Source organism: Paenibacillus sp. FSL K6-1566 (assembly GCF_038050475.1).
Taxonomy (GTDB): Bacteria; Bacillota; Bacilli; order Paenibacillales; family Paenibacillaceae; genus Paenibacillus_AQ; species Paenibacillus_AQ lactis.
Genome location: NZ_JBBOSR010000001.1, coordinates 1,892,672 through 1,950,342, shown reverse-complemented (window position 1 = coordinate 1,950,342; position 57,671 = coordinate 1,892,672). Strand labels below are relative to the sequence as shown.

General features: G+C 53.0%; 48 protein-coding genes (2 of these 48 running past the window's edge). 14 read left to right on the top strand and 34 right to left on the bottom strand.

Translation table 11 applies throughout. The features are described from left to right. From NST08_RS08320 to NST08_RS08300, 5 genes are all read right to left on the bottom strand, one after another. Positions 1–43, bottom strand: the 5' end (the start) of a protein-coding gene (locus tag NST08_RS08320) for a response regulator transcription factor (protein WP_341341676.1). The gene continues 1,574 nt to the left of window position 1, outside the view; only the first 43 of its 1,617 coding nucleotides appear in the window; it begins with the start codon at positions 41–43; its stop codon lies off the left edge, out of view. 3 nt (positions 44–46) lie between these two features. Next, on the bottom strand, positions 47–1,864 hold the full coding sequence (locus NST08_RS08315; protein WP_341341675.1) for a sensor histidine kinase: 1,818 nt from the start codon (positions 1,862–1,864) through the stop codon (positions 47–49). Between the two features lie 27 nt (positions 1,865–1,891). Further along, entirely contained in the window at positions 1,892–3,451 is a 1,560-nt protein-coding gene (locus tag NST08_RS08310) for an extracellular solute-binding protein (protein WP_341341674.1), read from the bottom strand. Positions 3,452–3,820: 369 nt separating this feature from the next. Next, the gene (locus NST08_RS08305) at positions 3,821–4,252 is read right to left on the bottom strand and encodes a zinc ribbon domain-containing protein (protein ID WP_007129307.1); all 432 of its coding nucleotides are present in this window, start codon (positions 4,250–4,252) and stop codon (positions 3,821–3,823) included. Positions 4,253–4,359: 107 nt separating this feature from the next. After that, the gene (locus NST08_RS08300; RefSeq protein WP_341341673.1) at positions 4,360–4,908 is read right to left on the bottom strand and encodes a copper amine oxidase N-terminal domain-containing protein; all 549 of its coding nucleotides are present in this window, start codon (positions 4,906–4,908) and stop codon (positions 4,360–4,362) included. Between the two features lie 139 nt (positions 4,909–5,047). Between NST08_RS08300 and NST08_RS08295 the strand changes: the two genes are divergently transcribed. From NST08_RS08295 to NST08_RS08275, 5 genes are all read left to right on the top strand, one after another. Then, positions 5,048–5,239 (top strand): hypothetical protein, encoded by a 192-nt coding sequence (locus tag NST08_RS08295; protein WP_210095609.1) that lies wholly within the window; start codon positions 5,048–5,050, stop codon positions 5,237–5,239. A 180-nt stretch (positions 5,240–5,419) separates the two neighbouring features. Continuing rightward, positions 5,420–5,788 (top strand): hypothetical protein, encoded by a 369-nt coding sequence (locus tag NST08_RS08290; RefSeq protein WP_007129304.1) that lies wholly within the window; start codon positions 5,420–5,422, stop codon positions 5,786–5,788. A gap of 206 nt (positions 5,789–5,994) precedes the next feature. Beyond that, positions 5,995–6,486: a cation:proton antiporter regulatory subunit gene (locus tag NST08_RS08285; protein WP_007129303.1), complete on the top strand. Its 492-nt coding sequence runs from the start codon at positions 5,995–5,997 to the stop codon at positions 6,484–6,486. A gap of 3 nt (positions 6,487–6,489) precedes the next feature. Then, on the top strand, positions 6,490–7,734 hold the full coding sequence (locus NST08_RS08280) for a cation:proton antiporter (RefSeq protein WP_007129302.1): 1,245 nt from the start codon (positions 6,490–6,492) through the stop codon (positions 7,732–7,734). 17 nt (positions 7,735–7,751) lie between these two features. Beyond that, positions 7,752–8,627: a YitT family protein gene (locus NST08_RS08275; RefSeq protein ID WP_251537877.1), complete on the top strand. Its 876-nt coding sequence runs from the start codon at positions 7,752–7,754 to the stop codon at positions 8,625–8,627. A 215-nt stretch (positions 8,628–8,842) separates the two neighbouring features. On the opposite strand, the gene NST08_RS08270 is transcribed toward NST08_RS08275, so the two are convergent. From NST08_RS08270 to arfA, 5 genes are all read right to left on the bottom strand, one after another. Further along, positions 8,843–9,058 carry a DUF2905 domain-containing protein gene (locus NST08_RS08270; RefSeq protein WP_028405035.1) on the bottom strand — a complete coding sequence of 72 codons (216 nt, stop codon included), beginning with the start codon at positions 9,056–9,058 and terminating at the stop codon, positions 8,843–8,845. 149 nt (positions 9,059–9,207) lie between these two features. After that, positions 9,208–10,041, bottom strand: coding sequence for a carbohydrate ABC transporter permease (locus tag NST08_RS08265; RefSeq protein WP_007129299.1), 834 nt, complete (start codon positions 10,039–10,041; stop codon positions 9,208–9,210). Positions 10,042–10,043: 2 nt separating this feature from the next. Beyond that, entirely contained in the window at positions 10,044–10,937 is an 894-nt protein-coding gene (locus tag NST08_RS08260) for a carbohydrate ABC transporter permease (protein ID WP_007129298.1), read from the bottom strand. A gap of 83 nt (positions 10,938–11,020) precedes the next feature. Beyond that, positions 11,021–12,349: an ABC transporter substrate-binding protein gene (locus NST08_RS08255; protein ID WP_341035044.1), complete on the bottom strand. Its 1,329-nt coding sequence runs from the start codon at positions 12,347–12,349 to the stop codon at positions 11,021–11,023. Between the two features lie 186 nt (positions 12,350–12,535). Continuing rightward, positions 12,536–14,035, bottom strand: coding sequence for an arabinosylfuranosidase ArfA (gene arfA / locus NST08_RS08250; RefSeq protein ID WP_251537892.1), 1,500 nt, complete (start codon positions 14,033–14,035; stop codon positions 12,536–12,538). A 396-nt stretch (positions 14,036–14,431) separates the two neighbouring features. Between arfA and NST08_RS08245 the strand changes: the two genes are divergently transcribed. Continuing rightward, entirely contained in the window at positions 14,432–15,349 is a 918-nt protein-coding gene (locus NST08_RS08245; RefSeq protein ID WP_028405031.1) for an ArsR/SmtB family transcription factor, read from the top strand. Positions 15,350–15,649: 300 nt separating this feature from the next. Here the strand turns inward: NST08_RS08245 and NST08_RS08240 are convergent, their stop codons facing one another. The 6 genes from NST08_RS08240 to NST08_RS08215 form a co-directional block, all read right to left on the bottom strand. Further along, on the bottom strand, positions 15,650–16,831 hold the full coding sequence (locus NST08_RS08240; RefSeq protein WP_213614293.1) for a sn-glycerol-1-phosphate dehydrogenase: 1,182 nt from the start codon (positions 16,829–16,831) through the stop codon (positions 15,650–15,652). 314 nt (positions 16,832–17,145) lie between these two features. Further along, on the bottom strand, positions 17,146–18,834 hold the full coding sequence (locus NST08_RS08235) for a ribulokinase (RefSeq protein ID WP_007129293.1): 1,689 nt from the start codon (positions 18,832–18,834) through the stop codon (positions 17,146–17,148). 105 nt (positions 18,835–18,939) lie between these two features. Beyond that, entirely contained in the window at positions 18,940–19,629 is a 690-nt protein-coding gene (gene araD, locus NST08_RS08230; RefSeq protein WP_028405028.1) for an L-ribulose-5-phosphate 4-epimerase, read from the bottom strand. A gap of 95 nt (positions 19,630–19,724) precedes the next feature. Beyond that, positions 19,725–20,834 carry a GntR family transcriptional regulator gene (locus NST08_RS08225; RefSeq protein WP_210095605.1) on the bottom strand — a complete coding sequence of 370 codons (1,110 nt, stop codon included), beginning with the start codon at positions 20,832–20,834 and terminating at the stop codon, positions 19,725–19,727. Between the two features lie 124 nt (positions 20,835–20,958). Further along, entirely contained in the window at positions 20,959–22,446 is a 1,488-nt protein-coding gene (gene araA, locus NST08_RS08220) for an L-arabinose isomerase (RefSeq protein ID WP_210095604.1), read from the bottom strand. Positions 22,447–22,739: 293 nt separating this feature from the next. Beyond that, the gene (locus NST08_RS08215; protein ID WP_210095603.1) at positions 22,740–23,651 is read right to left on the bottom strand and encodes a glycerophosphodiester phosphodiesterase; all 912 of its coding nucleotides are present in this window, start codon (positions 23,649–23,651) and stop codon (positions 22,740–22,742) included. A 432-nt stretch (positions 23,652–24,083) separates the two neighbouring features. Here NST08_RS08215 and kduI point away from each other — a divergent pair, with 432 nt between their 5' ends. From kduI to NST08_RS08195, 4 genes are all read left to right on the top strand, one after another. Continuing rightward, entirely contained in the window at positions 24,084–24,917 is an 834-nt protein-coding gene (gene kduI, locus NST08_RS08210) for a 5-dehydro-4-deoxy-D-glucuronate isomerase (protein WP_007129288.1), read from the top strand. Between the two features lie 47 nt (positions 24,918–24,964). Then, a complete protein-coding gene (locus NST08_RS08205; protein WP_341341671.1) occupies positions 24,965–25,714 on the top strand; it encodes a DeoR/GlpR family DNA-binding transcription regulator in 750 nt (249 codons plus the stop codon). 103 nt (positions 25,715–25,817) lie between these two features. Continuing rightward, the gene (kduD, locus tag NST08_RS08200; protein WP_028405022.1) at positions 25,818–26,570 is read left to right on the top strand and encodes a 2-dehydro-3-deoxy-D-gluconate 5-dehydrogenase KduD; all 753 of its coding nucleotides are present in this window, start codon (positions 25,818–25,820) and stop codon (positions 26,568–26,570) included. Positions 26,571–26,857: 287 nt separating this feature from the next. Continuing rightward, positions 26,858–27,742, top strand: coding sequence for a transporter substrate-binding domain-containing protein (locus tag NST08_RS08195; protein ID WP_213614297.1), 885 nt, complete (start codon positions 26,858–26,860; stop codon positions 27,740–27,742). 127 nt (positions 27,743–27,869) lie between these two features. Here NST08_RS08195 and NST08_RS08190 read toward each other — a convergent pair whose 3' ends face one another. The 12 genes from NST08_RS08190 to NST08_RS08135 all read right to left on the bottom strand — a co-directional run bounded on the left by NST08_RS08190 (position 27,870) and on the right by NST08_RS08135 (position 44,723). After that, a complete protein-coding gene (locus NST08_RS08190; RefSeq protein WP_213614300.1) occupies positions 27,870–28,499 on the bottom strand; it encodes a 50S ribosomal protein L25 in 630 nt (209 codons plus the stop codon). Between the two features lie 204 nt (positions 28,500–28,703). Beyond that, complete coding sequence (gene pulA, locus NST08_RS08185) at positions 28,704–31,055, bottom strand: type I pullulanase (protein ID WP_251537886.1); 2,352 nt, start codon at positions 31,053–31,055, stop codon at positions 28,704–28,706. A 451-nt stretch (positions 31,056–31,506) separates the two neighbouring features. Next, on the bottom strand, positions 31,507–33,228 hold the full coding sequence (gene ptsP, locus NST08_RS08180; protein WP_213614305.1) for a phosphoenolpyruvate--protein phosphotransferase: 1,722 nt from the start codon (positions 33,226–33,228) through the stop codon (positions 31,507–31,509). Next, positions 33,221–33,496 carry an HPr family phosphocarrier protein gene (locus tag NST08_RS08175; protein ID WP_007129281.1) on the bottom strand — a complete coding sequence of 92 codons (276 nt, stop codon included), beginning with the start codon at positions 33,494–33,496 and terminating at the stop codon, positions 33,221–33,223. Before NST08_RS08175 ends, ptsP begins: the two co-directional genes overlap by 8 nt. Positions 33,497–33,574: 78 nt before the next feature. Further along, positions 33,575–35,677 carry a glucose-specific PTS transporter subunit IIBC gene (gene ptsG, locus NST08_RS08170; protein ID WP_028405017.1) on the bottom strand — a complete coding sequence of 701 codons (2,103 nt, stop codon included), beginning with the start codon at positions 35,675–35,677 and terminating at the stop codon, positions 33,575–33,577. Positions 35,678–35,965: 288 nt separating this feature from the next. Continuing rightward, complete coding sequence (glcT, locus tag NST08_RS08165; protein WP_007129279.1) at positions 35,966–36,817, bottom strand: glucose PTS transporter transcription antiterminator GlcT; 852 nt, start codon at positions 36,815–36,817, stop codon at positions 35,966–35,968. A 336-nt stretch (positions 36,818–37,153) separates the two neighbouring features. Then, positions 37,154–38,674, bottom strand: coding sequence for a flotillin family protein (locus NST08_RS08160; RefSeq protein WP_007129278.1), 1,521 nt, complete (start codon positions 38,672–38,674; stop codon positions 37,154–37,156). 4 nt (positions 38,675–38,678) lie between these two features. Next, positions 38,679–39,212, bottom strand: coding sequence for a protease (locus tag NST08_RS08155; RefSeq protein ID WP_341341670.1), 534 nt, complete (start codon positions 39,210–39,212; stop codon positions 38,679–38,681). 233 nt (positions 39,213–39,445) lie between these two features. Then, positions 39,446–40,609: an iron-containing alcohol dehydrogenase gene (locus NST08_RS08150; protein ID WP_007129276.1), complete on the bottom strand. Its 1,164-nt coding sequence runs from the start codon at positions 40,607–40,609 to the stop codon at positions 39,446–39,448. A gap of 337 nt (positions 40,610–40,946) precedes the next feature. After that, entirely contained in the window at positions 40,947–42,536 is a 1,590-nt protein-coding gene (locus NST08_RS08145) for a UDP-glucose--hexose-1-phosphate uridylyltransferase (protein ID WP_144870981.1), read from the bottom strand. Positions 42,537–42,556: 20 nt separating this feature from the next. Next, positions 42,557–43,546 (bottom strand): UDP-glucose 4-epimerase GalE, encoded by a 990-nt coding sequence (gene galE, locus NST08_RS08140; RefSeq protein ID WP_028405014.1) that lies wholly within the window; start codon positions 43,544–43,546, stop codon positions 42,557–42,559. 1 nt (position 43,547) lies between these two features. Further along, the gene (locus NST08_RS08135; protein ID WP_028405013.1) at positions 43,548–44,723 is read right to left on the bottom strand and encodes a galactokinase; all 1,176 of its coding nucleotides are present in this window, start codon (positions 44,721–44,723) and stop codon (positions 43,548–43,550) included. A gap of 185 nt (positions 44,724–44,908) precedes the next feature. Here NST08_RS08135 and NST08_RS08130 point away from each other — a divergent pair, with 185 nt between their 5' ends. Continuing rightward, positions 44,909–45,799, top strand: coding sequence for an AraC family transcriptional regulator (locus NST08_RS08130; RefSeq protein WP_034273076.1), 891 nt, complete (start codon positions 44,909–44,911; stop codon positions 45,797–45,799). 129 nt (positions 45,800–45,928) lie between these two features. On the opposite strand, the gene mgrA is transcribed toward NST08_RS08130, so the two are convergent. The 3 genes from mgrA to NST08_RS08115 form a co-directional block, all read right to left on the bottom strand. After that, a complete protein-coding gene (gene mgrA, locus NST08_RS08125; RefSeq protein WP_007129271.1) occupies positions 45,929–46,942 on the bottom strand; it encodes an L-glyceraldehyde 3-phosphate reductase in 1,014 nt (337 codons plus the stop codon). A gap of 83 nt (positions 46,943–47,025) precedes the next feature. Further along, positions 47,026–47,784 carry an NAD-dependent protein deacylase gene (locus NST08_RS08120; RefSeq protein WP_210095596.1) on the bottom strand — a complete coding sequence of 253 codons (759 nt, stop codon included), beginning with the start codon at positions 47,782–47,784 and terminating at the stop codon, positions 47,026–47,028. Between the two features lie 158 nt (positions 47,785–47,942). Next, positions 47,943–48,716 (bottom strand): HAD family hydrolase, encoded by a 774-nt coding sequence (locus NST08_RS08115; RefSeq protein WP_007129269.1) that lies wholly within the window; start codon positions 48,714–48,716, stop codon positions 47,943–47,945. Between the two features lie 207 nt (positions 48,717–48,923). Here NST08_RS08115 and NST08_RS08110 point away from each other — a divergent pair, with 207 nt between their 5' ends. Next, the gene (locus NST08_RS08110) at positions 48,924–49,169 is read left to right on the top strand and encodes a KGG domain-containing protein (RefSeq protein ID WP_007129268.1); all 246 of its coding nucleotides are present in this window, start codon (positions 48,924–48,926) and stop codon (positions 49,167–49,169) included. Positions 49,170–49,437: 268 nt separating this feature from the next. Continuing rightward, positions 49,438–51,126, top strand: coding sequence for a dihydroxy-acid dehydratase (ilvD, locus tag NST08_RS08105; protein ID WP_007129267.1), 1,689 nt, complete (start codon positions 49,438–49,440; stop codon positions 51,124–51,126). Between the two features lie 129 nt (positions 51,127–51,255). Here ilvD and NST08_RS08100 read toward each other — a convergent pair whose 3' ends face one another. Next, entirely contained in the window at positions 51,256–52,644 is a 1,389-nt protein-coding gene (locus tag NST08_RS08100; protein ID WP_028405009.1) for a polysaccharide deacetylase family protein, read from the bottom strand. A 142-nt stretch (positions 52,645–52,786) separates the two neighbouring features. On the opposite strand from NST08_RS08100, the gene NST08_RS08095 reads away from it, so the two are divergent. Continuing rightward, complete coding sequence (locus NST08_RS08095; protein WP_210095595.1) at positions 52,787–54,022, top strand: AI-2E family transporter; 1,236 nt, start codon at positions 52,787–52,789, stop codon at positions 54,020–54,022. Here NST08_RS08095 and NST08_RS08090 read toward each other — a convergent pair. Together NST08_RS08090 and NST08_RS08085 are read right to left on the bottom strand one after the other, a co-directional pair. Further along, positions 53,950–55,761, bottom strand: coding sequence for a peptidoglycan D,D-transpeptidase FtsI family protein (locus NST08_RS08090; protein WP_210095594.1), 1,812 nt, complete (start codon positions 55,759–55,761; stop codon positions 53,950–53,952). The genes NST08_RS08095 and NST08_RS08090 overlap by 73 nt on opposite strands. A gap of 318 nt (positions 55,762–56,079) precedes the next feature. Beyond that, a protein-coding gene (locus NST08_RS08085) for a methyl-accepting chemotaxis protein (RefSeq protein ID WP_007129263.1) crosses the window boundary here: on the bottom strand, positions 56,080–57,671 show its 3' portion. It continues 595 nt past the right edge of the window; 1,592 of the gene's 2,187 nt are visible here — the last part of the coding sequence; its start codon lies beyond the right edge, outside the window; its stop codon occupies positions 56,080–56,082.

Below are 57,671 nucleotides of genomic sequence, written 5' to 3'. Positions count from 1 at the left end.
CGTTGCGCAGCCTTGGCTCATCCTCTACGATGATCAGATTCATTGCTTATGTCCTCTCCTTTTCGGGCATTGCTCTCCCCAACATGTCATCCCTGCAGCGGTCCAATGGAATGGCGATCGTCGCGCTCGTACCCTCGCCTCGTACGCTCGCAACCGATAATTCCGCCTCCTTCCCGTAATACAGCTTCATCCGGCTCAGCACGTTGCGCAAACCGAATAAATCCTTCACATGCTCCTCATCCTGCGAGGAGGCGGGCACGCTGCGCATGCCCATCTTCTCCAACTCATGCTGGATGTAACGCAGACGATCCGGTTCGATCCCCGGACCATTATCATCCACCCGGATCATCACGGTCTGGCCCTTCTCAATCCAGCTGGAGACGACGACGCTTCCTCCCGATGTTTTGCCTTCCATGCCGTGAATAATCGCATTCTCCACCAGGGGCTGCAGCAGCAGCTTCAGGATCGGCACCTGCTTGCTGTCCTCGGAGATCCGGTATTCGACCGTAAAATTATCCATGAAGCGAAGCTGCTGAATCCGCAAATAGTAATGCAGATGCTCGATGCTTTCCTCCATGGTGAACACCTCGCGGCCCTTGTTGAGGCTCAGGCGGAAGAACTTCGACAGATTCATCACCATTTCGCTGATTTCGTCCGCGTCATAGTTTTTGGCCATCCAATAGATCGAGTCGAGCGTATTGTACAAAAAGTGCGGGTTGATCTGGGACTGCAAAAACTTGAGCTCGGTTGTCGTTAACCGCAGCTGCTGCTCGTAGTGATCCTCGATCAGATGCTTCTGAACCAGCGCCATTTTGTTGAAGGACTGGATCAGAAATCCGAACTCATCCTTCCGTTTCGTATCCACATGAATATTGAGCTCTCCGCTGCTAAGGCGCTTCATCCCCCGCGAAAGCTTCAGCACCGGGGAAGCGATGCCGCTGTAAACAACCCAGGAGATGATGATCGCAAGCAGGATGCTCAGCCCGATGATTGCCACTGTGAACAACCGCAGCTGGTCCGTCTCCTTGTACAGCTCGCTCTTCGGCTGCACCAAGGCGAGGCGCCAGTTGGAATATTCGGAATCGATCGTAACGGTCATGTCCTTCTCGGCGATATCCCGGCTTCGTGCTCTCCCGGTCTCCACCACGACTTCGCCTCGCTCATTCAGCAGAGAAATCCTGCTGTTCTCGGAAGGCAGCAGCGTTTTGATAATGTTGAGCAGCTTGCTTTTATTGAAGGATACGACGAGTAGATTCGACTTGCGCTCGCCGTTGTACAGATCCATCGCCCGGATGAGGGAGACGCTGTCGGAGTTGGTCATTTGGCCGAAGGTGACCCCCTCCGTCACCGGGAACTCGGACATGACGTAGGAAATCCCGGTCCCATTGCGTCTCGCCGCCTCCACGAGCCATTCCTGCTGCCGCTCGCCCGCCAGCTTTTTCCCTCCGTAATGCGTGCTGATAAACATGTTGGAGGCTTGGTGATATACCGCGATATGGGATACATACCGGTTCACGGATACCAAATAAGACAGCTGCTTCAGAATGTCGGAGAAATCGACGATGGACTGGGGCGAAAAGTCCATGCTGTTCTTGTTCAGCATTTCATTCATTGTCGGATCGGCGGCAATCAGTGTCGAAATTTCCTCCACGTTCTGCAGCGCCAGATCGAAATGATTCATCGCGGAGGACAGCGCCATTTCAGTCCGTTCCACCGCCTGCTCATACAGAATGTCCCTTGACCGTTCGATCGCAAAGAGGCTGATGATGACAAGCGGGAGCAATATCAGCAAAAAATAACCGGTCAGCCGGGCTTGAATATTTTGCGAGAACCGGTCCCGGATCCAGCGAATCATCGTGATCATCCGATTCGCCTCCTTTGACCGGGCCTGTTACTTTTGTTTCGCATACCACTCGTTCACTTCCTTCGTAATTTCATCTCCTCCTTGCTCTTTCCACTGCTTCACGTACTCGTCGAATGCGTCGAGCGGCTCCAAGCCCATGATGATCTTCGTGAACACGTCTTCCATCGTGCCCAGCTTCTTGCTGTATTTGCCCATGGCCGGCGTAGGTACCCCGTAGAAGGCACTTGGCATAATATTCGGGGTGATCCGCTGCAAATTGTCATAGAGATTGAAATCGCCGAGCGAATCCAGCCGTTCCTTGAACAGCAGCTCGTCAGGCACATCTACAAGCGATTGATAAATCCCCCTGTACAAATGCTCGTCATGCAGGGCAAAATCGGTCACAATCTTGCCGTCCTGCCACCACCAGATTTCGTTCTCGAAGCCAAGCTTCAGCGTTTTATAGTTTTCAGCAATGAAATCCAGAAGCTGAATAACTTCAGCCGCATGCTTTGATTCCGCCGGGATGACGTTATATCCGCGAATAATATCCTTGCCGTATACCCCTTTCTGACCTCCCGGCCCGATCGGATATTCAAGCGGAATCCATTTCGCGTGCGGATCCTTTTTCATATTGGCTGCGATCGGTCCCCGGGTATCGTACCATGTCGCCGAGAACAGACCGACCTGGCCGTCTTCGATTTTTTCGAACAAATTGTTTTGCAGATTGAGGGGAAACTCCCGGTCCAGAAGGTTCTCCCTGTACAGCTTGGCGAAAAATGCAAGCGCTTCCTTTGTTTCTGGCAGCGTGCTGCCGTACACCAACTGTCCGTCACGTTCGAACCAGGTATCATTCAGCTGCGTCCCAAACGCACCGAAGAAGGGAGAGGACCTGCCCAGATCGGAAGTAAAGATGAGTCCGATGGTATCCTGTATGCCATTGCCGTCGGGATCGTCCTCGGCGAAGGCACGGATCACCTCGTAATATTCGTTCAGCGTCTCGGGCGGCTCCAGGCCGAGGCGGTCGAGCCAATCCTTTCTGGCGTACATCAGCTCTACCCCTGTCACTTCGTTCAGGCTCGGAATCGCATAGATTTTGCCGCCGTATTTTACCCGTTCCCACACCTCAGCCGGAATTTTCTCCTTCAGATGGGGACCGTACTTGTCGATCAGCTCATCCAGCGGCATGAACGCCCCCTGCTTGACATAGTTGTCAAACCATACCGGCTCATAGGTATGGAGCATATCCGGCAGATTGCCGGAGGACATAATGACATCGAGCTTTTCGTTGTACACTTCCGTTGGCGGGGTATTGACTTGGATATCCAGCCCGGTGTTCTGCTCGATGTAATTCAAATAGCGGTTGTCGTTCTCGTCCATCCCGGCCGGAAACGTCATGCCAAGATTGGAAATGACAATGTTGATCGTCTTCGCCTTCGGGTTTCCCGAAGGCTGCTCCTCTTTAGCTCCGCCCGTACCCATGCAGCCGGTGACGAGAAGGATCAGAACGACTAGTACAGGAAGCCACAGAACATTACCAGCAAACAGCCTTGGATCGTTATCCTTGCCGCGTTGAATCCCATTCTTACAAGCCTTGTTAATCGGCATAGGTTCTTGTCACTCCCTTCGTAAACTAATACTACTATATAACGATTTTTTTGTGAGTAAGATCGTTATTTTTTCTGCAGTGGTCTTTTTCGTTTTTTCTTTAGAAGGATGATCGTCGGACAAAAAACAGGCAACCCCAAGCTTATTGGTTAGCCTGATCTATGAAAAAGCCGTCCCTTTCGATACGCAAGTCGTATCGTCAGGAACGGCAATCGAGGGTATCAAATAAAAACGTCCAACCTGAAAGAACCTGAAAACAAGCCAAATAACCAGGACCGCCTGGATATTTGGACCCTGGCTATTTTTACAAGCCGTTCTAGAAGCTGACCGGCCCTTCTCCGACAGAACATCGAAAGTGAGCGGGCTTCCTTATTTTCTTTCGTCCTCGCTCCCGGGCTGCTCCAGCAGCGGGAGATGATCGGCGGACTGATCCTCGCCGACTTGAATCACCTCGAAAGTCTTGCCGCAGTGAGAACAGAACTTGGCGTTAATAGGCGAGTTGTTCCCGCAGCTTCGGCATACTTTTTCATCCGTAAGATTCGCAATCTGCAGCTGATTTTGCTCGATTTCGAATTTCAGCTCTTGGATTTTGGCCACATAGCTTTGGATGCTCTCCCGGTCGGGGGGCCACTGTCCCGCTTCGGCAACCCCATATACGACCTTGCCGATTTCAAGAAGCTGCTCATTGATATCGCTCTTCTTGCCGCTGTTCTGCAGCTTTAATTTATTCACTTCGACTAAAATCTTCGCTTTGTTTCCGGCATCGGACACGCCGGCCTTGAATTTATCGAAAAAACTCAAGCGAACGATCCCCTCCTTTCACCAATATTCCATCCATTGTATTATAGCTTATCTCCGTTATGCCGCATCATGAGCATCAAATTACAGGAACTCAAGTGGAGATGCGGTTAATAGGTGATTTTTACAATCCCGTCGCGGGCACTGTAAGATACATTGGAACCAAGACCTCTGGCAAATACCTGAAGCGGAACATAAGTCACTCCATCGATAACTTTGGGAGCGACCGCTATGGATTCCGACTTGCCGTTATAGAATACGGTCCGGCTTCCGATGGTCAAAGTCACTTTATGGCTTCCCCGTTGGACGCCAATCGCTCCGGCTTCCTTGTTCCAGTTAACCTTGGCTCCCATTCCCTCGGCAATTTCACGAAGCGGCACCAAATTGGTATTATTATAAATCAGCGGATGGCTTCCGAATTTCACGAGACTACCGTTAACGTATACCTTAATATCCGACTTTGCATAGGTTGGAGCCTTTGGTTTCGGTTGCGGTTTCGGTTGCGGTTTGGACGAAGCGCGCGTTGTAGACTTCGAGGAAGAAGACTTGCTGCCGGAGCTGCCTCCTCCGTTATGATAGTGGTATTCGCCATACGACAACCCCCAGCGCTCGCAATTCGTCCAGCAATGATGACCTCCTGGGATAATATTCCTCAACATTCTAGCATAATTCTATATAGAAGATTCATATAAAAGAATTATAATCATGAGTTTCGTTTCACCTTCCGGTTTGCGGTTTATCGTTACATATAACCGATCCCTTTGTGCCAAAATATTGCCGGAAAGGAATGAGGCCGATATGAGCAAAGAGAAACCTGAATACGACGGAAAATTTCCCGGCGTGGACCCGATTCCGGAACCGGACCGTCCGGATCAAGCAGCTACAGACAAACTGGACGATCTCGTCCTGGGCGTGCTCGAAAACGAAAACGAGGAAGATTTGGACTTGGAGCCTGAAACGAATCATTACGATAAACTCCGTGAGAAATAAGGCCGCGTCCTTACTTTCCGCCAGTCTCAAGCCTATATCCTCCAATTATTAAAGATACAGGCAAAACTTCAATTGATCTGTAAAAGTGTTGAAATAAAAATAATCGTTCTCGTTTTGAGAACGATTATTTTTATGTTATGATTACTTATAGAAAGTTTGGGTCGAAAGGAGGGAATCCCCGTGGAACGTTTCTTGAAGTCGGCAAAAATGATTTGGATGCTTATTCTTGTGCTGATTACGGCATTTGCTCTCTACATTCCCGTTCAAGAGTATTACACCGATGAAACTGTGGATGAGAAGTATGTCTACAAGCACAGCATGCATCCTAAAGCCGCTGCTCTGAAACATTCGCAAATTCTCTCCAAGCTTAAGGCCGCTGGCAGCTCCATGCCGGTGTTCTTAATGATATCGGCCGCCCTGATGCAGCGTATTCCCAAAATCCGTCTGCCTTATCGGCCGATTATACCGCGTCGGCTCAGACTTATGGTTCTATTCCCCATTAAGTATACATCGATTTACGTTAGCCAACCTTCCCGATTCGCTGTCTAACACGGACCGCGTTCCTTTTAAACATGCCATAATCCCATAATTATAAAGCAAAATCAGCCTATTGTTTAAAATTCAACAATCCCTAGGTTTATTTCATGCTGCGCATAAAAGCTTGCTATTGTTCATATCTAGTCGTTTTTTATTTCCTACAGCAAAATGAATGTATAAAAATTATCGGAATGTTTTTTTCAGGAGGATGTTAGCCTATGCATGTTCGTGAAACAGATTTACCCGGAATCGGTAAAAAATTCGTCATTGATACGCGTGGAGGAGATAAGCTGGTCATCATTATTCACGATGACGGCCGCCGCGAAATGTACCATTACGAATATGACGATCCGGAGGAAAGCATCTCCATGATTTCATTGGATGATGACGAGGCCCGCCAAATTGCTGCCATCGTAGGCGGTCTTACCTATAAACCGAAGGCGCTGGAGACGATTGACATGGCGCTCGATGAGCTGATTATCGAGTGGTACCGCATCGAGCCCCATTATTATGGTGCAGGCAAATCGATCGGCGATCTTGGCGTCCGTCAACACTCCGGTGCTACGGTCATTGCAGCAGTCGATAAAAACAGCAAACAAATCAATCCCGGCCCTGACGTGATCATTACCCCCGATTCAACCCTTGTTGTCGTGGGTGAGCGTCAGCAGCAGCGGTTATTTAAGCAAATCTTGATGAACGGACGTGGTTGATGAATGGATCATATGGTTTTAGAAGTCGGACTGGCGATCGCCCTGATTGCCCTTGCGGGGCTGTTATCCGCTAAACTCCGGTTTTCCGTCGTCCCCTTCTATATTTTGGTGGGGATGGCGGTAGGACCGCATGCGTTTCACTGGGGCAACTTGGATTTTCGCTTTATCGAGAGCGCCGAGCTCATTGAATTCATGGGCCGAATCGGCGTGCTGTTTCTATTGTTCTACCTCGGCCTGGAATTTTCCGTCGGCCGTCTCATTAAATCCGGCAAATCGATCGTAATCGGCGGCAGCATTTATATTGCCATCAACTTCACGCTCGGGCTCATGATCGGGATATTCTCCGGCTTTCCAGTCGCCGAGACGCTCATCGTTGCAGGGATTACCACGATATCCTCCAGCGCAATCGTCGCCAAGGTACTGGTGGACCTGAGAAGAACCGCAAATCCCGAGACGGAAATGATTCTTGGCATCATTATGTTCGAGGACGTGTTCCTCGCCGTCTATATTTCGATTCTGTCCGGTCTTGTTCTAAGCGGCTCTTCCTCGCTCGGAGGCGTGCTGCTGTCAGCCGTCATTGCACTTGGCTTTATGCTGCTCGTCATCATTGTCGGCAGAAAAGCCGTTCCTCTGCTGAATAAGGTCCTTAATATCAGGTCGAATGAATTGTTTGCCCTGGTTATATTTGCAGCATTATTTCTGCTTGCGGGCTTTGCCGAGACCATTCACGTGGCGGAAGCCATCGGTGCGCTGCTCGTCGGGCTTGTCCTGGCGGAAACGGAGCATCGCGAACGGATTGAGCATTTAATTCTGCCGTTCCGGGATTTCTTCGGTGCGTTATTCTTCTTTAGTTTCGGTTTAACGATTGTACCTTCCGAGCTTGGCGGAGCCGTATGGCTGTCATTGATCGCCGTTGTCATCACCCTGCTCGGCAACTTCATCGCGGGCATGCTTGCAGGCCGCAGCGCAGGATTATCAACCAAAGCATCCTCGAATATCGGCCTGACCATCGTATCCCGCGGAGAATTCTCGATTATTCTCGCCAATATGGGAAAAGCCGGCGGTCTTGCGGCCTTTATACAGCCATTCGCCGCATTATACGTGCTGATCCTGGCGATTCTCGGGCCATTGCTGACGAAAGAATCCAAGCATGTGTATAACTTCCTGAATAAGATTTTTAAATTTAAAGACTACAAGGAGAAGAAACCGGTTAAACCGAAGCTAAAGGATGAAAGTGCCAGCGGATAAAGGAGGGGTTACTTCCTATGGTTCAAGTCCCGAACAGGGCCATGAACAAAGTGCAGGGCGCAATCAAAAAGGAGGGCACGGGAAGGCGGCTGGCCATGGCAATCATCGGCGGGCTGATCGCCGCCTTCGGCCTGGATCTGTTTCTTGTGCCAAGCGGCATCATTGCAGGCGGCGTATCGGGAATATCTGCGCTTGCGGCGCATCTGACGGGGCTTCATACCGGCATGTTCCTGTTTGCGCTGAACTTGCCCCTGCTGCTGCTTGTTTACCGTCAGCCTGACCGGGAGCGGGCACTGATCGCTACGGCCGGCCTGCTGACGTTTTCCATCTGTTCGATGCTGTTCTTTCCCATTCCGTCGCTGGTCGACAGCAAGATCGGCAGCGCCGGCATCGGCGGCATTTTCCTCGGGCTGGGCATCGGCATCGGCCTTCGATACGGTGTCGTGCTGGATACGCTGCAGATGCCCAAACTGCCCCAGCAGCTGTCGTATCTGCTTGCCCATCTGAAGCTGCCCTATATTCAGATCCTGGCTAACCTCCTGGTGTTAACGCTGGCGGGGATGCTTCTAGGCTGGGAGCGGGCGATGTATTCCGCAGTCGCCTGCCTCTTGGCGCTGGAAACCGGGCGGCTAACAACGTCCCGTCTTCCCTTGAAGCGGGAAATTCGTATCCGATGCACCAGCTCGGCGGAGATTGCGCAGGGCATCAAAGCCATGATGGGATATGACCCGAGAACCTCGGTCTTAGGCGAAGATGTGGAGGAGAACCGCTTACCTGTTCCCCGTCAAGCCGAAGAGCTTGTTTATTGGGTTCACGTACTGGAGATGCCCCGATTTAAATCGATCGTATGGGGCCTCGATCCCCGTGCGGAAATTACGATTCGGCATGGATGAGATTCCATCTTTCCAGTCAAAGAGGCTGTCCGAAAGGTCCATAGACCCCGGGGCAGCCTCTTTGGTATGCTGCTGAACGCGAACAGACCTATTTACAACCTTCACCGATACAAATAGGCACTAAAAAAGATGATTCCTGTACGATACAGGGATCATCTTTTATCCATTTCCATCCTTATTCTTGGATATTTTCAATGTGTGTGCCGAAAGTCCGCCTATTTGCGAAATTGCTGGATCAGAAACAGGATCAAGGATCCAACGACGCTGATCACCAGGCATGTAACGATCGGAAAATAAATTTTGACATTCGGCTTATCCACGACGATATCGCCAGGCAGCCGCCCGATAAAGCGGCCGATTACCGGCCACAGCAGCCCGATGACGATCAAGGCGCCGCCAATCCAAAGCAGTGTCCGGGTCACCGGATGCATCTTCCATCACCTCATTCATCATACCTGCAAGCATAAGCTTCGGTTTCCTTGTATCATAAAGGATTTGACGGATCAGATGCAAGGGTGCCCTCTACGTATGCCGAATTGGACAACGGCCATGTGCACTTAACCCCGTCTTTTCTCTCCCTTTAGCCCTTCACCGCCCCCGCCGTCATGCCGTCGATGAAGTATTTTTGGAAAGCAATAAACAGAATAAAAATCGGGATGATGGAAAAAAAGGAGCCTACAATCAGCAGGTCATAATTGTTGCCATATGGGGTCAGCAGCGTCTTCAAGCCGATTGGCAGCGTATATTTATTCGCATCGCTGAGCACCATGAACGGCCACAGGAAGTTATTCCAGCTGTTCATCCCGTTCAGGATCGCCATTGCTGCGAAGGAAGGCTTCATGACGGGGAGAATAAGCCGCATATAGATGCCGTATTCCGAAGCGCCGTCGACTCGGCCTGCGGCAATGATCTCTTTCGGGACGCCGCGCAAGTACTGCCTGAAGAAGAAAATGGTGGCCGCACTGGCGATGCCGGGCAGCACGATAGCCGAATAAGAATTCATGAGGCCGATGTTATACGTCAGCGTGTACAGAGGGAGCAGCAAAATTTCAAACGGCACCATCATGATCAGAAGCACGCAAACGAACAGCAGGTTTTTCCCAACGAAATCATATGCGGCAAATCCATAGGCAACCGTCGCGCTGACAATCAAAGTTAACGCTACCTGAACCACCGTCAACAGCAGCGAGTTGAAAAACCACATAAAATAGGAATGGTCGCCGGTAAAGAGATAGGCAAAATTATCGAAGTTCATTACAGACAGATCGAATTTCAGATTCAGCCCATAACGGATCAAATCCTCGCCAGGCTTGAAGGATGCAATCGTCACCGCATAAAAGGGCACCAGAATCAGGAAGCAAAGAACCGCGAAGAGAAGAAAGAGCAGTACCTTGATCACCGTTTCCCGTCTCATGGTCAATCCTCCTTCTTGAACATGCCCGACAGCTTGAGCTGCGTCAGATTAATGATCATCGTAATGGCAAGAAGCACGATCCCGACGGCGGCGGCATATCCCAGATTGTTCTTCTCGATTCCTTGGCGGTACAAGTAGCCGACGATGGTGAGGCCGATATTTTTAGGGGAATTGTTGCCGTTCCACAGCATCATGCTCTCGATGAACATGGCCAGGCCCGCATAAATGCTGATCGTCAGCACGTAAATCGTTGTCGGCTTCAGCAAGGGCATGGTGATTTTCGTGAATTTCTGAAAGGATGACGCGCCGTCGATCGAGGCCGCCTCGTAATATTCATCCGGAATGTTCTTCAAGCCCGACAAAAAATACAGCATATTGACTCCGGTCCACCGCCAGGTAGCCAAGGCCAGCAATGCGATAAAGCCGGTCACCTGACCTTTCAAAAATTTGACGGGGTCGATGCCGAACCAGCCTAATATGCTGTTGATCAGCGAGCCTTCCATCTCGCCGAACATTAACCGGAAGATCGTGCCGGCTACGACAACGGAGGTCAGCGCAGGGAAAAAGAAGGACGACTTGAAAAACTCCCTTCCCCACATCAGCTTGCTGTTGATCAGCACCGCAAAAAGCATCGGAAACGGAATGAGGATAAGCAGCGTAAGCACCATATAGATCGCACTGTTCGTCACCGCCTTCAGAAACACGCCGTCTCCCGCCAGCTTCTCGTAGTTGTCAAGGCCGATCCATGACGCCTCTTGGCCCAGCTGAATCTTCTGGAAGCTCATGCCGAGCGAGCTCCCGAGGGGGTATACCCAGAACACGAGAAAGACGAGGATAAACGGCAGGACGAAAACATAAGGAGCCACCTTCTGGGAGTATAGAAATTTTTTAATCATCGGACCCTACTCCTTTTGAAGAGAGCCGCCCCTGTCATAGGGGCAGCCCTTTTTCGATTGAATGCATATCCATCAAGGCAAGGCTATTTCAATTCCTGCTCGATTTGCTTCTGCGCGTCGTTCAAAGCTTCGGCGATATCCTTCCCGTCCTCGAATATTTCATTGAAGGTCGTTGTGCAAAGGACGTTGTTGATCGTGGGCGATGCGGAGGTTGACTTAATCAGACGGATTTCATCCTTGAGTTCATTGAGCACGTCAAACGGATTGTTGACGAAATACTTCACGAACTGGTTCTCGGGATTATGGGTCACATCCTTCATCTCCCAGACATCCATATTGACCGGATCGAACCCGAGCGTGTTCCAAATTTCCTTGTTGGCATCCAGCGACAGTTTGGCAAAAGCAAGGAAATCCTTCGCCAGCTTGACGTCCTTGGCGGTCTTCGTGACGACGGTACCGGTTCCTCCGCCTCCGACGGACCTCGGCATGCCCTCCTCCATAACAGGGATGGGAGCGATCGCAATTTTTCCCGACAGGTCAGGCATGTAGTTGGTGTATCTGGACATCTGCCACAGCGGCATAAAGGCCGTCGCATAGTTGCCGGCATTGAATTCGCCGTAGGCCTCCTCCGTATCCGGCTGCCCGCCGGCAATCGTAGCGATGACGTTGTTGTCCTGCAAATCTTTCAGCAGCGTCATCGCCTTCACCATTTCCTCCGAATTTACGATCGGATTGCCCGATTCATCGGTCAGGTCGGCACCCTGCTGCGCAAGTAACATCGAAGCCTGCCAAGCAGCGCTCGTATCGGCGGTTCCCATATATTTTCCGGTTTTTTCATACACTTGGATTCCCGCCTGCTTGAAATCTTCCCAGGTGACGATATCCTCGTAATTCACGCCGGCTTCCTTCAATATTTCGGTGTTGTAAAACGCTACGGAAGCGCCGACATGCGTCGGTGCGCCATAGTTGACGCCATCCTTGCTGTAAAGGTCGATTCGGGACTGGACGAGGGTGTCTCGGTATGGATCAATAACATCGTTCAGCGGTTCAAGCTGCGGCGTGCCTGCCAGAAAGTCCGGAAACTTGCCAAGCTCGATATCGGCAATATCCGGCGCGCCGGTGCCGGACTGAACGGCAATCGATAATTTGTTATGCATATCGTCATACGGCATGACGGTAACGTTCAGCTTGATTTGCCTGTCCGGATTCTCCGCATTCCATTTACCAAGCATCTTCTCGAAATGCTGTCCATGGAGCTCCACGAACGTCCAATAGGACAGCTCCGTCGCGTTCTCGCCGGCTCCTCCGTCCAGAACCGAGGTTTCGCCGCCGGTACCGCCGGACTTACCGCAGCCCCACAGAAACAGCGCCATCGATATGACGAGACTTACAATCGCCCATTTCTTTGTCATCATCAAGACCCTCCCCGAAATATTCATTCACTTCGATACCAACCGTCACTTCTAAACAGAATTACATCTGATCCTTCAGACTCTCGCCTCGGAAGTGAAGCGCTTACACTTTGTGCAGTGGAATAAAAGTTGGGAGTGAGAGCAGCGCGCAGTGGATGCGCAGCTGCTCTATTGGTATTTATGTTGTTAGGCCTTTTTCAAACGGATGACATTCCAGGATGCCTTGGCAAGCCTTGCCGTCACAATTCCGCTATCAAGCTTGGCTTCACCGCGGCTATGAGGCTTCACCTTCTCTTCTGCGGCGGTATTCACCGCTTTCAGATCATCGTGCTCCAGCACGATATGCTCGACAAGACGGTAGCCCTCGAAGCTGCGGACGTCGCAGGACAGCTCCAGCGCTTCTTCAAGATGGCGGTTGACGGCAAAGATCGTGATTTCCTCATCCTCTTCGTTATGCACGACGGCGCTGTCCAAATACGGCACGTCCGTGAAATCCTTGGAGTCGTATACCGGCGAATCCACGATCGGAAGCAGCGATACGCCGCGGCCGTATTTCGAAGCATGAAGATACGGATAGAAGATCGTCTGCTTCCAGGCGCGTCCTCCGTTTTCCGTCATGATCGGCGCAATTACGTTCACGAGCTGTGCCAGACATGCCATCTTGAGCCGGTCCGCATGGCGCAGGAATGTGATCAGCATGCTTCCGACCAGCAGGGCGTCCTCGAAGTTGTAGACGTCCTCCAGCTGGGGCGGAGCTACAGTCCAAGGCTCGATTTTTCGATCCGCATCATTGGAATGATACCAGACGTTCCATTCGTCAAAGCTGAGATACATCGTTTTCTTGCTGCGCTTCTTAGCTTTGATATAGTCGCAGGTGGACTTCACGGTATGGATAAAATGATCCATATCAAGGGTTAGCGCGAGATAGTTGGCGGTGTCGTTATCACGGTTGCCATAGTACTGATGCAGCGATATGTAGTCGACGGCCTCATACGTATGGTCGAGCGTAACGGCTTCCCACTCAGGGAACGTCGGCATCGAGGAACTGGAGCTTCCGCAAGCAACCAGCTCGATATCCGGATCCACAAGACGCATGGCCCTCGCGGTTTCGACAGCCAGCCTGCCGTATTCAGCGGAAGTTTTATGACCAATCTGCCACGGACCATCCATTTCGTTGCCGAGACACCAGGTCTTGATTTTGTGCGGCTGTTCGTAGCCGTGACTGCGGCGCAGATCGCTCCAGTAGGTGCCTCCCGGGTGGTTCGTGTACTCCAGCAGATTTCTGGCGGCATCGATCCCCCGTGTGCCCAGGTTAACGGCCATCATCACATCGGAGCCAGCCTCCTTGGCCCAGGAAATAAACTCGTTCGTGCCGACCTCATTAGGCTCCAGAGTTCTCCAGGCAAGCTCAAGCCGTTTGGGACGCTCAGCTACCGGACCAACGCCATCCTCCCAGTTATAGCCGGATACAAAATTTCCGCCCGGATAACGAATGATCGGAACATTCAGCTCCTGGATCAAGGCTTTCACATCGTTCCGAAACCCGCCTGCATCTGATGTCTCATGCCCGGGTTCGTAAATGCCCCCATACACGGCCCGGCCAAGATGCTCGATAAAGGATCCGTAAATCCGGTTATCGACTTGGGCGATGCGAAATGATTTATCCACGATCATGCGTGCTTTCATCTTCTCAGCTGTCAAATCGTTCACCTTCCATTTAATTAAATTATAAAACAATTCAAATGATCTTGAATGAATCCGTTTTCAGTTATAAAATAGCATATGACAATTTGGATGTAAATAATAAAATATAAAATAATTTATATTTATTTGAATTAAATTCGGATTCATGGCTATTTCGGATATTTCCATGGATTTTCTTCGAAATTTCTGCGATTTTGATTTAGATAAATATTAAGAAATGGGTTGTTTTCGACTTTTTTATTGAATGACCGCAGCCGTTTTGACATGAAAAACTGGCATCTTTATTTCCTCGACATATTGATTTATAATTATTTGAAATAAACAGAAGGGAAGTCTATGTATTGGTCCTATCACCTAACTGGAAAGGTTTTGAATACCATGATCTATATTAAGGATTTAATGAGCGGGCTGGATATTTTCAAAGCGCTCAGCTCCGATATTCGCATCCAGATTCTTGAGCTGCTCGCCAAGAATCAAAGCCTCAATTTGAACGATTTGGCGAACCGGCTGAACTTAAGCAACGGTGCCATCACCATGCACATCAAGAAGCTGGAGGAAAGCGGGCTGATTGAAATCCACACCACCGGAGGCAAGCACGGCATTCAGAAGATCTGCTACCTGAACAAGGATAAGCTGATGGTGGATTTGCGCAGCAAGGATGTCGAGAATTTGTATGAGGTCGAGATTCGGGTCGGGCATTACAGCGATTATCAGGCCATTCCTACCTGCGGTCTGGCTACCAAGGACAGCATCATCGGGGATTTCGACGACCCGCGTTACTTCGCCGATCCGCAGCGGATCGATGCTGAAATCATCTGGTTGACAGAAGGATTTCTCGAGTACCGCATTCCGAACTATTTAAAGCCGAACCAGGCATTTCGCGAAATCCAGTTCTCGTTGGAGCTTGGCTCCGAAGCGCCGGGATATTGCGACAATTATCCGTCGGACATTTTTTTCTACATCAACGGAGTGGAGCTTGGCAGCTGGACCAGCCCCGGCGATTTCGGAGACACCCGCGGTACCTTCAATCCGGAATGGTGGCCTCCTCATCTGAATCAATACGGCATGCTAAAGCTGATCCGGATCAATCAGGATGGCAGCTTCATTGATGGCTGCCGCATTTCGGACGTCAGCCTGGACCAGATCCAGCTCAATTACAAAAGCGACATTACGTTCCGGATTGCGGTAAACGAGCGCTCCGTCAACAAGCGGGGACTTACGATTTACGGCAAGCACTTCGGCAATTACAGCCAGGATCTGCTGGCGCGCGTGCTCTACGATGTGAAGGAAGAATAAAGCGTGGATCAATTTCGAGGATCGGTTACGGCACGATCTAACAGGTATGGGGCTAAAGAGCGTGACATCTTCTCTTGTCCGGCATCTGATTTACTGGGTTTACTAAGCCTGGTCAATGCTACATGTAATCAGAACGGCCATGCTGGGCAGACCCTTTCGCTTGATGGATCTCATTGAATGAACAAAAGAACTGTCCCCGGTAGACCTTCTACATAGGGGACAGTTCTTTTGGTTTTATGGACATTTCAAATTTTCGGCTTTCAGGCGAAACCGCGTGAAATTTTTGTTCATGCGGAATCCTTACTGGGCCCTTGCTTCATTCAATATCCGTAACAGCGTGCAGCGATTTCGCAGTGTGTGGGCTTCCCGAAGACTTGATTCCAGCAGAGCTTGGTCAACGCCGAGCTCGCTGATGGTGGATGGGCCTCCGGCCTGCTTCAACAGACGGGCAATTTCCTCTTTGGCCGGCACCTGATCCAGCCACTCCCGTGCCCGATCCCGCAGCGCGCTCCATTCCTTCGGCTCTGCGCCTGGAAAGATCCCCTTGTCGACCGCATCATGATACAGCTGGGATATCTCGCCGCAGGCGACTCCCACCTTGGCTCCATGCAGCAGCGCACGACGGCCGAGGCGCAAGTATTCCATTTCCCAGTAATGCGACAAGTGATGCTCTGCGCCTGAGGCCGGATGGGACTGTCCGAACAGCAGCATGGCGATGCCGGACTCGATCAGCGCTGTCATTAGGATCCGAATCCCTTCTTCAGACCGCTCGCCGATCGCCCCCACATGTCTGACACAGGCTTCAAGCGCGTGCTCTGTAATCATGGCCACTTGATTATTATACGGCTCGTCTCCGGCCAGCGCCGAAAATTTCCAATCGAACAGCGACGTATACTTGCCGAGCATATCGCCAAAGCCCGCCGCAACGAGCGGCTGCGGCGCGCTCGAAAGGATGTCCAGATCCGCGAAGATGGCGATCGGAGCCGCAGCCGGGAAGGTTTGTTTTACGCCGCGCACAATGACAGGGGCGCCGAGCGAAGTGAATCCGTCCACGGAAGGGGCCGTAGGTACGGAAACGAACGGCTTGCCGGTCCGGTGGCTCACGAATCGGGTAATGTCATGAATCGTGCCTGAACCGGCTGCGATCAGGCTGCCCGTGCGCGCCGGCTCCGCTTCAATGAACAGCTGCATGATCGACTGCTCGTCCGCGACCACATCCCCCTGTTTATCCGGCTTCAGGAGGCATAGCCTGGCCTCCAGTCCCTCTGCCGCAAACTGCTCCTCCAAAATTTTGCCGCAAGCCTCATACGTATTCGCATCAGCGACAATGATGGAGGGTCCGAGGCCGTTTTCCTTAACGTAACGGGACACTTGCAGTACGGCACCCGCCTCAAGCACCATATGCGAAAGTCCGTCAAAGCCGGGATTCCGATTCTTCATTTCGCTGACCAGGCTCTTGGCATAGCTTAAATGATCCGTCATTGCAGCTTCTCCCCTCTCCATTCCGGTATATCTGCAATATCTCTTTTTGTCTATAATCAGTTGAACAAATGAATGGATGTCAGAGCGAGTACGTAAGATGTTTCAGTCACTGTTGGTTCCAGATTTCTTGAGTGTATAGAACCTATCACAGTAGAAATCTGAAACCAAGTGCGACCTCAAGTGTATGCTTCCGATGTAGCCTTCAGAAAGCTTTCGACTTTTTCGAAAATCTTTTACTCCCTTGCCTGCATCATATTCGCAAATTCAACTTATCTACATCCGTTATGTTATAAGGATTGTAAAGTTATGATGGATTAAGACACTACGACTGGATATTCGGCGGATTGCTTGATCCGCTTCAATCTCTTCATCACGTCATTCTCGCCGCGTCCGAAATAGTCATGCAGCTTGCTGTATTCCTGATACAGAGAGTCGTACACTTCTACATGCTCGGGGATCGGCTTGAAAGTCTCTTCCTTCACGCGCGCCATATATTTAGCGGCATCGATGATCGTGTCATAGCCGCCCTGCTCCTTGCCTGCCGCGACGGCCGCAAACATCGCGGCTCCGAGGGCCGGTGTTTGCTTGGAGTCTGCCACGATGATTTCGCGGTTGGTAACATCCGCATAAATCTGCATCAGCAGACGATTTTTCTGCGGCAAACCTCCGCATGCATACAGTACATCGACATTTACGCCGTTATCATGGAACGCATCTACGATTTTACGGGTACCAAACGCCGTTGCTTCAAGCAGAGCCCGGTAGATTTCCTGCGGCTTCGTCAGCAGGGTCATTCCGAGAATCATCCCTGTCAGATCCGTATCCACGAGCACCGAGCGGTTGCCGTTCCACCAATCGAGTGCCAGGAGCCCGGTCTGGCCCGGCTTGTAGGCCGCGGCTTCCCGCTCCAGCCATTGGTGGACACCGATGCCCTCCTGCGCAGCAGCCTCTTTTACGTAAGCAGGCAGTGCTTCTTCCACGTACCATTCGAAAATATCGCCGACCGCTGATTGTCCCGCCTCATAGCCGAACAGTCCCGGAATAATGCCATCCTCCACAACTCCGCACATGCCTTCGACCTGCTTCTCTTCCGTTCCGAGCAGCATATGGCAGATCGAGGTTCCCATCGCCATTACCAGCTTTCCGGGCGTGACCACGCCGACAGCCGGTACGGCCGCATGGGCATCCACGTTGCCTACCGCAACGGCAATACCCGGCTTAAGCCCCATCATTTGAGCCATCGCTTCCGTCAGTCCGCCTGCATTGCTTCCGAGCGGAATAACGTCGCCGCGCAGCTTCGTATCCGTTAAATGCTCGAGCCTTGGATCAAGCGCTTTAAAATATTCCTTGCTCGGATACCCGTCCTGCTTGTGCCAAATCGCTTTATAGCCTGCTGTACAGCTGTTGCGGACGATGTTGCCCGTCATTTGGGAGATGACCCAGTCCGTCGCTTCAAGGAACATATCCGCGCGTTCATAGATGGCTGGTGCTTCATCAAGGATTTGCCATATTTTAGCAATCATCCATTCGGATGAGATTTTGCCCCCATAGCGAGGAAGAAAGGCTTCACCTCGCTCTGCCGCGATCCGATTAATCTTGTCGGCTTCCGGCTGAGCCGCATGATGCTTCCAAAGCTTCACCCAGCTGTGCGGCTCGTCGGCAAGTCCGGGATCGAAGCAAAGCGGCTCGCCCCGTTCATCCACCGGCAGCATCGTGCACGCCGTAAAATCAATCCCGATCCCGATCACGTCCGCCGGATCGATTCCCGACTGACGAATGACGGCCGGCACCGATTCGCGCAGAACCTCGAGATAATCTCCGGGATGCTGAAGCGCCCAGTCATGCTCCAGCTTCTTCCCCGAGCCAGGCAATACCTCGTCTATGACGTGATGCCGGTAAGGCGTAACATGATCGGCGATTTCATGCCCGTTCGCCAGATCGACCAGAACCGCACGGCCCGATTGGGTACCGTAATCGACACCGATGGTATACTTTTTCCCCACTTGATTTCCTCCTCAAAGCAAGATGATATTGATGTGCTGCTTTTGCTTCCCTGGACATTTCCTTTAACCCAAGTTCAAGATGTTAAGATAAGGGCCGGTTTCACGCTATTTTTGTCCGTAATAGGCATTGACGCCATGCTTTCGCAAATAATGGCGATCCAGCAGAGCCTGATCCATCGGAGGCGTATCCGGATTGATCTGCTGCATTCTGGCGGCAATTTTGGCACACTCTTCGAGCACGACCGCATTGTGAACCGCGTTATCCGCATCCTTCCCCCAGACGAACGGCGCATGGGAATGAACCAGCACACCCGGTATGCGGTTCGGGTCCAAATCCGCGAAGCGCTCGACGATCACGTTGCCGGTCTCAAGCTCGTAATCACCCTCAATCTCGCTGCGGGTCATCGGGCGGGTTACGGGAATCTCTCCGTAGAAGTAATCGGCATGGGTCGTTCCATAAGCAGGCAATGCGCGTCCAGCCTGAGCCCAGCTCGTTCCCCACGGGGAATGGGTATGCACGATCCCTCCGATCTCCGTAAAATGCCGATAGAGCACCAAATGGGTCGGTGTATCGGAGGATGGCCGCAAATGGCCTTCGACAATTTGGCCTTGCAGGTCCAGCACGACCATATCCTCCGCCTTTAACTCCTCATAAGGAACACCGCTCGGCTTGATGACAACCAGCCCTTGCTCACGGTCAATACCGCTTACGTTACCCCACGTAAATGTGACGAGCCCGTGCTTGGGCAGCGCCAGATTCGCTTCCAGCACCTGCTGTTTTAAATCCTCTAACATGAACAAACCGCTCCTCTCTATATTTGAAAAATATAGTTGTACGTACAAGTTGGCGAGCAACGGTCCGATTTCTCGGACCTTTGTTCATTTTATGCTCAACTATTCAGTATCTGTCCTGCCGGTTTCATTACGGACTCTCTCTCCACCAGCTGCGGCTGAAAGATCGTATCCTCAATGACGGCGGCATCCTCAATCATGCTGATCAGCTGACTGGCTGCCATCACGCCCATCTCGGTCTTCGGATGCGTCAATGTCGTCAATTTCGCTCCCGCTGCCAAGGCGAGCGCCGAATCGTCAAAGCCGATTACCGATACATCGCTTGGGACATGCTGGCCGCATCGTCCCGCAGCTTCGATCAGGGCAACGGCTAACTCGTCGTTGTAGCATACCAGCCCTGTTGGGCGCTGGTCATGCGGCAGACTCAGTAGCTGCACCGCCTGTTCATATGGGAACACATTCCGCTGTTCGGTCGTATAGGTGATCACCCGATCGGGCGATACCGGAATGCCGAATTCCCGGTGGGCACGCAGAAAGCCCTTCAGCCGGTTTACGCCCTGGAGGTCATCCCTTTTAAAAAAGCCTGCAATCCGGGTATGGCCCTTCTCGATCAGGTGGCGGGCAGCCTTATAGCCCCCGGCCTCATCATCCACTTTCAGGCACGGGCATTCGAGCTCCTGATACTTCTCGTTGATCATCAGAAACGGAATTCCCTTCTCCTGCAGTGACAAAAAATAACTGAGGTTCGGGTTGCCCTCCGCACTCTTGGTCGGCTCAATGATGAGCCCGCTGAGCGGCTGGCTCGTCATCAGCTGCAGGCTCTCCATCTCCTTCTCCTTGTTGTTGTCCGTGCTTGCCAGCAGAAGCCGGTAGCCTTTGCTGCGAAGCTCGGCTTCCGCCCCGCGGACAATATGCGGGAAGATATAATCGGAGATGTAGGTTGTGACGATGCCGATCGTCTTCACCTGCTCGCTTCCGTGCCGCTTGGGATTTTTCGCGAACGTCCCCTTGCCTTGAATTCGCTCAAGCCAGCCTTCCTTCTCCAGCTCGCCGAAGGTTTGGCGGACCGTCTGCCGGCTGACGCCGAACTGATCGGCGATTTCATGCTCCGAGGGCACCTGCTTCCCCGGCTCCAGCCTGCCCGATTCGAACCAGGACAGCAGCTCGTTCTTCAATACCATATATTTGGGTATCCGTCTGTTATTCATCGTTCACCTCTAGCCTTACGCACTCATGATACCGGGATCGATCCATTATCCATCGATCATCCCGGAGCTATCTCGTTATTGTAACACAGGCCAGGGCATTACTGACAGATACCCGAACCCCCGATCAGCGAAGACGATAGGCAGCTTCGCTCCAGCGCAGCTCATTTTTGAACCGGGAAAGGCTTGTGTCTTTGTCAATGATAACCGCTTCAATACCGGCCATCTCCGCCCAGTCGCTCAGCTGCTCGGACGTAATCGCGTAAGAAAGGACCGTATGATGCGCACCGCCGGCCAAAATCCAAGCCTCTGCCGATTCCCGAAGCGACGGCTGCGGCTTCCACAATACGCGGGCTACAGGCAGCTTCGGCATCGGCTTCTCTACTTTGACGCCATCCACCACATTGACCAGAAGACGGAAGCGATGGCCGAGGTCAACGAGCGATGCATTCACGGCAGGACCGTCCTGGCCGTTGAATACGAGACGTGCCGGGTCGGCTTTTCCGCCGATGCCGAGCGGATGAACCTCCACCGATGGCTTATCGAGCGCGATCGTTGGACATACCTCCAGCATGTGCGATCCGAGAATCATATGGTTACCCGGCTCGAAATGATAGGTGTAGTCCTCCATAAAGGAAGTGCTCTTGTTGCCGGCAAGGACCTTCAGAACTCGGGTCAACGCCGCCGTCTTCCAGTCGCCTTCGCCGCCGAATCCGTAGCCTGCTTCCATCAGTCTCTGTACGGCTAAGCCGGGAAGCTGCTCCATGCCGTGCAAATCCTCGAATGTCGTCGTGAATGCGCCAAATCCGCCCTCCTCGAGGAAGCGACGCAAACCGATCTCGATGCGGGCTTGATAAGCGATGGAATCGCGGACCGGACCGTCAGATAGTCCTTCCTTCGTGATGGAGTACTGCTCCGCATATTCGTTCAGCAGCGATTTCACTTCATCGTCGCCGACTTGATTCATCGCATGAACCAGATCGCCGATGCCATAGCCGTTGACGGACCATCCAAGCTTAATTTGCGCTTCGACCTTATCTCCCTCGGTGACGGCAACCTGGCGCATGTTATCGCCAAAGCGAGCAACCTTCAGTCTGCGGCTCTCGGCATAAGCGGCAGCCGTTCGCATCCAGCCCGCGATCGCGCCGCGAACCTCGCCGTCCTCCCAGTGGCCGACAACGACCTTGCGGGCGATGCCGAGACGTGCTCCGATATGGCCGTATTCACGGTCCCCGTGCGCGGATTGGTTCAGATTCATGAAATCCATGTCGATGGTTTCCCAAGGAATATCGCGGTTGAATTGGGTATGGAAATGAAGAAGCGGCTTCTGCAATTGGGACAAGCCGGCGATCCACATTTTCGCAGGGGAGAACGTGTGCATCCAGGTCATGATCCCTGCACAGGTCTCATCATTGTTAGCTTCGAGAATCAATTGGTATATCTCATCCGGTGTCGTTACGATCGGCTTGAACACGATAGGGAACGGGAATACCGGATCCTTGTCAAAATCGGCGGCCACGATGCGGGAATGCTCTGCAACCTGTTCTAGCGTTTCCGGTCCGTATAAATGCTGGCTGCCGGTAACGAACCAAAAAGTATGCGGTTTCAACTTCATGATTAACGCCTCCTGTTATGAGTGCTGTCTAGCTAACTTGTACATACCTATGATCACAAACGATTCATTAACACAAAATTGTACGTACAAGTTGATTTACTCACATTCTACTCGTGCTAATCATAAATAGCAAGCAGAATTTATACAAAAATAGGCTGAAACAGGCATAGATTTCACTCCGATTGCCTGATTCAGCCTCCAAGATATTCGCTCTAATCTATTTTAGCAGCCAAGGCACTACGATTATTCCTAATAATTATGCGGCGTTCTTGCTAGTTTTCGAAGTATAAACCTTAGCTTCTTGCCCGATGATTCAGATAGGATACCGGCACCCTGTCCGGGTAATCCGTTATAATCCCATCCACCCCGCTCTCCATCAGGAAGGGGATTTGCAGCACATCCCGAATCGTCCAGACGAAGGTCTTCATTCCGGCTTCATGAATTTTCCTAATTAATGACCCGGACACAAGCTTTACAGAAACATTAATGTAGTCGGCATAGCTGCTGAATTCCTGCAGCCGCTCCTTCGACAACTCCTTCGAACTCGTGGCGACGATGCCAAGCGGTATATCCGGCATCAGCTCGTGAAAGCGGCGGAGCGAATCCGTGTCTGCCGATTGGACCATAATCATCCGCGAGGCATCCCGCACACGGTTTACTGACGGTGCCTTCCGCTTCAACACACCGGCAACCTTCTCTTCAATTCCTGGATACCGGGAAGGAAGCTTGAGCTCGATCAACAATCCGATTTCCCCGCCGAAACGCTCCATGACTTCCTCCAGCGTCGGAATCGTCTCTCCCGAAAAATCCGAATGATACCAGGCTCCGACATCCAGCGACTTCAGCTCCTGCAGGGTTAATGCTCCCACTTCGCCTTGGCTGTTGCTGGTCCGCTCCACGTTGCTGTCATGGATGACGACTACATGTCCGTCCCGACTAAGCTGCACGTCCAGCTCCAGCATATCCGCCCCCATATCGAATGCCTTCTGAAAGGATGCCATCGTGTTCTCCGGAGCATATCCCGAAGCCCCACGATGCGCAATGTTGACCCAGTCACCGCTTCGCTCTTCTCTCCATTCGCTCCGAACATCCGCCGATGCCAGAGTTGGCGGCGGCTCCTGCAGCGATGCCGCAGCCGGACGCAAGCTGCTAACGGTCAGCATAACCGTCTGCATAACGGCCAGAATTACCATGCTCTTTTTCATATCGATTGAATCACCTCTGCCCCGATCGGTCCGAAGGCCTTGTACTTATATGTTTAATTAAGAATGTCTTCCTGATAATCAGGATTTTGCACATTCCATTCCCGCGCTTCCGGGTGCTATGGACGAACTAAACCTTTTGGCTCTTTGAATTTGCGGATTGAGAGTTGCTCTTTGGATGCTTGCCATATCCTCGATATTAGTAGTTCCCTGCCGTTTCACGTTTCAATCGGACCGACACGGTTATTTTCCAAATAGACTTCTTCTCCTCTTCCCTGTCGTATTTTCGCAGGCCGCTTTTCCGCTAGCTGAATCGCAGATCATGTGCATTTTCTATTTTATGTCTTGTAAAATGAACGTAAATGGAGTAAGTTGAACATATATGAACGTCATACTTTTTTTAAAAAAACTATGATCACGAGGAGAGATGAAGTAATGGAAAGACGATATGCCTCACATCCGAATGAAGTAAAACAGTTCGATACCGAACGGCTGCGGAAGGAGTTTCACATTCCGGTATTATTCAAGCCGGATGAATTGGAGCTTGTTCTTACGCATGAGGATCGCTTGATTATCGGCGGCGCCGCCCCGGTTCACAAGCCGGTAAAGCTTGATACAGACATGAAGGAACTGGGCGTTTCCTTCTTCCTCGAGCGCCGCGAGCTCGGCATTATCAATATCGGAGGAGCCGGAAGCGTTGCCGTTGACGGGACGGAGTATTCCTTGAATAACAAGGAATGCCTGTATGTCGGCATGGGGGCCGAGGAGGTCATTTTTACCAGCGCCGATCCGGGGAACCCTGCTAAGTTCTACTTGAATTCGGCTCCGGCTCATCAGACATTCCCTACTGCCAAAGCGACGCTTGAGGAAGCCGATTCCAGCGCGCTTGGCGATATTAAAAATTCCAACGACCGTGTCATCTACCGTTTTATTCATCAGAAAGGGATTCAAAGCGCCCAGCTCGTCATGGGCATGACTTTGCTGAAGGAAGGCAATATGTGGAACACGATGCCTGCCCATACGCATCCGCGCCGCATGGAGGCTTACTTGTATTTCGATTTGCCGGAGGATGCGGTCGTCATTCATCTCATGGGAGAGCCTTCCGAAACAAGACATATCGTCATGCGCAACGAGCAAGCGGTAATCTCGCCAAGCTGGTCGATTCACAGCGGTGTCGGCACAAGCAACTATACCTTTATTTGGGGAATGGCGGGAGACAATAAGAGATACGATGATATGGACCCTGTGTCCATGAAGGATTTAAAATAGAGAGGATATATTTATATCCATTTTTATGACGGAAGAGTTGAGGCTTTATGAACCCGCTGCGGCGATATGAAAAAATCATGGAATACCTTCTGACCTACAAGGAAGTTACCGTGGCCGACTTGAGCCGCCAGCTTGAGGTCAGCGGAAAAACGATCCGCGATGATCTGACCAGGCTGGAGGAGCAGGGTCTGATCGTGCGCGTGCACGGTGGAGCCGTGCTGGCACAGAGCGATCAATTCGGCATTTTGCCGTCGAGGGAGCCCCTTGCCAAGCATGCCGATGAGAAATCCGAGATTGCGGACAAGGCCCTGGCTCATATCCAGGCTGGCGACATCATCGCACTCGATGGAGGCAGCACGACACTGGAAATCGCCCGCAAGCTGGGCGATAAGGACCTGACGGTCATTACCAATGATGTCTATATTATCAGCGAGCTGGCTTCAAAGAGCAGCGTTCGTCTCGTCGTACCGGGCGGGTATCGCGTGCGCAACATGCTTGCCGGCCCCGAAGGCGTAGCGTATGTGAAGCAGCTGAACATACAGAAGGCGTTCATCTCTGCGACCGGTGTCCATATCGATCACGGGTTATCGATTTATACCGGCGATCTGATCGCCTTCAAACGGGCTCTGATCGACACCTCGCTCGAGGTATACGCGGTTGTTGACCATCACAAATTCGGCCAAACGGCGCTCAGAACATTTTCCACGCTGCATGAGCTTTCCGGGATCATTACTGATCAAGGCTTGCCGGAAGAAACGTACAGCCGCTACATCGCCGCAGGCATTAAATTGGAATAGCACACATCGCATAGCATCGCTTCGCATTCGCTTTCTTGGCAGATGCCAAGCTGTGAGGGCTAGAGTGGAGAATATTAGACCGGGAAAGGGGATTCAACTGCACATGAACAGGTTTGATTTAACAGGCAAAACCGCGCTGGTCACCGGATCGGCGCGCGGCTTGGGTCAGGGAATCGCCATCGCTCTCGCTGAAGCGGGAGCCGATATCGTTGCGGTATCCATGAATACAAGCGCGGAAACGATTGAAGCCGTAAAGTCCTTCGGCAGGAAGGCCTCGGAAATTCGGGTTGACTTAAGCGATCACAGTAAACTGGAGGATACGTTCAATCAGGCGCTGGAGCTGAATGGACGCGTTGACATCCTCGTTAACAACGCCGGCATCATCCGGCGCACCCCAGCCAAAGATCATCCGGTGCAGGACTGGCTTGACGTGATCGATCTGAATCTGAACACCGTCTTTATGCTGTCCCAGCTTGCGGGAAGGCATATGATCGAGCGCGGAAGCGGCAAAATGATCAATATCTGCTCCATGCTGTCCTATCAAGGCGGGATTAATGTGCCGGGATATACGGCCAGCAAGCATGGCGTTGCCGGCTTGACCAAAGCCTTGGCGAATGAGTGGGCAGCCAGCGGCATTCAGGTAAACGGCATCGCGCCGGGTTATATCGAAACCGATAACACCGAAGCGATTCGCCAAGACAAGGAGCGCCGGGCATCCATTACGGAACGGATTCCGGCAGGACGCTGGGGCAAGCCGGAAGATATCGGCGGTCCTGCCGTATTCCTGGCCTCGTCCGCTTCCGATTATATGAACGGTCATATTCTGTGCGTTGACGGCGGCTGGATGGCCCGTTAATGACCGTTAAGGCAATGGACTTTGAAGCCTTCAGGCAGATCCGCAAAGCGCGGTGAGCCTGAAGGCTTTTTATTATTTCGGATTCCTTCGTAAGCAAGGGAACTCATCGAACGCTTTGCCTTTTTAACCTATCCTCTTTATCCTTTCCGCTTCAGCGATCCCGTTTCAGCGGCTTCTAAACTCCCATTATATCAAAAAGCGCGAATAGCCCCGTCAACCTTTGGGAAAAGATAACGTTACGGTATGGCCGTCATAGGGCCTTGAACATAGAAAGGATGATATCAATCATGCGCGGAACACGTGCGAAACGATCTGTCAGCCTGCTCTTGCTGCTCTCCCTTGCAAGCACGTTGCTGCTTCCCGGTTGTACATTCGACAGCCAGGACCGGGTGCCGACGCCGAATATGGGAGTCAATCCGTACCGGGTCAACACAGGAAACCTGCTTGGCAATGCCGTCGAACGCGGCACTTTGCGGATCGGAACCGAGCGGGACTATCCTCCATTCAGCTATCGCGGTACCGGCGGAAGACTTACGGGGTTTGATGTGGAGATTGCCGAAGAGGTCGCACGCCATATGGATCTCCGGGCTGAATTTACTGAAGAGTCCTGGGATCGTCTTCTCCCCGGATTAACCGAAGGTAAATACGATGCCGTATTTAATCAAATCGAAGACCGGCCCGACCGGCGGGAATTGTACGATTTCTCCATCGCCTATCTGTCAACCGTACCTGTGTTACTGGTCCGCACGGGTGAAGAGGGGATTCGGTCTTTTTCAGATATGAAGGGCAAACGGGTCGGCCTGAACCCGATGGGAGCCTATCAAGGCATTGCCCAGAAGCACGGAGCGAAGATCGTGCCTGCCAAGTATATCCGGGAAGCCGCTGACATGCTGGTCAAGGGAAGCATCGATGCGGTGATCACCGATCAGCTGTCCGTCACCAATCTAAAGCAGCAGCTCCCGGACCTGCCGGTGCAAGCGGCCGCTTCATCCAGGGAGGTATTCGAAGTATCCGCCGCATTCGTGAAAGGGAACCCCGATCTGCTCGCTGCGGTTAACAATGCACTGGCTACCATGCAGCAGGATGGAACCTACTTAACGATCTGGAACAAATACTTTGGGGATACCCCGCAAAGCTACAAAGGCATTCATGACCTCAAGGACAAGCCGTAACCGTGCCCGGGGATGAGCTTCCCGGTCACGCCCCTGCAGCCCCTTTCCATGGCCGGCAAGCCTAAAATAAGAGGCGCCTGCATGAGCTGATACCAGTTCATGCAGGCGCCTCTATATAATCCGCTCGTTAGGATTCCTCTGTCTTCTCTTCGGTCGCAGCTTCGTCTGCCTCTGCAGGCTCCTCCGTCTCGGCTGCCTCGACGGCCCGTGGTACGATAACCGTGGCAAGCACTTCCTCGTCCGAGGCATGCAGGGTAATGCCCTTAGGCACTTGAATGTCGGCAACGGTGAGCTTATCGCCGATTTCGAGCGAGGATACATCTGCTTCAAGCGTTGACGGCAGCTCGCCCGGCAGTCCCTCGACTTCAAGCTCTGTTACCTGCGTTTGCAGGATGCCGCCCGTTTTGGTGCCGGGTGCGGTTCCATGGTATTCGACCGGAATGCTGACACGTACAGGCTTATTCATCGATATGCGAAGAAAATCAATATGAGCGACGTTTCCGCGTCTCTTCTGTATATCTTTAATCAATACGGGAATCTGGCCAGAGCCTGGAATGTCCAGATGGAACACTTCCGAGCGTCCGGTATGAAACAGCTTGGCCGTTTCCTTCAAATCAACGGCTACGGGAATGCTTTCGTCGCCCCCGCCGTATACAACACCCGGAACGCCGCCTCTCTCTCGAAGCGCTCGACGTGAACCCCTTGTAAATTCATTTCGTACTTGTGCGGTGAGTTGAACGTTGTTTCCTTTTGCCATGAGTGAAAATCCTCCTTTATCGAAAACAAAGTCTATCTCATTATTACCCTTTTTTTATGCTAGCTAATCATTTTTTCGTAGAATGTTTCACTTCGAATCGCTCAGGGTAATAAGCATTACCCCTTTTGAAATATAAAACAGGAGCCATCCTTTCGTTGATAAGGATGGCTCCTTCTTTGATGCCACATATAACTCGCAGCTTCCCTAACTGGCAACACCGCTGCGCCGGGTCACGGACCATCCCTCGCTGCCGCTTTGCATCGAGAAACGGACCGTCTTCTGTTCGGGCGGAATGTCGATATAATAATCCCGGTCGCCCTCCCGGTTCTCCCACTCGCGGAGCCGTACGATGCAGCCGATCCGCTGAACGCCCGCTGCGGCATATATGACCGCTCTGGCCTTGCTGTCGGCCCCTTGCGATAACGAGACGCTGCCGTCCTGCACGCCTGTTCCCCACACCCAGGCGTTCCAGCCCTCGTACTTGCCGTCCTTCCGTTCGTATTCCAGCTCAATCTTGACCAATCCGTCTTTGAAAGCACTGCGGTCTTCATACAGAACCATCAGGGAAACACCCGGTACCCGGATGGACGCCTGATCCGTCGAACCAATCGGTTCAGTGCCAGCGCGCTCCCCGTTCACCACGATGCTCCAGCGGTATGGCGTCGGCGGCAGCTCGACCGTCAAATCCTGCTCATTTGCATTGGCAATGACGACGATTTGCCTCCATTCCCCGCTGCGGGAGCCGCCTTGAATACGGCAGGCGACCAAGCGGTCGCTTGCCTGCAGCACCTGCATGCGGCGCTCAATTTCCTCGCGCTTCGACATCCGAAAGGCCGGCTGCGAACGGCGAAGCTGGATCAGTCCTTTATAATAATCGAACACCGGTTTGAACAGCTTCTTGTTGGACCAGCGGATGGCGTTTATGGCATCACCGCTCCGGTAGCTGTTGTGGTCGCCAAATTTCGTCCGGAGCAGCTCGTCACCAGCGTGGAGCAGCGGAATCCCTTGGGAGAGCAGCACGATCCCGTTGGCAAGCAGGCTGCGGCGGACGGGATCCGATGACATGACCTGATCCGCTTGGACGCCGGCGTAAGGCCGGGAAGCTGCCGTTGCCTCCCAGAGGCTGCCCCCGTTCTGCAGCTTGCCGTCATGCAGCCGAAGCAGACCCGCCTCCTGGTCCATTCCCAATGTTATCAGGATTTTATCCCACAGATTCAAGTTGTCATGAACCGTGACATAATTTATCGTTTCGCTAGCGTCCTGTGCGAAATCGTGGATGGACCCCATCATTCCTTCTGCTATGGCCCCTTCCGTCCACGGCTCGCCGGTAGCAAAACCTCGTCCTTGCCCGTCATTATCGCCCTTGATGGCATAACGGAAATGATCATTGAATACCGCAAAGCCTTGGCCCCTTTGGGTGCCCTTTACGGTCTGCTCCGCCAGCGGGCTAAGCCCTCCGGTCCACGGCTCGCCGTAAAACAGCAGCGACGAATCAACCTCCTCCCGAAGCTCCCGAACCACTTCCTTCATGGTGGTTGTATCGATGAGCCCCATCAGATCGAACCGAAATCCGTCGATATGATATTCCTCTGCCCAATACCTTAGCGAATCCTTGATGAATTTGCGCACCATCGGCTTCTCCGTTGCCAGCTCGTTCCCGACCCCGGAGCCGTTGGATAAAGCTCCGCCGCAGTCCCTGCGGTAAAAATATCCCGGAGCAAACCGCTCGAATGGCCCGTCATCCACCGTAAACGTATGGTTGTATACGACGTCCATGACGACACGGATTCCGCAGGCATGCAGCGCCTGAATCATTTCCTTCAGCTCCCGGATCCGGACGGCAGGGTCCGCCGGGTCGGTTGCGTACGATCCTTCGGGGACATTGTAATGAAGCGGATCATAGCCCCAGTTGTACTGGCTGCTGATCGAGTCGGAGCCGTACCCGTCAAGCTCATTGACCGTGGCAAAATCGAAGATCGGCAGCAGATGCACATGCGTGACGCCAAGCTCAATCAGATGGTCCAACCCGAGCGTATTGCCGTCCTCGTCCCTGAGTCCCCGCTCGGTGAAAGCCTTGAATTTCCCTCTATATTTCATCCCCGAATCGGTATGAATCGAGAAATCGCGTACATGGAGCTCGTACACCACGGCATCGGTCGGCTGAATCAGCGGCGGCCGTACATCATTCGCCCAGCCCTCCGGATTCGTAACGGTCGGATCGATGATCGCTCCGCGGCAGCCGTTGGCCGAGACAGCTCTTGCATATGGATCCACCCCGTAGCATAACTTACCGTCTTCGGATCGGATCTCATACATATAAAATTTCCCGTGCAAATCCCCATGGACATGCACACTCCATGTTCCATCCGGGCTGCGTTCCATAACATATCGTTCTCCGCCCTCATGGTTTGTCACAAGACCATTATCATTGTAATCGCCGGCACTTTCATACAGCGCCAGCCGAACGCTCTTCGCAGCAGGGGCCCAAACCTGAAAGGCAGTTCCCTGTTTGCTGTAGAACGCTCCCAGTCGATCGCTCGTGCAGCTCTTGATCATGTCCATATTCATCCTCACCGTCGCTTTAAAAGTAGATTCGCATCCAGTATGGGCACCTGAATCATGAGACAGACCTCCAGCATTTGAATGTAAAACGCTTTCATATATCAATATATGTCAAAAGCCTTCATTTGGTTTGGGTTCATGCCAAATCCCCATATTTTTTAGGCTATTATACAAGCAAATTTGCCTGGTGTCTTTCTTTTTTCTGCGAGAATGCAGCCGGAACCAAATGAAAATGAAAATTTCGGTCATCAATCGAAGCTGTTAAACTTATTCGGAGAGATCAGCAATAGCATCTTTTAATTCTGCCACAAGATAAAAAATAGCATCTGTCCGGGTGGACAGATGCCGTCAATTCATCATTTACTTGGAAAAAGATGTTCAAGATTCCCTTGGGAATATCAAGTTATGACCCAGTTAATGGCGCAAAACGAATAGCTTTGATGAATTACGCGTTCGCAGCGTCGATCGCACGAACCAGCTCGACCACTTCCTCCGCGGTTCCCATCTCCAGCGCTTTCGCTGCAAGCGTCTGCATCTCGGCGCGGGACAGCTTGCTGATCTGGCTGCGTGCCGGAAGGATCGAGGTTGCGCTCATGCTGAACTCATCCAGCCCCAGTCCGAGCAAAATCGGAATCGCCGTTGAATCGCCGGCCATTTCGCCGCACATACCGACCCAGCGGCCTTCGCGGTGGGCAGCGTCAATGACCATTTTAATCAGGCGAAGAATCGCCGGATTGTACGGCTGATACAGATAGGATACGCGTTCGTTCATACGATCCGCCGCCATCGTATATTGAATCAGATCATTGGTGCCGATGCTGAAGAAATCCACTTCCTTGGCAAATTGGTCAGCCAGAACAGCCGTTGACGGAATTTCGACCATAATCCCCAGCTGGATATTGCTCGCAACCTGGATTCCTTCCGCCTCCAGCTTCGCCTTCTCTTCTTCAAGAACGGCTTTGGCTTCCCGGAATTCGCCGAGCGTAGCAATCATCGGGAACATGATGCGCAGGTTGCCGTGAACGCTGGCGCGAAGCAGCGCCCGCAGCTGCGTTCTGAATATATCCTGGCGGTCAAGGCACAGGCGAACCGCACGGAAACCGAGGAACGGATTCATTTCCTTCGGCAAATCAAGGTAAGGGAGCTCCTTGTCGCCGCCGATATCCAGCGTACGGACGACAACCGGCTTGCCTTCCATTTTCTCCAGGACCGACTTGTACGCGACATATTGAATTTCTTCGGAAGGCAGCTTGTCTCTGCCCATATACAGAAACTCTGTACGGTACAGGCCGACCGCTTCGCCACCGTTATCCAATACGCCGGCCACGTCGTTAGGCGTACCGATGTTGGCTGCCAGCTCAACATGCACGCCGTCCTTCGATACGGTCGGCTCGGTGCGAAGCTTCTTCCACTCCTCTACCTGCTTCGCATAAGCCTCTTGCTTGGCGCGATATTGGGCAACGATCGCTTCGGTTGGATTGATGATGACATCGCCTTCCAGGCCGTCAACGATCATGAGGTCGCCGCTCTGAACCGAGGACAGCACATTCTTCGTTCCGACAACGGCCGGGATTTCAAGCGACCGGGCCATGATGGCCGAATGCGAGGTCCGGCCGCCGATGTTCGTCGTAAAGCCCTTCACGTACTTGCGGTTCAGCTGCGCCGTATCCGAAGGCGTCAAATCCTCGGCAACGACAATCACTTCCTCGCTGATTTCCGAAGGGCTGACATAATTCAGCCCGAGCAAATGCTTCAGGATGCGTTTCGTAACATCACGCATGTCGGCAGCCCGCTCCTGCAAATAAGCGCTCTTCATGTTCTCGAACATTTGGATGAACTGAGTTGCCGTTTCGTTTAAGGCAAATTCTGCACTAACCGATTCGGACTTGATTTTCTCCTTAACCGGATCGATCAGCTCCGGGTCGTTCAGAATGAGAAGGTGAGATTCGAAAATCTCAGCCTTCTTCTCACCAAGCTCCTGAAGCGTCCGGGCCTTGATCGCTTCCAGCTCAGTCTGGGACTGAGCCAAAGCGGCATCGAGCTTCGCAAGCTCGGCATCTACGTCCGTCACCTGCTTTTGGCTGATCGAATAATCAGGATGCTCGAGGATGAAAGCCCGGGCAATCGCAATACCAGCCGATGCCGCGATTCCTTTCAGATTATTCATGAAGTTCCCCTAGCCCTTCGTTGATCATGACTTCCTGGAGCGCTTGAAGCGCTTCGCTCTCGTTGCCGCCTTCAGTAATCAGCGTCAGCGTATCACCTTGCTCAAGACCGAGGGACAGCACGCCAAGAATGGATTTCAACGTCACTTTCTTGCCGTTGGATTCCGCGAAAGAATTCGTGTCCTGGAATTTGTTGGCTGTGTTAACCAGCGCTGTTGCAGGGCGTGCATGGATTCCGTCTTCGTCGATAATTCTGAAAGTTTGTTGCATGTTCATCATCCTACTTTCTTCGGTTTTTATAATTTAGGTTATTTCTAGCATAGCATAAGCCTGCTCATTCAAAGAAGTTTACCCCTTGGTGATCGTGATGATGGCCTCTTCGCCGCTCTTTACATCACCGGTTTTGTTCAGCTTAACCGCTGCGCCTTCCGGCAGATTCGAGAAGATGATCGGAGAAATGATGGATTTCGCATTCTCCTTCACATACTCCAGATCGACCTGCATGATCGGCTGTCCTGCGGTTACAGCATCGCCTTCCTCGACAAGCACGGTAAATCCTTGTCCCTTCAGCTTCACCGTATTTACGCCGATATGGACGAGAACTTCCTTGCCGCCGTCCGACATGATGCCGACCGCATGCTTGCTCGGGAATACGTTAAACACTTTGCCGTTGACCGGCGAAGCGATGGTTCCGTTATGTGGCACAACGGCGAATCCATCGCCTGTCATGCGCTCCGAAAAGACCGGATCCGGCACATGGGATATATCCATCAGCTCGCCGTCTACCGGAGACACGATCTGCTCCGAGACAAGCGTCCCTTCCGCTGCATCCGTATCACCGGCCTGCTCATTCGAGACGACTGGTTGAACCGGTGCGTCCTCCCCAGGCGAACCCGCCGTGGCAGAGGTTGTTTCAGTTGGAGCTGCTTTCCCGGAAATAATATCCTGGATCTGCGATTTTATCGTATCGGAACGGGTTCCGAAGATCGCCTGGATATTGTTGCCGACCTCAAGCACTCCGGATGCTCCGAGCTGCTTCAATCTGGCTTTATCGACATTGCCCTTGTCTTTGACTTCCACCCGAAGCCGGGTAATGCAAGCATCCAGATGAGCGATATTCGTCTGTCCGCCGAGTGCGGTCAGAATATTGGACGGCAGCTCGTCCTTGCTGCTTCCCGAAGCTTTCGAGCCCGAGTCTGTCGCAGCCGCGGCATCTTCGCGGCCAGGCGTCTTCAGATTAAATTTCCGGATCACGAACCGGAAGCCGAAATAGTAGATGACCGCCAGGATCGCGCCGACGATCAGCACATTCCACCACGGTGTCCGGTTCGGGATGACGCCGAAGATCATGTAATCGATAAGCCCCCCGGAGAAGGTCATGCCGATCTTCGTGCCCAGAATATGCATCGTCATGAAGGACAGTCCGGCGAACAGCGCATGGACTGCGAACAGCAGCGGCGCCACGAACAGGAAGGAGAACTCAAGCGGCTCCGTGATTCCTGTCAGGAACGAGGTCAGGGCAGCCGAGCCCATAATGCCGGCGACATATTTCTTGTGCTCCGGTCTTGCCTCGTGATAGATGGCCAGCGCGGCAGCGGGCAAACCGAACATCATGAACGGGAACTTACCGGTCATGAACGTACCGGCCGTAAATTCCACGCCGTCCCGCAGCTGGGCCATGAATATATTTTGATCACCGCGTACCATTTGACCTGCCTGATTAAAGTATTCCCCGAATTCAAACCAGAATGGGGAGTAGAAGATGTGGTGCAGACCGAACGGAATCAATCCGCGTTCCACGACGCCGAATACGAATGCGGACAGCGTCAAATTTTGTTCCAGCATGAAATGGGATGCGGTGTTAAGCGCAGACTGGATCGGCGGCCAGATCACGACCATCAATAAACCAAGCAATAGCGAAGTCGCAGCCGTCATAATCGGAACAAACCGTTTCCCGGCGAAGAAGCCCAGATAGGACGGAAGCTCCATATTGAAAAATCTTCGGTACATGCTGGCAGCAAGTATGCCGACGATAATTCCGCCGAACACCCCGGTGGCTAATGTCGGGATGCCTAACACACTGGCATACTCGTAATTGGTGCCGATCATGGAAGGGGTTACGCCGATGACGCTTCCCATCGTTACGTTCATGACCAGATACCCGATAATCGCAGCAAGACCCGCTACACCTTCGCCTCCGGCCAAGCCGACGGCTACGCCTACCGCGAACAGCAGCGGCAGATTCGTAAACACGATCTGTCCTGCGTTCATCATGATGGTCGCAGCTGCTTGTACCCAGGCGGCATCAAGCCAAGGCGCATACTTGAGGAAATCCTCATTGACGAGCATATTGCCCAGTCCGAGCAGCAGACCGGCAGCCGGAAGGATGGCTACGGGCAGCATCAGCGCTTTACCGACTCTTTGCAAAACGCCGAAAAGCCGTTTAAACATGACGATTCTCACCCTCTATCTAGTTGTTGTCACAAATGTGTGAAATGGTGTTGCAAGCATAAAACAACAAAAAAAGGCATGAGCAATTACGGGAACCGGTTGGTCTCTAATCCTATGGATTAGATTACCCGAAAATGGGTAATAACAACCAAATTCCTGCAATCCTCATGCCTGATCGAATCAGTTACACGTCGATTTTGCTGTTTTACTTATGAACTGTTCGTATTGTATCACCGTTCGTACACGGTTGCAACTACCAACTGCCAAGGCTTCATAAAATCTTCACTTTTACTCATCCTGCTGCTTTCGCTGTACCAGACGTTGAAGGTGAATCGTCAAATATCCGGCCTCGGCCGGGTAAACCGGCTTCTTCAGACGCCGCTCCATGATCTTTGTCAGCTTCCAGGCCAAGGAATAAATCTCAGGGTACTCCCGTTTGAGCAGACCGTCAAGCGCACTCGCCTCCTGAACCGCTTCCCCTCTGCGGACCCGTTCCAAAGCGAACCGAAGATGCGTTAACAGCCGGGAATAATCAAGCGAATCCTTCGGAATGACATAATCGAGCTGCTGCTCCACGGTATGTACCAGATCGGCGATCAGCTCCGAATGCTTGCGAACCTCCGATATATGCTGATTGGTAAGCGCCCCGTGAATATGCAGCGCAATGAATCCGATCTCTTCCTCCCCTAAATCGACCCCAAGCTTCTCATGGATCGTCCGAACCGCATACGCCGCCATTTTGTATTCTTCCGGATACATTTCACGGGTTTCATATAAAAAGGGATTATGAATATACAGTCCTTGGGCATGGCGTTTGATTGCAAAAGCAATATGGTCGGTCAATGCAATGTGAATATGCTCGTTCAGGGAAGAACCGCTCGTTTTCTCGGCGTGCGTGACAATCTCATTCATCGCCTCGATCAGCTTCTCATCGATATGCGGGACCAGCTGCTTATACTGCTCCTGTTCCTCCGGCTTGGTCAGAATGAACATTTTCTCCACGGCCGATACCGGAATCCGGTCCTTGTTCTTCTGACCGAAGCCGATTCCCTTGCCGATGACGACAACCTCTCCATGCTGGGGATGTATCGCTATGATTACGTTATTATTTAAAACTTTAGCCACTTGTAAGCTGCTCACATTCGCACCTCTTTTGATCAAACGCGTATACTCGGATATCTTATCAGAAATATGAGGTTGCGGCAAAAAAGAATACGATGGCCTCCATAATCACGGCTCTCCGGTCCTGCTCAAGCGGCATTCAATTCAGGGAAAAGAGAACTGGCTTGCCAGCAGGCTGCCGCTGGATGAACCCAGCATCCTTCATATCTCGAACGATTCCAGCGGCAGGCTGCCGGCTCTATGTTCATTCGCTCTAACCGGCAAGCTGACTGTCTATGCTGCATTCGCTTCAACCGACAGCTGACAGCCCTACGGTCTATGCTGCATTCGTTTCAAATGGCAAGCCGTCCGGCTCTACTCTTCCTTCGCTGCACTCGCTTCAACCGGTACAAGCTCTGGTTCAATGGCAGCCGGCTTCTGGACCTCGGCCGGCTTCTTCGTAAGCCCTTGGATCAACGCCTCCACATCGATTCCCGATACGCTCTTGAGCATTTCAGGCGCGGTTGACATCAGCTCCGTTACATAATTGCTCACCCGAGCGGCGCCTTCGCCTTTCCCTGTGTCGACAACCGTCAGCTTATCGATCGAAGAGATCGGCTGGGCAATTTTACCTGCAAGCTCAGGCAGCATCTTCACGATAATATCGAGCACCGCAGCCTCGCCGAACTTCTGGAACGCCTCGGCCAGCTTTTCCTTCGCATCCGCCTCGGCAATACCCCGCAGCCGGATAACCTCCGCTTCGGCAGTACCTTTCGCGCGCTCGGCATCGGCGACAGCAAGACCGTCCAGACGCTTTTGCTCGGCCGAAGCCTTTGCCTGTGTTTCGATCGAGTATTGGATTGCATCCGCTTCCCGCATTTTGCGCGCCTTCTCCGCTTCCGCAGCCTGCTCTACCGCATAGCGGTCCGCGTCCGCCTTCTTCTTCACTTCGGCATCGTACTGCTTCTGACGAACCATGATTTCTTTTTCCTGCAGATCGATTTCCCGCTCTTTGCGGACGAGCTCAACCTTCATCTGCTCCTCAACCATCGTCTGCTTCGCCCGAGCTTCCTGGATATGGTAGGCCTGGTCGGCTTCCGCCTTGGCCGTATCCTGCTCCTTCTTAAAGGAGGCGACCTTCAGTTCCTTCTCCTTCTCGGCTTCGGCGATATTGGTGTCGCGCAGAAGCTCGGCCTTCTGTCCTTCTTCTTCGGCGCGGGCCTTCTGAATCCGGGCATCCCGGACGGCCTCCGCTTCGGCGATCTCCGCATCCCGCTTTACGGTTGCGATCCGCGGTTTACCCAGCGCTTCCAGATAGCCGTGCTTATCCCGCACATCCTTGATCGTGAACGAAACGATCTGCAGCCCCATCTTCTTCAAGTCTCTCGCAGCGACCCCTTGAACCTCCTGGGCGAACTTGTCACGATTCCGGTATACTTCCTCAACCGTCATTGAACCGAGGATCGCGCGCAGATGACCTTCCAGCACCTCTTGCGCTTCGCCCTTCAGCGCCTCAATCGGCTTGCCCATGAATTGCTCGGCAGCTGTAGCCACGTCCTCAATGGAGCTGCCGACCTTGATGATCGCAACCCCGTCAGCCATGACAGGAACGCCCTGCTCTGTGTACACTTCCGGCGTCATCACGTCAAGCTTATGGGATAACAGCGAAACGAACTCGGACCGCTGAAATACCGGCAGAATAAACGCTCCGCCGCCTCGAACGATTTTGATCTTGCGGCCGGATTCGTCCTCCGAAATATTTTTGCTGCCGAGGAAAGATCCTGTCACGATCATCGCCTCATCCGGGCTGACCGTCTTGTAGCGAGCCCAGAATGCAAGGCCCAGCACGATCAGGACACCTACAACAATCGACGGAATAACCAAATACTCTGGCATGTTCTCATTCATCTCCTTTTCGTTCTTCCAGTTCGGACACACGGAGGACACCATCAACGACGTCGATGACCACGACCCGGATCCCGGCGGGCAGGACGCTGCGGTCAAAGCTTGAAGCGATATGCGTCGTATTGCCTGCGCCTACCTTGATCATGACTTCACCAAAGCCTTCGGCCGGGAGCGGTACCGTAACGACACCAATTCGCCCTGCCAGCTCCTTAATGGAGAAGCCCGTGGAATTCTCGCTGTTCTCCATCGGCTTGACATAGCCGAAGTAGACCAAAATCGAGATCCCGATTGCCGCTAATATGGACAGCGTAATATGGGCTCCTGCCGCCAAGTCCGTATATTTCATCAGCATGATCCCGGTTCCGCCGAAGACGGTGATTCCTCCTGCAATCACAACCGGATTAAAAAAATCAACCGACAAAAAGTCCAGGAGACCGTCCAGCGCCGAGCTGAGAATATCTCCGAGCAGCACGGTGACGACGGCGAACAGAATGCCTCCGATCAGACAGCCCCAATATAACGCTTCCATGATGATTGCCCCCTCTCGAATCCCTCACTGTGTATAACAAGTAATACGGCAAAAAGTTTGCTAAAGTTTCAATTATTTGCCGTAATCGTATGGAAATCTCTTCATATCACCCCATTATGCATGAAAAAAAGCCGCCCAGCCGTAGAATATTTCCACGTGAAGGACAGCTTCTTGGAAGGCTGCTTGCAGCCCCAATCTAATGTTCTAGCTTCATTGTTCCTAATCCGCTGAGCTTACAGCGACATTTTATAAATTTCGACAACATCCTCGCGCTGCAGCTTGCGGAAGTTACCGAAAGGACCGAAGCGCATCGCCTTGTCGGCCATGGCCTCAATTTCGGAGTCGTCTATGTTGTAGTCTCCCAGCGTACTAGGAGCCCCAATCGAGCTCCAGAAACGGCGGAGCGCCTCAATGCCTTCGAGTCCGGCCTCTTCGTCGGTCTTGCCGGCAGAATCCACCCCGAACACATTGACCGCAAGCGACTTGAAGCGTGCGGGCTGTGCTGGCAGATTATACTTCATCCAGTTCGGGAACAAAATCGCCAGGCCGCCGCCGTGCGGAATGTCGTACACAGCCGATACCGCATGCTCAATATTATGGGTTGCCCAGTCGCCGGCCATCCCCATGTTAATCATGCCGTTGAGCGCCATCGTGCCGCAGTACATCACCGTCTCGCGCAGCTCGTAGTTTTCCAGGTCTTCGACCAGCTTCGGCGCCGTATCGATCATCGTGCGCAAAATCGTCTCGCAGAAGCCGTCCTGAACCGGGGTATTGGTATCCTGATGGAAATAATGCTCGAGAACATGCGACATAATGTCAACGATGCCGTATACCGTCTGATCGCGAGGAAGCGTGAACGTATGTACGGGATCCAAAATCGAGAACGCGGGATACGCCCACGGGCTTCCCCATCCCATCTTCTCCTTCGTTGCTTCGTTCGTGATGACCGAGCCCCCGTTCATCTCGGAGCCCGTTGCGGCCATGGTCAGTACGGTGCCAAGCGGAAGCGCTCCTTGCGGGGCAGCCTTGCGCTCGACGAAATCCCACATATCCCCGTCGTATTTGGCTCCGACGGCAATCGCCTTGGAGCAGTCAATGACGCTCCCCCCGCCTACGGCCAGGATCAGATCGATGCTGTGCTCACGGCAGAGCGAAACGCCTTTATGGACCGTGGACAGACGCGGATTCGGCTCAACGCCGGCCAGTTCTGTTACGGATGCTCCCGCTTCCTTTAGCAAGGAGAGGACCTGATCATACAGGCCGCTTCGTTTGATGCTCCCGCCGCCGTATACGAGCAGTACGTTCTTGCCGTATTTCGACACTTCCTCCTTCAGGGCGCTCAGCTTGCCTTTCCCGAATATCAGCCGGGTCGGATTATGAAATACAAAAGGTCTCATGTTGCGTACCTCCAATAAGTGTAATGGGATTGTGCTAATGTGTCTTTGCTGCTCTATCATTTTACCCCATTCCCTCAGGACATAACAAACAGACACCTGGCCGAGCGCAAGAGAAGCAATTGCATGCAAGGTTTGGCGCCATCCGTACCGTATCATTTGGCCATGAAAAAAGCCGTCCCTATGCAAAAGGCGGTTCGAAAACCTGCCTGCGATTTGCATAGGAACGGCCGCTATAGGGGCTCACATCCTTCAAGGCTGGTGCCAAAACGGAGATGATTCTCTCTTAAGACGCTGCGCACATGCTTTGCTCCGGATGTTTTGCCTTCGGCTCCGGCATTTATCCCTGGTCCGTCACAAAGCCCATGCTGCTCAAGAAGCGCTTGAAGGCTTGCTGCCCTTCCGCTGTTTGTTTATAAACGCCTGCATGCTCCAGAATCGTGGTGAACTTCTGACCTACCTCCCGGCGTATCCACTCCGCGGCTTCCGCTTTGTCCGACGCGGCCGGCAGACGCTCCCGCAGGCTCTGAATCCATTCGCCGTGAACGGCAAGCGGGTGATCCGGCTGCCGGCTGGCGGCGTAAAGCTCTTCGTTGCCGGCTAATATATCGGCGATCAAGTCAAGCTCCACCTTAAGCCGGCCCGGGAGGATGGCAAGTCCCATCACCTCGATCAAACCGATATTTTCCTTTTTGATATGGTGCATCTCGCGGTGCGGATGAAAAATCCCCTCCGGATGCGCTGCACTCGTCCGGTTGTTGCGCAGCACCAAATCCATTTCATACCCGCCGTCCGCATGTCTTCTCGCGATCGGAGTCACCGTGTTATGTCGGACACGCGCTCCATCCGTCTCGCTAAAAGCCAGAATATCCGCTTCCGGGTCACTGTAGGATTTCCAGGCTTCGTAAATTTGGGACGCGCAATCCAGCAGCCGCTGCCGGTCCTTCGAGGCGAGCCGGATTACGGACATTGGCCATTTCACGATGTCGACCGATACACCCGGGAACTGCGAGTGGACGAACCCGAGCACGCGGGGGGCATTCTGGATCGGGAAGTTGTGCCGTCCCCCCTGGAAATGGTCATGCGTCAGAATGGAGCCGCCGACAATCGGCAAATCCGCATTCGAGCCAAGGAAATAGTGCGGGTATATATCCACGAAGCTCAAGAGGCGGGCCAGCGTCTCCGTCGTCAGCTTCATCGGAACATGCTCCCGATGAAACACGATGCAGTGTTCGTTGTAATAAACGTATGGCGAGTATTGGAAGAACCACGGCTCCCCGTTCAGCTCAAGCGGCAGGATGCGCAAGTTTTGGCGGGCGGGGTGGTTTACCCTGCCTGCATACCCGACATTTTCGCGGCATAGCTGGCATTTGGGATAGACCGGCGGAGGAAGGAGCTTTGCCATCGCGATTTCCTTCGGGCTTTTTTCCGGCTTGGACAGATTGATCGTGATCTCGATATCCCCGTATTCGCTCGGATGCTTCCAATACTCGTTCTTGGCCACACGGTCCATGCGGATGTAATTGGAGTCGATGCTGAGGTTATAAAACCAGCTTGTAGCCGCCTCAATCCCCTGCTCCTCCTTCAAGATTTGAAAGGCCTGCTCCACTTCCGAAGGCCTTGCCATCAGCCGACCCATAATTTTGGCATCCAGCAAATCCCGGTACGTATCCGTATTTTCCGGGATGAGGCCATGAGCGGCCCCGTAATCGATCAGCGTATCGAGCAGGGACTGGGGTCCTTCAGGGACTTCATCCTTGACCTCTTCAAGGTACGGCTCGCTGAACCCGAAATCCTCCAGCAGGAGATTCCGGCTGTAGTCGACATCCGCCTCGCGGATCAGGCCTTTCTGCAGGGCATATTTCACCAGCATTTCGATCGCGTACAGGGCCTGCTTTGCTTCGGGAGTGCTTGCAGTTGTCATATCCATCGTTGATCTCCCCCTTGGATTTATCGATTCCCGTAACCATCCGGATGGCTGCTGTGCCATCTCCAGGCGCTTTCAATGATTTCCTCAAGCGTCGTACGCGCCGGCTTCCATCCGAGCACAGCGCGTGCCTTATCGGAAGAGGCCACCAGCACCGCCGGATCCCCGGCCCGTCTGGCTTCCATCACAACCGGAATGTCGGCTCCGGTCACCTTTCTCGACGTTTCGATCACTTCGTTCACCGAGAAGCCCAGCCCGTTACCAAGGTTGAACACATTGCTGGGCTCCCCACGCCGCAAATATTCAACCGCCCGCAGATGAGCATCCGCCAGGTCGCTGACATGGATATAATCCCGGACGCAGGTGCCGTCCGGCGTAGCATAATCGCTGCCGAACACCGAAATATGCGGGCGCTGCTTCAGCGCCGTCTGCAGCACGAGCGGAATCAGATGGCTCTCCGGCCGGTGATCCTCGCCGATCTTCCCGCTTTCATGCGAGCCGGCGGCATTGAAATAGCGAAGGGAGACATATTTGATGCCGAGCACCGTATCGAACCAGGCCATCATCCGCTCCATCATCAGCTTGGTTTCGCCGTACACATTCGTCGGATGCGTCCGATCCGCTTCCTCAATCGGCACCTTCTCAGGCTCGCCATATGTCGCTGCCGTTGAAGAGAAGACGATCTTCCGGACATTCGCTCCATTCATCGCTTCCAGCAGACACAGCGTTCCATAGACGTTGTTGTCATAGTACTTGACAGGGTCCTTCATACTCTCGCCAACGAGCGAGTTTGCTGCGAAGTGGATGACGGCATCGATTTCATTTTCCGAAAACAGCTGCTTCAGCAGCGCCTTATCGCGCAGATCCCCCTCATACAGCTTTCCGCCAAGCAGCGCCTCGCGGTGTCCCGTCTCCAGGCTGTCGATAACAACCACATCTTCACCCTTCTCAAGCAGCTCTGCCACGGTATGCGAGCCAATATACCCTGCTCCGCCGGTTACCAATATAGCCATTTTAGTTGCCCTCCTTTATTTCATGAACGCCGTGACCAACGCCGCATACGTAGAAATCGGCTTTCAGTCCGGTTCTTGCCTCATACTTTCGGCCAACCTCTTCGATAAAGCGCTCCACCGCATCCTCATGAACAAGCGATACCGTACATCCTCCGAATCCGGCGCCGGTCATTCTGGAACCAAGCGTGCCCGGTATCCGCTGCGCTTCCTCAACCAGGGCATCGAGTTCATCCCCGGTCACTTCATACAGATAGCGAAGCGAGTCATGCGATTGGTTCATGTATTGTCCGAATGCTTCCAGATCGTTATCCTTCAAAGCCTTCACCGAGTCGAGCACGCGCTGGTTCTCTTCAACAACATGCTGGGCCCGTCTGGATACCGTTTCATCCTTGATGGAGTCCTGAACATCCTTGAACTGCTGCGGGTTAAGCTGAGCCAGGTACGACAGCGCCGGAATTTCCTTCTGTAAAATTTCAAGCGCCTTGTCGCATTCGCTGCGGCGTTCATTGTACTTGGAATCTACAAGGCCGCGGCGCTTATTGGTATTGGCAATGACCAGCTTGTAAGCCCCCGTCTGGAAAGGAACGAGCTCATACTCCAGCGTATCGCACATGAGCAGAATCGCATGGTCCTTTCTTCCGTTGGCTACGGCAAATTGGTCCATGATGCCGGAGTTGACGCCGACGAACTGGTTCTCGGCACGCTGGGACAGCTTCGCGATCTCCACCGTATCCGTCTCCTTGCCTTCCATCGACAGGAGGGCATAGGCGGTCACAACCTCCAGCGACGCTGAGGAGGAAAGACCCGCACCATTCGGAATATCGCCATGGTAGAGCAGATCGTAGCCGCTGGAGAGCGTAACGCCAAGCTTGTTCAGCTCCACGATGACACCCGCCGGATAATCCGTCCATTCCTCCGTCTTGGTGCCGATATGCTGCAAGCGGATATCAGCTGTGTGAGCCAGATTCGTTGAAGCCAGCGACAGCTTGTCATCGTCGCGCGGACGGATGATCAAGGTGGTGCCGAATTCCAGCGCCGCCGGAAGAACGTATCCGCCGTTATAATCCAAGTGCTCGCCGATCAGATTGACGCGCCCCGGCGCGTTGAATATCCGGGCCTGATGCTTGCTTTCACCGTGCTTATTCTTAAATGCTTCCATAAGTTGATTTGTGTCCACTGCCAATCACTCCATCCTGTACATATGGTAGATTTACTGATTCAAGTATAGCGAAATTGACGTCTGGCGGTAATGAAGTCTTGTGAGATACATATGGATTTATGTGACCTTGCAGGATACAATAAGGTTGGATTGCGGACAGCATGACAACAGCTCCATCCCTTGTAGCAAGCAAGCTCGACTCTATGTTAAGGAAGGTCATTTTATTGAAACCGACAACCTATTCTGTTGCATCGAACCCGGCCCAGCCGGAAGCCTCCAGGCTGAGAGTGCGGTTTGCCGGCGAAAGCCAGACGCTCCCCAGGCATGCGCTCGGGCCCAAAATATACGATCATTTCCTGCTTCATGTTATTGAATCAGGCCGCGGAACCTTTCGTACCGAGGCTGATACATACCCGCTCGGGCCCGGAGACTGCTTTCTCATTCACCCGGGGCAGCTTGTCAGCTACGTCTCCGACCACAACGATCCGTGGCGGTACCGCTGGGTTGCCTTTGACGGAGACGCCGCCGCCGTAGAGGTGGAAGCCACCGGCCTGCTGCCTGAGCGTCCGGTCCTCCACATGCCTAGCGAGAGCCGTATTCCCGGGTACATCTCGCGCATTCAGGCCGGCTTCCAGACGAAGGAGGAAAGCTCCCACGTGGCCGCCGTCGGCTACCTCTACCTCATTTGGGCCGAAATCATGCGGCTCGGCGGGCGCCCGGCACAGGTTCTGCTGGGCGAACCGCAGGTTCAGCGCACGGTAAAGCAAATGATCAATTATATGACTGCCCAGTATGCGCACCCCGTCTCGATCGAGCAGATGTGTGCGAGTCTCGGTTATAATCGCGCATATCTATCGCGCATCTTCAAGAAAGAAACCGGGATGACCCCCATCACCTATTTGCTCCGCCTGCGAATCGATCAGTCCAAGCGGCTGCTGCGCGAGCGTCCTGATCTGTCCATTGAACAGGTCGCCGCTTCGGTGGGCCTGACGGATCCGCTCTATTTCTCGCGCCAGTTCAAGCGCAGGGTCGGGAAATCCCCGTCCCGCTATCGCAAGGATATCGAGGATACCTCGGCTCAAGATCAACCATAGTCCCTGCCGCTTTAGCAAAAAAGCATCCCGAAAGGTCAACCATCTTGACCCGGGACGCTCTTCTTCCAAAGCAATCGATTATACCGTTGTTCTTAAAAAGCATCTCTATTAAAAGCTGCTGCCTGATGTCTAGGACGACTTATCCTCGGTCTCCGTCTTCAGGATCGCTTCGATCCGGTCGAGCTCCTCCTTGGAGAATTCCAGATGATTCAGGGCAGCTACATTATCCTCGATCTGACTCACCTTGCTCGCACCGATCAAGGCCGAGGTTACTCTTCCGCCCCGCAGCACCCAGGCCAGCGCGAATTGAGCCAGGCTCTGTCCGCGTGCCGCCGCCATCTGGTTCAGCGCCCGGATTTTGCGGAGAACATCCGGCGTGATGTTGCTTTCGTTCAAGAAGACCGACGCGCTGGCGGCGCGCGAATCGACAGGAACGCCATTCAAATATTTGTTGGTCAGAAGCCCCTGAGCGAGCGGCGTAAAGGCAATGCTGCCCACACCGTTCTCCTCGAGCACATCCAGCAGGCCGTTCTCTATCCACCGGTCCAGCATGGAATAGCTCGGCTGATGAATCAGCAGCGGCGTGCCGAGATCCTTGAGAATCGCGATTGCTTCCCTCGTCTTCTCAGGGGAATAGTTGGATATTCCGATATACAAGGCCTTCCCGGACCGGACAATGTGATCGAGCGCCATCATCGTCTCTTCGAGCGGCGTCTCCGGATCCATCCGGTGATGATAGAAAATATCAACATAATCCAATCCCATCCGCTTGAGGCTCTGATCGAGACTGGATACCAGATACTTGCGCGAGCCCCAATCGCCATAAGGTCCCGGCCACATATAATAGCCTGCCTTTGAAGAGATGACGATCTCGTCGCGGTACGCCTTCAGATCCCTGGATAGAATCTTTCCGAACGTTTCTTCCGCTGAGCCTGGAGGCGGTCCGTAATTGTTCGCCAGGTCAAAGTGCGTGATACCAAGGTCAAATGCGCGCGTAATCATATTCCGTCCGTTCTCATACGTATCGATGCCGCCGAAATTATGCCACAAGCCGAGCGAGATAGCCGGAAGCTTCAATCCGGATCGCCCGCAGCGGTTATAGATCATGCCTTCATAGCGGTCTTCGCTAGCCACATAGGTCACTTATATCCCTGCCTCTCGATTAAGGTTACGTCCGTTGCAAGAAATATCTTATCCTGTTTTGCCGCCCGTTGACAAGAAAACGATTACAGCTTGGTATGGATCAGCTTGTCAACCTCCGTCATGACCTCGCCGATGCGATCCGCGATCAGGAGTCCCGCCCGATGATCATACGGCGTAGGATCCGCATTCAGAAGGGCTACTTTGCTTCCCTGAAAGTAGGAAACCAGGCCGGCTGCAGGATGTACGGTCAATGAAGTGCCACCGATGATCAACAGATCCGCCGTCGAGATTTCCTGAATCGAGCGCATGAGGATCTTCTGGTCAAGCTCTTCCTCATATAATACAACGTCCGGTCTGATCACCCCGCCGCAGTCCGGACAGCGCGGAACGGTCTCCTTGATGTCCAGAATGTCCTGAAGGCTGAAAAACCGGGAGCATTCCATGCAATAATTGCGATGCACCGAGCCATGGAGCTCCAGCACGTCGGTGCAGCCGGCGCTCTGATGGAGACCATCGATATTTTGCGTAATAACTGCTTTCAGCTTGCCCTCGCGCGCAAGTCTCGACAGCAGGCGATGACAGCCGTTCGGCTGAGCATGGGGATGCAGCATTTTGCTCCGGTAGAAATCATAAAACACCTCAGGGTGCTTCATGAAAAATGAGTGGCTGAGCATAACCTCCGGCGGATACGGAGACTGATGCTCGCTCTGATACAGACCGGCTGCCGAACGGAAATCAGGTATTCCGCTCTCGGTAGACGTGCCGGCCCCTCCGAAAAAAACAATATAATCGCTTGCCTCAATCCATGTTGCCAACTGCTCGATCTTTTTCCTGTTCTCCACTCTTCACACCTCCACACAGCCATAATCGCTGTCGTTTCAGGATTTTGCTAAATTCGATTAAAGCCGCTCCCGGTACAATTTAGAGACGAACCAAACCCATTCGCTCTATAAATTGCTGATTGAAAGCCGCTCTTTGGATTTTATCAAAATCCTCACGTCTATCTATACACCTCTAGTTCATTATAATCGGAGATGACAACATCGGCATCTATCAAATGAGCCGCATCTTCGATATTGTCGCACAAGCCTACCGCCAGGGCTGCCCCCGCCTGCTTGCCCATCTGCATATCCGCGTTGCTGTCTCCGACGACCACCGCCTCCTCCGGCTTGATGCCGAGCAGCCTGCACGCCATCTCCGCCATGTCCGGATGAGGTTTGCCGTTTCGGACCTGATCCCGGCCGATGATAGCCGTAAAGAATGAGCTAAGGCCGAGCCACTCGATATGCTCCATCGCGGCCGCGGTGTCGTCCGACGTAACGACGGCCAGCTTCACGGATGCCTGCGTGCATTTCGTCAAAAATTGCTCGAGACCCGTCATCGGAAAGGCCGGCTTGCGGCGGCGGATTTCATACATGGCATTCTTCGTCATTTGCTTGACTTGAGTAATCGCCTCGTTCCACGGCATGCCTGCGGCATATAGCTGCCAGGCGAGCATGCCCGTCGTTTCCTCCACGGTCCCCATGGCCAGCGGGCCGGTAACATCATAACCGCAGATCTGCCCTTTCGCATCATGCTTCGTCCCGAGCACCTGCTCCCGGGGGCTAGTAAAACCGGCCCCCATCATCGCAAGCTGCTTCTCCATGGAGTCCAGCACATATTCCGCCCATCCTCCCCATAATGTCAAGAAATGGAGCAGCGTACCGTCTTTGTCAAACAGAATTCCTTCACAAGGCACCGATTGTCCCTTTCCTGATATTTGCAGTTTCGGCAATGGATGACCCTCCCCGGTCGTCAAGTTCTACTATTATTAAACCATGAATCGGACGCGGATATAAGCTAAAATCCATCCGAATTTTCCAGTGTGCCGTTCAAACGAAAAACTTCCAATCTTTAGTCAAATATTGTGATTCATGACAATTGAGGCGTGGTAAGTAACAGATACAGCAAAGCAATGATGTCAAAATAAGGAGGATTGGTGATGGCTCAGAACAATAACCGCAAGATGACTAGAGAAGAAGCCGGCCGTTTAGGCGGCGAAGCTACGGCTAAAAATCACAGCCGGGAATTTTACCAGGAGATCGGTAAAAAAGGCGGGCGGGCGACGTCACGCAACCACAGCCGCGAGTTTTACCAGGAAATCGGGCAAAAGGGCGGCGAAGCTACTTCCCGGAATCATTCCCGAGAGTTTTATCAGGAAATCGGCCGCAAAGGCGGACGAAAATAATATAAGTACGAAACGACCTATTTGAACAACCTCTATAAATAAGCAATCCGGGAGGCCTGTTCCCCAATTTGGGGAGCAGGCTCTTTTTTGCCGCGCAGACCCTCGCTCCCCCCATCGCTTCCTATTAATATCATGTAGAAAAACCTACCTTTTTGTGATAGACTCATTTAAAACCTATTTTCGGTGTTAAGAGGTATCCGGCTGCTTTGCCGGAAGACCGCGCTAAAGCGCAACAATTCATAATAGATCTGGGGGGAAACAAGACATCATGACAACCAAAAAAATGCGTTCAGACATGATCAAAAAAGGCTTTGACCGCGCGCCGCACCGCAGCCTTCTGCGTGCCGCAGGCGTTAAAGAGGAAGACTTCGGCAAACCGTTTATCGCGGTGTGCAACTCTTATATCGACATCGTTCCAGGCCACGTGCATCTCCAGGAATTCGGCAAAATCGTTAAGGAAGCCATCCGCGAAGCCGGCGGTGTTCCATTCGAATTCAACACGATCGGCGTGGATGACGGCATTGCAATGGGCCATATCGGAATGCGCTATTCCCTGCCAAGCCGCGAAATTATTGCGGACTCCCTGGAAACGGTCGTATCCGCACACTGGTTTGACGGTATGGTCTGCATCCCGAACTGCGACAAGATTACGCCTGGAATGCTCATGGGCGCCCTGCGCGTCAATATCCCGACGGTATTCGTCAGCGGCGGTCCGATGAAGGCTGGCGTGGACAGCAAGGGACGCAGATTGTCGCTGACCTCCGTCTTTGAAGGCGTCGGCGCTCACCAGGTCGGCAAAATCGACGATAAAGAGCTGCTCGAGCTCGAACAGTACGGCTGTCCTACCTGCGGCTCCTGCTCCGGCATGTTCACCGCCAACTCGATGAACTGTCTGGCCGAGGCTCTCGGTCTGGCGCTCCCGGGGAACGGTACGATTCTGGCCATTGCCGAGGAACGCAAGGAGTTCGTAAGACAATCGGCGAAGCAGCTGATGGAGCTCGTGAAGATGGATTTGAAGCCGCGCGACATCGTAACGATCGAAGCGATCGACAATGCGTTTGCGCTCGATATGGCTATGGGCGGTTCGACCAATACCGTTCTGCATACACTCGCCCTTGCGCATGAAGCTGGGCTGGATTACCCGCTGGAGCGGATTAACGAGGTGGCTGACCGCGTGCCGCATATCTCCAAGCTGGCTCCGGCTTCGGACTATTTCATCGAGGACGTGCACACGGCCGGCGGCGTCAGCGCCGTGCTGAATGAGCTGCTGAAGAAGCCGGGCGCGCTTCACGGGGACTGCATTACGGTAACCGGCAAGACGCTTGCCGAGAACGTGGCCGGATGCGAAATTCAGGACACCGACGTCATCCATCCGATCGACCGTCCTTATTCCGAACGCGGCGGCCTGGCCGTGCTGTACGGCAACCTTGCTCCGGAAGGCTCGATCATTAAAGTAGGCGCAGTCGACCCGTCGGTTGGCGGCTACCACAAGGGTCCTGCCATCTGCTTTAACTCGCAGGAAGAGGCACTTGAAGGCATTGCGAACGGGAAGGTCAAGGAAGGCCACGTCGTCGTGATTCGCTACGAGGGTCCGAAGGGCGGACCGGGCATGCCGGAAATGCTTGCGCCTACCTCCCAAATCGCCGGTATGGGCCTTGGAGCGAAGGTCGGCCTGATTACGGACGGACGCTTCTCCGGCGCATCCCGCGGCATCAGCATCGGCCATATTTCACCGGAAGCGGCTGAGGGCGGCCCGATCGCATTCGTCGAGGACGGGGATATCATCGAGCTTGATCTGAACAACCGGACGATTCAGCTGCTCGGCGTAAGCGAAGAAGAAATGGCTGAGCGCCGCAGCAAATGGGTCGAGTTCCAGCCTAAAGTGAAAACAGGTTATCTGGCCCGCTACTCCAAGCTGGTTACGAACGCAAGCTCCGGCGGCGTCATGAAAATCTAATACAACAAAAGGGTTACTCCCTCAGATCATAGCGGTCTGTAGGAGTAACCCTTTATTTTTTCGAAAATAATTCTGAAATGAATCTGTCATTATTGCATAGGTTCGTACCCTGATATGAATCTGTTACCATTACATTCTCGATGCAGTGGCACCCGCTATCGTTAAGTCCACAACCTGCTCTTGCGCCAGCTCATGAGGCTCTTCGGTCGGCGGCTTAACCGAAGGCGTCCGCTTTTCCGCGTAGCGCTCAATCAGTACCTCCACAGGCATCATCAGCATTTTCGGCTCCATGACCTGGCTTCCTTCCTTCAGTCTTGCTTGGCCCTTCGGATGAATCACGCTTAGCAGAAGCTTTAGGTACAGACGTGTCGAGCTTGCAAACAGTCCGGACGGAAGATCGAGCACATGGAATCCGAACTGCTCGGGTCCGCGGGATATCATGCTGACCCCGTACAGACCGCGAACTTCCTTAAATTCGGGCCGTTCCAGCACCATATTCGCCAGAGTCGGCAAATCCTTCTGCACCGCACGGATCATCTGAATGGCCAGCTGCATCTCCGAACGGGAGCGGCTGCCGATCTGGTATAGCTTGCGATTGTCAAAATGAAGCTCCAGCACCTGATCTCCTTTATCCAACCGGGTGCCGTCCTCCATCACGACCGGCTTGCCTGTATAGGCACGCTTGCGGAAATGAAGCATCGGATCGTCAGGCGTGACGGTTTCCAGCGAGAACAGGGCGTGAAATCCCTTTTCCCACAAGAGCCAGACAGAGACGAGCATACGCTTCAGGAGGGACACCTTCTTCACCTTCGACTTGCTTTCCTTGGCCATCATTTCGTCCACGCGGATACTTCTCATTCCTTTCTGCTGTGCGACCTCCAGCACCCGCTCCAGCGCGATGAGCATCTGCTCCGGCGCATCCGGATTGGCACCCATGGTTGTGCCGCAATCGTGCAGCAGCATGACCTCCCCGCCGCGAAGCTTGGCCAGGATTCGCTCCGTCAATCGGTCGGCACCGATTTTGCTGCGCCAGTCACTGAACATGGAGGACCACAATATGATCCGACATCCCGTATTCTTGGCAAAATCGAACAGATTCACAATTCCCCAAGGCGGCCGATAATAGGTCGAACGTTCACCGGTTATCTCGTAAATGATATCATCCGTCCGCTTCACCTGCTTGCGGACCGTGACCGGTCTCATCAGCCAGTTGCTCTTATGGACATAATTGTGGATCCCGATCAGATGGCCTTCTCGGTGAATCCGTCTGACAACCTCCGGATGCTTCTCGGCATGGGAACCGACAACAAAGAAGGTTGCCTTCATATCATACCGCTTCAATAAATCAAGCAGTCTTGGCGTATATAACGGATCTGGACCGTCGTCAAAGGTCAAGGCAAATTCATTCGTGCCTGAGCCTCTGCGGAATACGCGGAAACCGAATATCCGGGTCAGGATGCCGGGAATAAATGCATAAAACGATGAAAGATAAAACAACCATAGCAGTAGTGTCTGCATGCTAACTCCCCGCTTTTTATTTCTATTTCTAAGTAACTCCCCTATATTATTTTAGCATAGCACATTGAGAAATAGGCTTTTTTTTCTTAAATCGTGTACAATGGTATCAATTATTATAGTTTAAAGGAGCCGATACTCTACTATGCTTCCCTTGTACAAAAAATATTGGAGAACCGCATTCGATATTGGTTTAATCGTACTCACCGTGTACCTGATTATGTTCATATTCAGTAAGCTTTACCAGATCGCCGCCCCTGTGTTCCTGTCCTTTCTGGTATTTCTGATTATTGAACCGTTCTCCAGATTTCTTCACCGAAGGGGCCTTCCAAAGCCCTTTGCCGCAGCGATATCGGTTCTGCTCTTCCTGCTGATTATCCTCGGGATCTTGTTCGGAGCGGGAGCAATCATTGTATCCCAATTCCTGCACCTTCAAGATAATCTGCCGGACTACACGAGGACCCTTCAGCGCCATTTCTCGGAAACGGTATTGTTCCTGCAGAATAAGCTGGAGGCGCTGCCGCCGGATCTTACGCTTCGTTTGAACGGATATTTTGAGGACATCACCAACATCGCGACCGAGGCGGCCCAATCGTTCCTACATTATATCGTCGGCTTCATGGGTTCGTTCTCCGCTTTTATCGCTAATTTCGGGGTCGCGATTATTCTCGCCTTCTTCTTGAGCACGGAAATCGGGAGCTGGCGCAAAATTGCCAAAGATAAAACCCCGAAAACCTTCAAAACCGCATTCCTGTTCCTGAAGAATAACGTCTTCAAAGCGATCGGTTCCTATTTGAAGGCACAATTGAAGCTGGTGAGCATCACGTTTGTGATCGTATATATCGGGTTGCTCATTCTGGGAACGGGGAATTCCTTGTCCATCGCATTGATTTGCGCCGTGTTTGACGTGTTGCCGCTGCTTGGCGTTCCCGTCATTCTTATTCCATGGATTATCTATTTGTTCATCGTCGGCAACACGGGGCTTGCGGTCGGCTTGATCGTTCTTCTTTCCGTGGTCGTCATCTCCCGCCAGCTGCTGGAGCCGAAGATCACGGGCAATTCCATCGGCGTGTCGTCGGCATTTCTCATGCTGTCCTTCATGATGATCTCCCTGTCGATATTCGGGGTCGCAGGACTGATCCTGGCGCCGATTCTGCTCATTCTTATTAAAGAGCTGATTGCGCAAGGTTATCTGCAGCAATGGATTCATCTGCCAAGCGAAGAATTCGATGTCTCCCCATGGGAATTTACTCCATCGCCGGACAAGCCCGAAACGGATCCCGCTTCCGATTCGGATCCCGATTCAGTTCACGATTCCGATGACGATCCAGATCCCGATTTGGATCCGGACTCCAACGAAGCGAGCAAGTCTGCAACCTGACCGAAGATGTCGGTTGCCTGATTGCGGCTGTTCGGACTCCGATTCTCGACCAGCACAGCGATCGCATAACGAGGTTGCTCCACAGGGCCGTACCCGATAAACCACTGGTTATTTCGGGGACGGCCCTTTATCGTTACCTGGGCGGTTCCCGATTTGCCTGCCAGTTTCCATTTCCGGTCTTTTAAGGAGGAGCCTGTCCCATCCTGAACAACATCCTCCATCCACTCCAGCAAAATGGATGAGGTTCTTCGGGAAATCCCTCCCTTGGCCGGCCGTTCTGCCAGCAGGTTTGCCTCCTTAAGCAGCTGTCCGTTGGCATAATGGATCTGCTTCAGAATGCGGGGCCTCGTCTTCACCCCGCCGTGAAGCAGCGTCACAACCGCATTCGCAGCCTGGAGCGGCGTAACCGCCGCATCCCGCTGTCCGATCCCCGTTTGTACCCGCACACCGGCATCACCCGCATCGGCCTTGTCTGAGAAGACGGTCCCTTTCTGTTCAAGATCCAGCGGCCGCAAGGTGGGGAGCCCCAGAAAATCTCTGGCCTCCCAGCCGACGGTTTGACCAAAGCCAAGGGCCGCTGCCGCCGACTGCATTTGGGACGCCGTCAACCGCTCTGAAAGTGCAGCAAAGACGACATTGCACGATTCCGCGAAGCCTTCGCGCAGTCCGATCGTCCCATGTCCCCCTTCCTTCCAGCAGGACAGCCCGAACTTCCCGTACTCCCCATCACAGTGAAACACCTCGTCCTCTGTGCTCAAGCCGTGCTCGAGAACCGCCGCAGCCGTGACCAGCTTGAAGATGGATCCGGGTGCCTTCGCCTTGATCCCGCGATTTTCCCAGGCCCCGTCTTCAGGCTGAATCGACTCCGGATTGTAAAAAGGCCTCGAAACCATCGCTACGATATCCGCGTTACGGGTGTCCAAAACAACGACGGCCCCCTCCTTCATGCCTGCGGTCTCGGTCAATTGCTCGATCCCTTGCTGGATCTTAGCGTCCACGGTGGTGACGACGCGCAGCGGATAATAGGGATTGCTGGGCGCCTTGACCATCGGTTTCAGATCCTGTATGACTTCATTGCCGCTATTAACGGGATAATACACAATCGTTGAACCATCGCCCCGGATCAGCGCATCCAAGGTTTTTTCCAATCCGCTGGTCCCCGTAATCTCCGGTTCATCTTGATAAAACAGGCTTTCTTTTCGCTGGCCCGACACGAATCCCAGCCACTGCATGCCCGACTGCCGGTTTCCATATCGCTGCTCGTAAGGAAGAATTTTGACCTTGGGCAGATGGAGCTCCTGAATTTGCAGGATCTGATCCTTGGACAAGGTAAGCGGAATGGCAGCATTTTTTCCATGCCACAGCTGGGGCTCCCTCTGTTTCCCCCACACTTGCTTCAAATGCTTCGCATCCGTTCGCAGGATCTTGGCAAGGCGATCGATCTGGGTTTTTGAATCGTTTAGCTCCTTCTCCGTTACAGGGAACAAGACGGCTGCCCATGTGAGTCCGCCTGTCAGGGCTTGTCCATGCCTGTCGGTAAAATGGCCTCGCCCGGAATCGAGCACGATCCCTCGCTCGCGCTGAATAAGCGATGCTTCCACCATCGTATGCCGGCTCCCCGGCACCCGCTGATGCTTCATCACCAACTGGACCCATGCCAGGCGAACCGTCACGATCATCAGGAGCACGGTCAATATGATCCATCCGTATTTTATTCTTCGGTTACGGACCAGCCTCATCAATTCTCTACCTCCACGCGAATCGTTGATGTCCATTATTTCCATTTGCATCGGGAAACAATCCCACCATGCTTACAGACTTAGGATTCGCGTGAGCCCTTAGTATTGACCAAAATGCCTAAATTAATGGCTTTCTTCTTAAAGCCCGTCCTATCGCTTCATAACCTTGGTTGCTGCCGGAAGAAGGGAATAGGTTGCTTTCGGCTCGGAGCGAATCAGAGCGAGATACGGATCGAAAACGCGAGATACCGAGCGGGATACGGAGCGAAAAAACAGGAGCCCCGGTCGCTTCGACCTGCGGGCCCCTGTTTTTTCGGATTACAGCCTAAAACGCGATAGCGTCTCTTTAAGCTCATTGGATACATTTTCAAGCTTGGTGGATAGATTCACCAGCTGATTGCTGACGCTCTGCTGCTCCGTAGAGAGGGAAGCAACCTCCTCCGATGTTGCAGAGGATTCCTCGGCCACGGCGCTCACATTCGTCATCGCTTCCGACAGCACGCTTTGGGATTGATTCAGCTCGTCAATGGAATACGTGACTGAATCCAGCCGTTCGATAAACTCGACCATTTGCTGCTGGACCGATACGAAGATATCGTTCGTTTCCTTGACGGCATCGATCTGGCCCTTGAACAGCGGATTGGCATCAAGCAGCACCTGGACCGTCTCGTTCATTTCAGCCATGATGCGGTCCGTGATCTGACTTACCATGTCGATCGATTGTCTGGACTGGTCCGCAAGCTGCCTGATTTCATCGGCTACGACCATGAATCCGCGTCCGGCGGCACCGGCTCTGGCAGCTTCAATCGTAGCATTCAACGACAGGATATTAGTCTGCTTCGTAATATTCTGCAATACATCCAACACTTTAGCTACCGAAGAAGTCGTCTCCTTGAGCCCATCCACCTTATGCATCATGGAGCGTGTCATATTCTCGGTCTGATGAGTCTTATCAAGCAAGTCGCTTAAATGCTTCGTGCCGAGCTCACTCGCGCTTTCAACATGACGGGCCGACTTGCCCATCTCCTCATTGGCATTCACGACGATTTCCATCTGCTTCGAAATATTGTTCGTCAGATCGCTGCCCCGTTCCGCTTCCACAGCCAAGCTGCTGGCTCCGTTCGCAATTTCTTCCGTGGCGATGGCGATCTCCTTCGCGGAAAGAGCCGTCTTCTTGGAAGCATCGCTAAGCTCCGCAGCGGTCTTCAATACATCCTGAGCCGTGTTGTTCGTCTGCTGTACGAGCGAAGTAATCTGCTCCATCATATCGTTGAAGCTCGCGGACAGCTGACCGATCTCATCCTGGCTCTTATGATCGGTGCGGACGTTCAAGTTGCCCTTCGCCCCTTCCTTCATCAGAAGGTTGAGCTTGCCCAGCGGACGGGCGATCATCCGCACCATCCATAATCCGATCAGGATCGCTACGATCACGTCAACAACAGCGACAATCAGCGTAATCATCAAGATGCTGTTGGCATCCTTCGTCAATTCGCCGGTCTGTACGGCGCCAATCAATCTCCAATCATTGATGCCCAGCGTATTGTAAACCGCAAGAACTTCTCTTCCGTTCGCATCCTGAGTTCTCAGACTGTCCGTCTTCGACTCCTCAGAAAGCTCCTTCGTAAAGGTCCACTCGGTCGGAGCGGCAACCTGATCAGGCTTCGCGGACGATACAACCGTCCCGTCCGGGCTTACGAGCTGAAGCTCCCCGTTGTCTCCGAGATCGATGCCCTCCAATTGCTGATCGAGGATGGACGAATTCAGCTCGAACATCACGACATATTTGGAGTTCAGGTTGTTCATGGAGCTTAATGCCCGTGCCACCGTAAAGTACGGCGCTCCGCTGTCCTCCGCCGACGGCAGCCATACGACCTTCTTGGTCCCCTCGATAAGCTCCTTGTACCATGCCT

Bases quoted from the DNA above. Each gene is read 5' to 3' on its own strand.
- NST08_RS08130 (WP_034273076.1), top strand. From the start codon at position 44,909: ATGTTAAGGAAGGTCATTTTATTGAAACCGACAACCTATTCTGTTGCA.
- NST08_RS08195 (WP_213614297.1), top strand. From the start codon at position 26,858: ATGCGCGGAACACGTGCGAAACGATCTGTCAGCCTGCTCTTGCTGCTC.
- NST08_RS08225 (WP_210095605.1), bottom strand. From the start codon at position 20,834: ATGAATAACAGACGGATACCCAAATATATGGTATTGAAGAACGAGCTG.
- galE (WP_028405014.1), bottom strand. From the start codon at position 43,546: ATGGCTATATTGGTAACCGGCGGAGCAGGGTATATTGGCTCGCATACC.
- kduI (WP_007129288.1), top strand. From the start codon at position 24,084: ATGGAAAGACGATATGCCTCACATCCGAATGAAGTAAAACAGTTCGAT.
- NST08_RS08190 (WP_213614300.1), bottom strand. From the start codon at position 28,499: ATGGCAAAAGGAAACAACGTTCAACTCACCGCACAAGTACGAAATGAA.
- NST08_RS08285 (WP_007129303.1), top strand. From the start codon at position 5,995: ATGCATGTTCGTGAAACAGATTTACCCGGAATCGGTAAAAAATTCGTC.
- NST08_RS08245 (WP_028405031.1), top strand. From the start codon at position 14,432: ATGATCTATATTAAGGATTTAATGAGCGGGCTGGATATTTTCAAAGCG.
- NST08_RS08260 (WP_007129298.1), bottom strand. From the start codon at position 10,937: ATGATTAAAAAATTTCTATACTCCCAGAAGGTGGCTCCTTATGTTTTC.
- ilvD (WP_007129267.1), top strand. From the start codon at position 49,438: ATGACAACCAAAAAAATGCGTTCAGACATGATCAAAAAAGGCTTTGAC.
- ptsG (WP_028405017.1), bottom strand. From the start codon at position 35,677: ATGTTTAAACGGCTTTTCGGCGTTTTGCAAAGAGTCGGTAAAGCGCTG.
- NST08_RS08300 (WP_341341673.1), bottom strand. From the start codon at position 4,908: ATGTTGAGGAATATTATCCCAGGAGGTCATCATTGCTGGACGAATTGC.
- NST08_RS08275 (WP_251537877.1), top strand. From the start codon at position 7,752: ATGGTTCAAGTCCCGAACAGGGCCATGAACAAAGTGCAGGGCGCAATC.
- NST08_RS08145 (WP_144870981.1), bottom strand. From the start codon at position 42,536: ATGGATATGACAACTGCAAGCACTCCCGAAGCAAAGCAGGCCCTGTAC.
- NST08_RS08205 (WP_341341671.1), top strand. From the start codon at position 24,965: ATGAACCCGCTGCGGCGATATGAAAAAATCATGGAATACCTTCTGACC.
- NST08_RS08255 (WP_341035044.1), bottom strand. From the start codon at position 12,349: ATGACAAAGAAATGGGCGATTGTAAGTCTCGTCATATCGATGGCGCTG.
- NST08_RS08315 (WP_341341675.1), bottom strand. From the start codon at position 1,864: ATGATCACGATGATTCGCTGGATCCGGGACCGGTTCTCGCAAAATATT.
- NST08_RS08090 (WP_210095594.1), bottom strand. From the start codon at position 55,761: ATGAGGCTGGTCCGTAACCGAAGAATAAAATACGGATGGATCATATTG.
- NST08_RS08265 (WP_007129299.1), bottom strand. From the start codon at position 10,041: ATGAGACGGGAAACGGTGATCAAGGTACTGCTCTTTCTTCTCTTCGCG.
- araA (WP_210095604.1), bottom strand. From the start codon at position 22,446: ATGAAGTTGAAACCGCATACTTTTTGGTTCGTTACCGGCAGCCAGCAT.
- kduD (WP_028405022.1), top strand. From the start codon at position 25,818: ATGAACAGGTTTGATTTAACAGGCAAAACCGCGCTGGTCACCGGATCG.
- NST08_RS08270 (WP_028405035.1), bottom strand. From the start codon at position 9,058: ATGCATCCGGTGACCCGGACACTGCTTTGGATTGGCGGCGCCTTGATC.
- pulA (WP_251537886.1), bottom strand. From the start codon at position 31,055: ATGATCAAGAGCTGCACGAGCGATCGACTGGGAGCGTTCTACAGCAAA.
- NST08_RS08295 (WP_210095609.1), top strand. From the start codon at position 5,048: ATGAGCAAAGAGAAACCTGAATACGACGGAAAATTTCCCGGCGTGGAC.
- arfA (WP_251537892.1), bottom strand. From the start codon at position 14,035: ATGAAAGCACGCATGATCGTGGATAAATCATTTCGCATCGCCCAAGTC.
- NST08_RS08150 (WP_007129276.1), bottom strand. From the start codon at position 40,609: ATGAGACCTTTTGTATTTCATAATCCGACCCGGCTGATATTCGGGAAA.
- NST08_RS08240 (WP_213614293.1), bottom strand. From the start codon at position 16,831: ATGACGGATCATTTAAGCTATGCCAAGAGCCTGGTCAGCGAAATGAAG.
- NST08_RS08160 (WP_007129278.1), bottom strand. From the start codon at position 38,674: ATGCCAGAGTATTTGGTTATTCCGTCGATTGTTGTAGGTGTCCTGATC.
- NST08_RS08095 (WP_210095595.1), top strand. From the start codon at position 52,787: ATGCTTCCCTTGTACAAAAAATATTGGAGAACCGCATTCGATATTGGT.
- NST08_RS08110 (WP_007129268.1), top strand. From the start codon at position 48,924: ATGGCTCAGAACAATAACCGCAAGATGACTAGAGAAGAAGCCGGCCGT.
- ptsP (WP_213614305.1), bottom strand. From the start codon at position 33,228: ATGAATAATCTGAAAGGAATCGCGGCATCGGCTGGTATTGCGATTGCC.
- araD (WP_028405028.1), bottom strand. From the start codon at position 19,629: ATGTTAGAGGATTTAAAACAGCAGGTGCTGGAAGCGAATCTGGCGCTG.
- NST08_RS08155 (WP_341341670.1), bottom strand. From the start codon at position 39,212: ATGGAAGCGTTATATTGGGGCTGTCTGATCGGAGGCATTCTGTTCGCC.
- NST08_RS08175 (WP_007129281.1), bottom strand. From the start codon at position 33,496: ATGCAACAAACTTTCAGAATTATCGACGAAGACGGAATCCATGCACGC.
- NST08_RS08100 (WP_028405009.1), bottom strand. From the start codon at position 52,644: ATGCAGACACTACTGCTATGGTTGTTTTATCTTTCATCGTTTTATGCA.
- NST08_RS08280 (WP_007129302.1), top strand. From the start codon at position 6,490: ATGGATCATATGGTTTTAGAAGTCGGACTGGCGATCGCCCTGATTGCC.
- NST08_RS08310 (WP_341341674.1), bottom strand. From the start codon at position 3,451: ATGCCGATTAACAAGGCTTGTAAGAATGGGATTCAACGCGGCAAGGAT.
- NST08_RS08215 (WP_210095603.1), bottom strand. From the start codon at position 23,651: ATGAAAAAGAGCATGGTAATTCTGGCCGTTATGCAGACGGTTATGCTG.